Annotated in this window: 58 protein-coding genes and 1 pseudogene (1 of these 59 running past the window's edge); 32 read left to right on the forward strand and 27 right to left on the reverse strand. The window is 55.9% G+C overall.

From position 1 onward, the window contains the following. Positions 1-109 precede the first annotated feature (109 nt). The 3 genes from fusA to rpsL form a co-directional block, all read right to left on the reverse strand. Positions 110-2,215, reverse strand: coding sequence for an elongation factor G (fusA, locus tag HV832_RS14870; RefSeq protein ID WP_176804649.1), 2,106 nt, complete (start codon positions 2,213-2,215; stop codon positions 110-112). A gap of 128 nt (positions 2,216-2,343) precedes the next feature. Next, the gene (gene rpsG / locus HV832_RS14875) at positions 2,344-2,814 is read right to left on the reverse strand and encodes a 30S ribosomal protein S7 (RefSeq protein WP_176804650.1); all 471 of its coding nucleotides are present in this window, start codon (positions 2,812-2,814) and stop codon (positions 2,344-2,346) included. A 142-nt stretch (positions 2,815-2,956) separates the two neighbouring features. After that, the gene (rpsL, locus tag HV832_RS14880; protein WP_050465777.1) at positions 2,957-3,340 is read right to left on the reverse strand and encodes a 30S ribosomal protein S12; all 384 of its coding nucleotides are present in this window, start codon (positions 3,338-3,340) and stop codon (positions 2,957-2,959) included. A 495-nt stretch (positions 3,341-3,835) separates the two neighbouring features. Between rpsL and HV832_RS14885 the strand changes: the two genes are divergently transcribed. The 12 genes from HV832_RS14885 (at position 3,836) to HV832_RS14940 (ending at position 14,896) form a co-directional block, all read left to right on the forward strand. Then, entirely contained in the window at positions 3,836-5,704 is a 1,869-nt protein-coding gene (locus HV832_RS14885) for a phosphoethanolamine transferase (protein ID WP_176804651.1), read from the forward strand. A gap of 310 nt (positions 5,705-6,014) precedes the next feature. Next, positions 6,015-7,139 (forward strand): MlaE family ABC transporter permease, encoded by a 1,125-nt coding sequence (locus HV832_RS14890; protein ID WP_176804652.1) that lies wholly within the window; start codon positions 6,015-6,017, stop codon positions 7,137-7,139. Continuing rightward, entirely contained in the window at positions 7,139-7,930 is a 792-nt protein-coding gene (locus HV832_RS14895; RefSeq protein ID WP_176804653.1) for an ABC transporter ATP-binding protein, read from the forward strand. The genes HV832_RS14890 and HV832_RS14895 overlap by 1 nt, the downstream gene beginning before the upstream one ends. Positions 7,931-7,937: 7 nt before the next feature. Further along, positions 7,938-8,891, forward strand: coding sequence for an MlaD family protein (locus tag HV832_RS14900; protein WP_176804654.1), 954 nt, complete (start codon positions 7,938-7,940; stop codon positions 8,889-8,891). 61 nt (positions 8,892-8,952) lie between these two features. Further along, entirely contained in the window at positions 8,953-9,564 is a 612-nt protein-coding gene (locus tag HV832_RS14905) for an ABC-type transport auxiliary lipoprotein family protein (RefSeq protein WP_176804655.1), read from the forward strand. Positions 9,565-9,591: 27 nt separating this feature from the next. Beyond that, complete coding sequence (locus HV832_RS14910) at positions 9,592-10,707, forward strand: VanZ family protein (protein WP_176804656.1); 1,116 nt, start codon at positions 9,592-9,594, stop codon at positions 10,705-10,707. 95 nt (positions 10,708-10,802) lie between these two features. Then, positions 10,803-11,129 carry a (2Fe-2S) ferredoxin domain-containing protein gene (locus HV832_RS14915; RefSeq protein ID WP_176804657.1) on the forward strand — a complete coding sequence of 109 codons (327 nt, stop codon included), beginning with the start codon at positions 10,803-10,805 and terminating at the stop codon, positions 11,127-11,129. Between the two features lie 47 nt (positions 11,130-11,176). Next, positions 11,177-11,815 (forward strand): alpha/beta hydrolase, encoded by a 639-nt coding sequence (locus HV832_RS14920; protein WP_176804658.1) that lies wholly within the window; start codon positions 11,177-11,179, stop codon positions 11,813-11,815. 122 nt (positions 11,816-11,937) lie between these two features. After that, on the forward strand, positions 11,938-13,086 hold the full coding sequence (locus tag HV832_RS14925) for a D-alanyl-D-alanine carboxypeptidase family protein (RefSeq protein WP_176804659.1): 1,149 nt from the start codon (positions 11,938-11,940) through the stop codon (positions 13,084-13,086). 202 nt (positions 13,087-13,288) lie between these two features. Further along, on the forward strand, positions 13,289-13,504 hold the full coding sequence (locus HV832_RS14930) for a hypothetical protein (protein WP_176804660.1): 216 nt from the start codon (positions 13,289-13,291) through the stop codon (positions 13,502-13,504). A gap of 183 nt (positions 13,505-13,687) precedes the next feature. Beyond that, a complete protein-coding gene (locus HV832_RS14935) occupies positions 13,688-14,533 on the forward strand; it encodes a D-amino acid aminotransferase (protein WP_176804661.1) in 846 nt (281 codons plus the stop codon). Between the two features lie 81 nt (positions 14,534-14,614). Continuing rightward, positions 14,615-14,896: an HP0495 family protein gene (locus HV832_RS14940; protein ID WP_176804662.1), complete on the forward strand. Its 282-nt coding sequence runs from the start codon at positions 14,615-14,617 to the stop codon at positions 14,894-14,896. 217 nt (positions 14,897-15,113) lie between these two features. Here the strand turns inward: HV832_RS14940 and gcvA are convergent, their stop codons facing one another. Beyond that, positions 15,114-16,052: a transcriptional regulator GcvA gene (gene gcvA / locus HV832_RS14945; protein ID WP_223827365.1), complete on the reverse strand. Its 939-nt coding sequence runs from the start codon at positions 16,050-16,052 to the stop codon at positions 15,114-15,116. Positions 16,053-16,230: 178 nt separating this feature from the next. Here gcvA and HV832_RS14950 point away from each other — a divergent pair, with 178 nt between their 5' ends. From HV832_RS14950 to lipA, 3 genes are all read left to right on the forward strand, one after another. Further along, complete coding sequence (locus tag HV832_RS14950) at positions 16,231-16,551, forward strand: DUF2917 domain-containing protein (protein ID WP_176804663.1); 321 nt, start codon at positions 16,231-16,233, stop codon at positions 16,549-16,551. Between the two features lie 210 nt (positions 16,552-16,761). Continuing rightward, a complete protein-coding gene (lipB, locus tag HV832_RS14955; RefSeq protein WP_176804664.1) occupies positions 16,762-17,439 on the forward strand; it encodes a lipoyl(octanoyl) transferase LipB in 678 nt (225 codons plus the stop codon). Between the two features lie 21 nt (positions 17,440-17,460). Beyond that, positions 17,461-18,471 carry a lipoyl synthase gene (lipA, locus tag HV832_RS14960; protein ID WP_176804665.1) on the forward strand — a complete coding sequence of 337 codons (1,011 nt, stop codon included), beginning with the start codon at positions 17,461-17,463 and terminating at the stop codon, positions 18,469-18,471. Positions 18,472-18,843: 372 nt separating this feature from the next. Here the strand turns inward: lipA and HV832_RS14965 are convergent, their stop codons facing one another. The 7 genes from HV832_RS14965 to HV832_RS14995 form a co-directional block, all read right to left on the reverse strand. Next, positions 18,844-20,220, reverse strand: coding sequence for an ATP-binding protein (locus HV832_RS14965; protein ID WP_176804666.1), 1,377 nt, complete (start codon positions 20,218-20,220; stop codon positions 18,844-18,846). Next, a complete protein-coding gene (locus HV832_RS14970; RefSeq protein ID WP_176804667.1) occupies positions 20,196-20,861 on the reverse strand; it encodes a response regulator transcription factor in 666 nt (221 codons plus the stop codon). The genes HV832_RS14965 and HV832_RS14970 overlap by 25 nt, the downstream gene beginning before the upstream one ends. Before the next feature lie 26 nt (positions 20,862-20,887). Further along, positions 20,888-21,442 (reverse strand): cytochrome b, encoded by a 555-nt coding sequence (locus HV832_RS14975; protein WP_176804668.1) that lies wholly within the window; start codon positions 21,440-21,442, stop codon positions 20,888-20,890. Between the two features lie 216 nt (positions 21,443-21,658). Beyond that, positions 21,659-22,099: a hypothetical protein gene (locus tag HV832_RS14980; RefSeq protein ID WP_176804669.1), complete on the reverse strand. Its 441-nt coding sequence runs from the start codon at positions 22,097-22,099 to the stop codon at positions 21,659-21,661. Positions 22,100-22,128: 29 nt separating this feature from the next. Next, positions 22,129-22,911, reverse strand: coding sequence for a COG4705 family protein (locus HV832_RS14985; protein ID WP_176804670.1), 783 nt, complete (start codon positions 22,909-22,911; stop codon positions 22,129-22,131). 68 nt (positions 22,912-22,979) lie between these two features. After that, a complete protein-coding gene (locus HV832_RS14990; RefSeq protein WP_176804671.1) occupies positions 22,980-23,576 on the reverse strand; it encodes an undecaprenyl-diphosphatase in 597 nt (198 codons plus the stop codon). 56 nt (positions 23,577-23,632) lie between these two features. Beyond that, the gene (locus tag HV832_RS14995) at positions 23,633-23,962 is read right to left on the reverse strand and encodes a PepSY domain-containing protein (RefSeq protein WP_176804672.1); all 330 of its coding nucleotides are present in this window, start codon (positions 23,960-23,962) and stop codon (positions 23,633-23,635) included. A gap of 98 nt (positions 23,963-24,060) precedes the next feature. Between HV832_RS14995 and HV832_RS15000 the strand changes: the two genes are divergently transcribed. Then, positions 24,061-24,213: a hypothetical protein gene (locus HV832_RS15000; protein WP_176804673.1), complete on the forward strand. Its 153-nt coding sequence runs from the start codon at positions 24,061-24,063 to the stop codon at positions 24,211-24,213. 27 nt (positions 24,214-24,240) lie between these two features. Beyond that, a complete protein-coding gene (locus HV832_RS15005) occupies positions 24,241-24,543 on the forward strand; it encodes a TfoX/Sxy family protein (RefSeq protein ID WP_176804674.1) in 303 nt (100 codons plus the stop codon). A gap of 41 nt (positions 24,544-24,584) precedes the next feature. On the opposite strand, the gene HV832_RS15010 is transcribed toward HV832_RS15005, so the two are convergent. Both HV832_RS15010 and HV832_RS15015 read right to left on the reverse strand, forming a co-directional pair. Next, a complete protein-coding gene (locus HV832_RS15010; protein WP_176804675.1) occupies positions 24,585-25,301 on the reverse strand; it encodes an MgtC/SapB family protein in 717 nt (238 codons plus the stop codon). Between the two features lie 123 nt (positions 25,302-25,424). Beyond that, on the reverse strand, positions 25,425-26,132 hold the full coding sequence (locus HV832_RS15015; RefSeq protein ID WP_218132058.1) for a DUF6969 family protein: 708 nt from the start codon (positions 26,130-26,132) through the stop codon (positions 25,425-25,427). 90 nt (positions 26,133-26,222) lie between these two features. On the opposite strand from HV832_RS15015, the gene HV832_RS15020 reads away from it, so the two are divergent. The 8 genes from HV832_RS15020 to HV832_RS15055 all read left to right on the forward strand — a co-directional run bounded on the left by HV832_RS15020 (position 26,223) and on the right by HV832_RS15055 (position 34,140). After that, positions 26,223-26,414 (forward strand): hypothetical protein, encoded by a 192-nt coding sequence (locus HV832_RS15020; RefSeq protein WP_176804676.1) that lies wholly within the window; start codon positions 26,223-26,225, stop codon positions 26,412-26,414. Between the two features lie 281 nt (positions 26,415-26,695). Beyond that, entirely contained in the window at positions 26,696-26,905 is a 210-nt protein-coding gene (locus HV832_RS15025) for a YgaP family membrane protein (RefSeq protein ID WP_176804677.1), read from the forward strand. A gap of 3 nt (positions 26,906-26,908) precedes the next feature. Continuing rightward, positions 26,909-27,460: an RNA polymerase sigma factor gene (locus HV832_RS15030; protein ID WP_176804678.1), complete on the forward strand. Its 552-nt coding sequence runs from the start codon at positions 26,909-26,911 to the stop codon at positions 27,458-27,460. A 312-nt stretch (positions 27,461-27,772) separates the two neighbouring features. Beyond that, positions 27,773-28,159 (forward strand): c-type cytochrome, encoded by a 387-nt coding sequence (locus HV832_RS15035; RefSeq protein WP_218132059.1) that lies wholly within the window; start codon positions 27,773-27,775, stop codon positions 28,157-28,159. Beyond that, positions 28,156-29,586, forward strand: coding sequence for a D-arabinono-1,4-lactone oxidase (locus HV832_RS15040; RefSeq protein WP_218132060.1), 1,431 nt, complete (start codon positions 28,156-28,158; stop codon positions 29,584-29,586). Before HV832_RS15035 ends, HV832_RS15040 begins: the two co-directional genes overlap by 4 nt. Continuing rightward, positions 29,583-30,875 carry an alanine racemase gene (locus HV832_RS15045; RefSeq protein ID WP_176804679.1) on the forward strand — a complete coding sequence of 431 codons (1,293 nt, stop codon included), beginning with the start codon at positions 29,583-29,585 and terminating at the stop codon, positions 30,873-30,875. The genes HV832_RS15040 and HV832_RS15045 overlap by 4 nt, the downstream gene beginning before the upstream one ends. Positions 30,876-30,978: 103 nt before the next feature. Then, on the forward strand, positions 30,979-33,354 hold the full coding sequence (locus tag HV832_RS15050) for a TonB-dependent receptor (RefSeq protein ID WP_176804680.1): 2,376 nt from the start codon (positions 30,979-30,981) through the stop codon (positions 33,352-33,354). Between the two features lie 123 nt (positions 33,355-33,477). Further along, the gene (locus HV832_RS15055; protein ID WP_317889345.1) at positions 33,478-34,140 is read left to right on the forward strand and encodes a TetR/AcrR family transcriptional regulator; all 663 of its coding nucleotides are present in this window, start codon (positions 33,478-33,480) and stop codon (positions 34,138-34,140) included. A 34-nt stretch (positions 34,141-34,174) separates the two neighbouring features. Here the strand turns inward: HV832_RS15055 and HV832_RS15060 are convergent, their stop codons facing one another. The 10 genes and pseudogenes from HV832_RS15060 to dctP form a co-directional block, all read right to left on the reverse strand. Further along, positions 34,175-35,092 carry an ACP S-malonyltransferase gene (locus tag HV832_RS15060; RefSeq protein WP_176804681.1) on the reverse strand — a complete coding sequence of 306 codons (918 nt, stop codon included), beginning with the start codon at positions 35,090-35,092 and terminating at the stop codon, positions 34,175-34,177. Further along, complete coding sequence (gene mdcB / locus HV832_RS15065; protein ID WP_176804682.1) at positions 35,085-36,059, reverse strand: triphosphoribosyl-dephospho-CoA synthase MdcB; 975 nt, start codon at positions 36,057-36,059, stop codon at positions 35,085-35,087. The genes HV832_RS15060 and mdcB overlap by 8 nt, the downstream gene beginning before the upstream one ends. Next, a complete protein-coding gene (gene mdcG, locus HV832_RS15070) occupies positions 36,056-36,739 on the reverse strand; it encodes a malonate decarboxylase holo-[acyl-carrier-protein] synthase (RefSeq protein ID WP_176804683.1) in 684 nt (227 codons plus the stop codon). Before mdcG ends, mdcB begins: the two co-directional genes overlap by 4 nt. A 12-nt stretch (positions 36,740-36,751) precedes the next feature. Continuing rightward, the gene (gene mdcE, locus HV832_RS15075) at positions 36,752-37,534 is read right to left on the reverse strand and encodes a biotin-independent malonate decarboxylase subunit gamma (RefSeq protein WP_176804725.1); all 783 of its coding nucleotides are present in this window, start codon (positions 37,532-37,534) and stop codon (positions 36,752-36,754) included. Between the two features lie 9 nt (positions 37,535-37,543). After that, positions 37,544-38,407 (reverse strand): annotated as a pseudogene (locus HV832_RS15080) (biotin-independent malonate decarboxylase subunit beta); the annotation flags it as partial. Continuing rightward, on the reverse strand, positions 38,404-38,718 hold the full coding sequence (mdcC, locus tag HV832_RS15085) for a malonate decarboxylase acyl carrier protein (RefSeq protein WP_176804684.1): 315 nt from the start codon (positions 38,716-38,718) through the stop codon (positions 38,404-38,406). The pseudogene HV832_RS15080 and the gene mdcC, both read right to left, overlap by 4 nt. Positions 38,719-38,726: 8 nt before the next feature. After that, on the reverse strand, positions 38,727-40,391 hold the full coding sequence (gene mdcA, locus HV832_RS15090; protein ID WP_176804726.1) for a malonate decarboxylase subunit alpha: 1,665 nt from the start codon (positions 40,389-40,391) through the stop codon (positions 38,727-38,729). After that, positions 40,391-41,740: a TRAP transporter large permease gene (locus HV832_RS15095; RefSeq protein ID WP_176804685.1), complete on the reverse strand. Its 1,350-nt coding sequence runs from the start codon at positions 41,738-41,740 to the stop codon at positions 40,391-40,393. Before HV832_RS15095 ends, mdcA begins: the two co-directional genes overlap by 1 nt. Next, a complete protein-coding gene (locus HV832_RS15100) occupies positions 41,737-42,354 on the reverse strand; it encodes a TRAP transporter small permease (RefSeq protein ID WP_176804686.1) in 618 nt (205 codons plus the stop codon). The genes HV832_RS15095 and HV832_RS15100 overlap by 4 nt, the downstream gene beginning before the upstream one ends. Next, on the reverse strand, positions 42,351-43,379 hold the full coding sequence (dctP, locus tag HV832_RS15105) for a TRAP transporter substrate-binding protein DctP (RefSeq protein ID WP_176804687.1): 1,029 nt from the start codon (positions 43,377-43,379) through the stop codon (positions 42,351-42,353). The genes HV832_RS15100 and dctP overlap by 4 nt, the downstream gene beginning before the upstream one ends. 210 nt (positions 43,380-43,589) lie before the next feature. Between dctP and HV832_RS15110 the strand changes: the two genes are divergently transcribed. Next, a complete protein-coding gene (locus HV832_RS15110; protein ID WP_399311397.1) occupies positions 43,590-44,255 on the forward strand; it encodes a GntR family transcriptional regulator in 666 nt (221 codons plus the stop codon). On the opposite strand, the gene HV832_RS15115 is transcribed toward HV832_RS15110, so the two are convergent. Continuing rightward, complete coding sequence (locus HV832_RS15115; protein WP_176804688.1) at positions 44,252-45,538, reverse strand: cyclic di-GMP phosphodiesterase; 1,287 nt, start codon at positions 45,536-45,538, stop codon at positions 44,252-44,254. The two genes, HV832_RS15110 and HV832_RS15115, sit on opposite strands and share 4 nt — an antisense overlap. A 157-nt stretch (positions 45,539-45,695) precedes the next feature. On the opposite strand from HV832_RS15115, the gene HV832_RS15120 reads away from it, so the two are divergent. Both HV832_RS15120 and HV832_RS15125 read left to right on the forward strand, forming a co-directional pair. Then, positions 45,696-46,406 (forward strand): queuosine precursor transporter, encoded by a 711-nt coding sequence (locus tag HV832_RS15120; protein WP_176804689.1) that lies wholly within the window; start codon positions 45,696-45,698, stop codon positions 46,404-46,406. Positions 46,407-46,528: 122 nt separating this feature from the next. After that, the gene (locus HV832_RS15125; RefSeq protein WP_176804690.1) at positions 46,529-46,864 is read left to right on the forward strand and encodes an ArsR/SmtB family transcription factor; all 336 of its coding nucleotides are present in this window, start codon (positions 46,529-46,531) and stop codon (positions 46,862-46,864) included. A 20-nt stretch (positions 46,865-46,884) separates the two neighbouring features. On the opposite strand, the gene HV832_RS15130 is transcribed toward HV832_RS15125, so the two are convergent. Then, a complete protein-coding gene (locus tag HV832_RS15130) occupies positions 46,885-47,694 on the reverse strand; it encodes a sulfite exporter TauE/SafE family protein (RefSeq protein WP_176804691.1) in 810 nt (269 codons plus the stop codon). Between the two features lie 121 nt (positions 47,695-47,815). Between HV832_RS15130 and HV832_RS15135 the strand changes: the two genes are divergently transcribed. Together HV832_RS15135 and HV832_RS15140 are read left to right on the forward strand one after the other, a co-directional pair. Then, positions 47,816-48,679 carry an MBL fold metallo-hydrolase gene (locus tag HV832_RS15135; protein ID WP_176804692.1) on the forward strand — a complete coding sequence of 288 codons (864 nt, stop codon included), beginning with the start codon at positions 47,816-47,818 and terminating at the stop codon, positions 48,677-48,679. Positions 48,680-48,718: 39 nt separating this feature from the next. Further along, a complete protein-coding gene (locus HV832_RS15140) occupies positions 48,719-49,828 on the forward strand; it encodes a 6-phosphofructokinase (protein WP_176804693.1) in 1,110 nt (369 codons plus the stop codon). Positions 49,829-49,850: 22 nt separating this feature from the next. On the opposite strand, the gene HV832_RS15145 is transcribed toward HV832_RS15140, so the two are convergent. Both HV832_RS15145 and HV832_RS15150 read right to left on the reverse strand, forming a co-directional pair. Further along, complete coding sequence (locus HV832_RS15145; protein ID WP_176804694.1) at positions 49,851-53,471, reverse strand: sensor domain-containing phosphodiesterase; 3,621 nt, start codon at positions 53,469-53,471, stop codon at positions 49,851-49,853. A gap of 98 nt (positions 53,472-53,569) precedes the next feature. Further along, on the reverse strand, positions 53,570-54,871 hold the full coding sequence (locus HV832_RS15150) for a hemolysin family protein (RefSeq protein WP_176804695.1): 1,302 nt from the start codon (positions 54,869-54,871) through the stop codon (positions 53,570-53,572). Positions 54,872-55,270: 399 nt separating this feature from the next. Between HV832_RS15150 and HV832_RS15155 the strand changes: the two genes are divergently transcribed. Together HV832_RS15155 and HV832_RS15160 are read left to right on the forward strand one after the other, a co-directional pair. Continuing rightward, positions 55,271-57,310 (forward strand): site-specific recombinase, encoded by a 2,040-nt coding sequence (locus HV832_RS15155; protein WP_176804696.1) that lies wholly within the window; start codon positions 55,271-55,273, stop codon positions 57,308-57,310. Positions 57,311-57,431: 121 nt separating this feature from the next. After that, a protein-coding gene (locus tag HV832_RS15160) for a YitT family protein (RefSeq protein WP_176804697.1) crosses the window boundary here: on the forward strand, positions 57,432-57,671 show its start. Its footprint extends 393 nt past the window's final position; only the first 240 of its 633 coding nucleotides appear in the window; its start codon is at positions 57,432-57,434; the stop codon falls past the right edge of the window.

The raw sequence follows: 57,671 nt of genomic DNA on the forward strand, positions 1-57,671 counted from the left end.
TGGTGCGCTCGAACTTACCTTTTGCCATTTTATTCTTCCTTCAAAAAGAACGATTTATCAATAAGATGCCTGCCCCGGCATGGGGCAGGTTTTTTCAGATACCTGGAGATTACTTCGCTTTCGCTGTAACGATCGCGTCGATCACATTCTTCGGTGCTTCAGAGTAGTGCTTGAATTCCATTGTGTAAGTTGCACGACCTTGCGTTGCAGAACGCAGGGAAGTCGAGTAACCGAACATTTCGGACAGTGGCACTTCAGCTTTAATGATTTTGCCGCCGCCGCCTGGAATTTCATCCATACCCTGAACCATACCACGACGGGAAGACAGGTCACCCATCACGGTACCGGCGTAGTCTTCTGGCGTTTCTACTTCAACTGCCATCATTGGCTCCAGAATGACCGGGCTCGCCTTACGGCAGCCGTCCTTGAACGCCATCGAAGCAGCCATGCGGAACGCGTTTTCGTTCGAGTCAACGTCATGGTAAGAACCGAAGAACAGCGTTACTTTAACGTCAACCACCGGGTAACCAGCCAGAACACCGGAATTCAGTGTTTCGATTACGCCTTTTTCTACCGCAGGGATGTATTCGCGCGGAACTGTACCACCCTTGATTGCGTCAACGAATTCAAAACCTTTACCTGGTTCTTGCGGTTCGATCTTCAGAACAACGTGACCGTACTGACCGCGACCACCCGACTGCTTAACGAATTTACCTTCGATTTCTTCGCATGTTTTGCGGATTGTTTCGCGGTACGCAACCTGTGGCTTACCAACAGTTGCTTCCACGTTGAATTCGCGCTTCATACGGTCAACAATAATTTCCAGGTGCAGCTCACCCATACCGCCGATGATCGTCTGACCGGATTCTTCGTCAGTTTTTACGCGGAAAGAAGGATCTTCCTGCGCCAGACGATTCAGTGCCAGGCCCATTTTTTCCTGGTCAGCCTTAGTTTTAGGCTCGACAGCCTGCTGAATCACTGGCTCTGGGAACACCATTTTTTCCAGAGTGATGATCGCGGAAGGATCACACAGTGTTTCACCGGTTGTCGCGTCTTTGAGACCAACTGCCGCAGCGATATCGCCGGCGCGGACTTCTTTGATTTCTTCACGCTGGTTAGCATGCATCTGCAGAATACGACCCAGGCGTTCTTTCTTGCCCTTGATCGGGTTGTAAACGGTATCGCCAGAATTAATCGTGCCGGAATACACGCGGAAGAAGATCAACTGACCAACGAATGGATCGGTCATGATCTTGAACGCCAGCGCTGCGAATTTTTCATCATCAGCTGCTTTACGTGTTGTAGGCTGATCATCTTCATCCGTACCAGCAACCGGTGGAATATCCACTGGGGATGGCAGGTATTCGACCACCGCATCCAGCATGGCCTGCACGCCTTTGTTTTTAAACGCAGTACCGCACATCATCGGAACGATTTCAGACGCGATAGTACGCTGACGCAAAGCCTGCTTGATTTCAGCTTCGGACAAATCGCCTTCTTCCAGGTATTTGTTCATCAACTCTTCGCTGGCTTCGGCAGCTGCCTCAACCATTTTTTCGCGCCATTCAGCAGCCTGATCAGCCAGTTCTGCAGGAATATCACGATAATCGAACTTCATACCCTGAGACGCATCATCCCAGATAATCGCTTTCATCTTGACCAGATCGACTACGCCCAGGAAGTTTTCTTCCGCGCCGATAGGAATCTGAATGGCGATAGGATTGGCTTTCAGACGGGCACGCATCTGCTCGTAAACTTTGAAGAAGTTGGCGCCGGTACGATCCATCTTATTCACGAATGCCAGACGTGGCACTTTGTACTTGTTAGCCTGACGCCATACGGTTTCAGACTGTGGCTGCACACCACCCACTGCGCAATAAACCATGCAAGCGCCGTCGAGAACGCGCATAGAACGTTCAACTTCGATTGTGAAGTCCACGTGGCCCGGCGTATCAATGATGTTGATACGGTGCTCAGGGAAGTTGTTTGCCATGCCCTTCCAGTGGCAAGTCGTTGCCGCGGAAGTAATGGTAATACCGCGTTCCTGCTCTTGCTCCATCCAGTCCATGGTAGCGGCGCCGTCATGCACTTCACCGATCTTGTGATTTACACCGGTGTAGAACAGTACGCGTTCCGTGGTCGTTGTTTTACCTGCGTCGATGTGAGCGGAAATACCGATATTACGGTAGCGCTCAATGGGGGTCTTACGGGCCATAGGATATTCCTAAATCTTTTAATGGACAAAACCGAGCGCAATTTTTTGTGAAAATCGCGCCCGGCCTGATTCAAAATACTTGCCAGAGCCATTGCATAAAAACATACAACAGCTCCCTGCACTTACTCTTAGAAGCGGAAGTGAGAGAAGGCCTTGTTGGCTTCAGCCATACGATGGACTTCGTCACGCTTCTTCATTGCACCGCCGCGACCTTCTGCGGCTTCCAACAACTCACCAGCCAAACGCAATGGCATGGATTTTTCGCTGCGCTTGTTAGCAGCTTCACGCAGCCAGCGCATAGACAGTGCTAAGCGACGGACTGGGCGAACTTCAACCGGAACCTGGTAGTTTGCACCACCAACGCGGCGGGATTTAACTTCCACCAGTGGCTTGGCATTGTTGATCGCCAGAGCAAATACTTCCAGCGGATCTTTGCCGGATTTTTGCTGAATCTGATCAAATGCACCGTAGATGATGCCTTCAGCAACAGATTTCTTGCCGGACAACATCAATACGTTAACAAATTTTGCTACTTCTACATTGCCGAATTTTGGATCCGGCAAAATGTCCCGTTTCGGGACTTCACGACGACGTGGCATTTCTATTCCTTTCAATCTTCAGTTGAGCGTCAGGTAACATTTTTACCGACCCTCGCGGCAGACCATCATAGTCAGCCACTTACTCGACCCATTCCGATCGACACTGAACCGTAAAGCTTACGGTGATTAAATGACGGGTTAATTACTTCTTAGCAGCCTTAGCACGCTTCGCACCATATTTGGAGCGGGCTTGCTTACGGTCTTTAACACCCTGGGTATCCAAAGCACCGCGGACCATGTGATAACGCACACCCGGCAAATCTTTTACACGGCCGCCGCGGATCAGCACGACACTGTGTTCTTGCAAGTTGTGGCCTTCACCGCCGATATACGAAATGACTTCGAAACCGTTGGTCAGACGAACTTTGGCAACTTTACGCAAAGCCGAGTTAGGCTTTTTCGGAGTTGTCGTATAAACGCGGGTGCAAACCCCACGTTTCTGCGGGCTGTTTTCCAGCGCCGGCGATTTGCTCTTAACCACAGCGGAGACGCGTGGCTGGCGAATCAGTTGATTGATGGTTGGCATCGTTTTTAATCCAACAAAATACAACGTTAATACAAACCCGGAAACGGTTGCCCGGGAACTCAAAATCATTTGTCCATGCCTGAAAAATCCCAGACACGCCCGCTCAGGCTGCCTGCTTTTTCAGCACCTTTCTGACCTGATTAATCAGTCAGTCCGGAGCTGGAACACGCAAACCCAAAATCGAGAACTCGCAATTTTATTTGGTATTATCCAGACCTGTCAATGATTTTCGCTTGGCCTGCATGGATGGGAATACGGTCAGGACAGCTTTTCAGGGTATGAAATTTTCCTGAAAAATCAAGTATTTCCGCGTTTTCCGTTCATTTTGGACGCTGCCGGGCGGACGGTGAATCCTGTCGGTGCCGCGGCAGCAATGATTCTCCCTGAAGCGCCTTAAATCATTTATATTTACGCCCTTCTTTCTGACAGGCGCGGGTTGCGGCAGTTATTTGCCGGCAACAGGCCGCCTTATTGGATGCTTTCCTGATATCTGCCATGCGTTCCCTGTTCCGTCCCGGCCCGGCCATATTACTGTTTAGCTATTTATTGCTATCCATCGTGCCCTTTTTTCCCATGCTGCTGGGCAAACCGGTCGGAGATGGCTGGCTGATCGCGGCGACCGAGGCGATCTGCTGGTTGGTGCTGTGGGCACTGTTTCAGCATCCCCGCTGGTTTCATTATGTGTTGCTGCCGGCGATGTGGGCGGTGCCGGTAGAAATTTATCTGCGTTTGTATTTCGGCCAGGGCATTTCAACGCACCATCTGGGGATCATGCTGGAAACCAGCCCGAAGGAGGCTGCCGAATTTTTAGGTTACAAAGCCTGGCTGTTGCTGCTGCTGGCCGTGTCGGTCACAGGCTGGTGGTGGGGGTTGTTGCAGATTGCGCGCCGCCATGATGTGCTGCGCTGGACACACGGCAGCCGCTGGCTGTTGCTGGCACTGTTTGCAGCGGGCGCCGGCGTCTGGACATATGGCGAATATGTCGGGGTGCAGACACAGAAACCGGATGCCGGCATTGCGGCGAGTCAGCAAGAGGATGCGCACGCTGACAATGGCGCCGGCAAAGCCGCTTCCGGCCATGCGCTCAGCAATCCGCTGGTTGAGCAATTACGACTGGCGGCGACCAGGCAGATCGGTCCTTTGCCGCACTGGGCCAGGATTCCGTATGACGACGGTTTGCTGGCGCGCAGCTGGCCGTTCGGGTTGGCATTGCGGATTGCCGATTTCTGGCACGAACGGCAATATCTGCATGATCTGGCGGAAAAAAGCCGCGCCTTCCGCTTTAATGCACATCTGCAAGGTGATCCGAATCTGCCGCAGACGGTGCTGATGGTGATCGGTGAATCATCCCGTTTTGACCGCTGGCAGATTAATGGCTATGACAGGGAAACCAACCCGCTGCTGTCGCTGGAAGAAAATCTGGTCAGTTTCAGCGATATGGTCAGCGCGGTGTCCGCCACCCGTCTTTCAGTTCCGATTATTGTGTCGCGCAAGCCGGCAGCGCAGAGTCTGAAAGCCGGCTTTGCCGAAAAATCTTTTCTGACTGCTTTTAAGGAAGCCGGATTCAAAACCTTCTGGATTTCTAATCAGATGAGCTTTGGTCAGTTTGACACGCCGACTTCGGTTTTTGCGAATGAGGCGGATGTCACGCAGTTCCTGAATCTGGGTGGGTTTACCAATAACTCCAATCTGGACGATGTGCTGCTGGAACCCATGAGCCGCGCATTGCAGGATCGTGCGCCGAAAAAGCTGATCGTGCTGCATACGCTGGGCAATCACTGGAATTACAGTCACCGCCACCCCGGAGAATACGATCACTGGAAGCCGTCGCTGTACGGTATCGACAATCCGGCTTATACCGATCTGAAAAACAAGGAAGCGCTGAACAACAGTTACGACAATTCGATTCTGTACACGGACTGGATTTTGTCGGAACTGATCCAGCGCCTGAAGGCCAGCGATCAGATCACATCCATGATGTACGTGTCCGATCATGGACAGACGCTGTATGACGGTACCTGCAATCTGGCATTTCATGGACATAACACGCAGTATGAGTTTCACATTCCGGCATTCATCTGGTATTCCGACGCCTATCAGCAACTATATCCGGAAAAGATCAAACAGTTGCAACTGCACCGGAAATCCCGCCTGTCGACTGAAAATGTGTTTCACACGCTGCTCGACATGGGCAATGTGCGCTATCCCGATGAGCGTCTGGAATGGAGCATCCTGAACAGGAAATGGCGTGCCCACACCCGCTATGTCGACAGCTACGGCTGGAGTAATTATGACAATGCCAGCTTCCGCAGCGACTGCCGTGAAGTCATCGATAGGAAAACGCCGCTGCAGCAGGAGAAATAAAGCGGCGCCGCTGTCGTCACCGGTCGTCGCCGATCTCGCATACCTGTCAATGCAGGACTACATGACGATGCCGTAAGCATCCGATTGCCGGATGAGGCGGCTTTCGGGATGACTGAAAACAGGAATATACTCCCCCCAGTATATTTTCAAGCCCTTTATTTATTTGGGCGACAGCCCATTTTTTTATGGATACTCCCTGATTATTGATTCAACCCAGGAAGATCTCCGGCGCCGGAGGTGAATAATCCGGATGCGATTGGCGGCATTTGCTTCATTGCAGCAAAAGCATGATCTCGCGTACACTCATGGGATGCGATCTGTGACCTCTCCCACTCTGCGTATCAGCCAGTCAAGTCCGGCGACAGTGACTATCTCCGGCGACTGGACCGTGCATGCGCTGACCGACGGACATTGTCTGCACAATCTGCATGCTGAGCTGCTCAGCTGCCAGCAACGCAGCGACCCGATCTGGGATTTATGCGGCGTCAATGCGCTCGATCATACCGGCGCGCAGGTGCTGTGGCATGCCTGGCAATGCCGGCGCCCGGCACAGCTGCGGGTACATGCAAACCATCAGGGAATTTTTGAACGGCTGGAGCAGGTCAGCCAGCGTCCGCTGCCGAAGCCACCGAAACAGCGGCTCAACAGCATCATGCAACTCGGCATGGTGATGCTCGGTTTCTTCAGTCATGCGCGCGACCTGCTGACCCTCTTGGGACAGCTGATTTTTGATCTGGGCCGTTTCCTGCGCCATCCGCTGCGCGGCCCCTGGAAGGAGCTCTCCGCCAATCTGTATCGCATGGGTGCGCAGGCGCTCGGCATCACGGCGCTGGTCGGCATCCTGATCGGCATCGTGCTGTCTTATCTGTCGGCGCAACAGCTGCGTACTTTTGGCGGCGATCTGTTCATCGTGAATATTCTCGGCATGAGTATTATCCGCGAGCTGGGGCCGATGCTGGCGGCGATTCTGGTGGCGGGCCGTTCCGGTTCCGCCATCACGGCCCAGCTCGGCGTCATGCGGGTCACCGAAGAGCTCGACGCCATGAGGGTCATGGGTATTCCGCACGGCTTCCGGCTGATCATGCCGAAAGTACTGGCGCTGGCGCTGGCCATGCCCTTGCTGGTGATCTGGACCGATGTGATGGCGCTGATCGGCGGCATGATTTCGGCACAGGCGCTGCTCGGTATGACGCCGGAATTTTTCGTTTATAAATTGCCGGAAGCGGTGCCGCTGCTGAATTACTGGATCGGCCTCGGCAAAGGCGTTACGTTTGGTATCCTGATTGCACTGATCGCCTGCCACTTCGGCCTGCGTATCGAACCGAACACCGAGAGTCTCGGACGCGGCACCACCGGTTCGGTAGTCATTGCAATTACTGTCGTGATTATCGCGGATGCGGTGTTTGCCATCATTTTCAGCAAGGTGGGTTACTGATGGATGTGGATCATGTCATCGAAGTTGAGGATCTGCGCACCCAGTTTGGCCGCGCCGTGGTGCATGACCATCTGAACCTGAATGTGCGGCGCGGTGAAATCCTGTCCATCGTGGGTGGCTCCGGCACCGGAAAAACCGTGCTGATGCGGCAGATGCTGGGGCTGGAAATACCGCGCCGCGGCACTATCCGGGTACTGGGCGAAGACCTGCATGCCTCGCAGTCAGCGCATTTCGATGAACTGCGCAAACGTTCCGGCATGCTGTTCCAGCATGGTGCGCTGTATTCGGCGCTGAGCGTATTCGACAATATTGCGCAGCCGATGCGGGAATTGCGCAAACTGCCGCCAGCGCTGATCCGCGACCTGGTCTATCTGAAACTGCATATGGTGGGTATCAGCTTTGAACACGCGCAGAAAATGCCGGCCGATTTATCCGGCGGCATGATCAAGCGCATTGCGCTGGCGCGCGCGCTGGCGCTCGACCCGGAGCTGCTGTTTCTCGACGAACCGACCGCCGGGCTCGACCCCGACCGCTCCGATAGTTTTGTCGGGCTGATCCAGTCGCTGCATCAGCAGCTACGACTCACCGTCGTCATGGTCACGCATGATCTGGATAGCCTGTTTGCGCTTTCCAGCCGGATCGCGGTACTGGCTGAAAAAAAAGTAATCGTGGTCGGCACACCGCAGGAAGTGGTGCAGTTCGATCATCCGTTCATACAACGCTTCTTCCTTGGCGGCCGTGGCCGGCGCGCCATGGAAGTTCTGTCCCCTGTTCCATATTGGGAAAATTAGGAAAGCCATGGAAAACCGTTCACATGCCCTGATTGCTGGCTTATTCACCCTAGCGCTGATCGTGCTGGCAACCCTGCTGGCGATCTGGCTGGGACGCGATAAAATCCAGCGGGTCCCTTACATAATCGTGACCAAAACCGCCGTTTCCGGCCTGAATCTGCAGGCGGCGGTGCGCTATAAAGGTATTAAGGTCGGCAATGTCACCGACATCGATTTTGACGCCAGAACACCCGGCCAGATCATCCTGCGACTGGAAGTGCTGCCGGATACGCCGGTAACCCGTTCCACCTTTGCCACGCTCGCGTATCAGGGGGTGACCGGCATTGCTTTTGTGCAGCTCGACGATGATCCGCAATCCACACAAGCTTTGCTGCAGGCGCAGGCCGACGACGCGCCGCCGCGGATTCCGCTGCGTCCCGGCACGCTGCAGACACTGGAGCAGCACGGTCTGGCCATCCTGACCCAGACCGAAGAGCTGACCCGCCGCCTGAACAGCCTGCTGGATCCGCAGAACCAGAAAACCATCATCAGCAGCATTGATAACGTGAACAAGGCCGCGCTCGCCTGGCAGGCAATGCCGGCGCGGCTGGAGCCGGGACTGGCGCAATTGCCGGTCTTGATGAGCGAGACACAGCAGACGCTGCAATCAGTGCATCACCTGTCCGACAATGCCGCCCAACTGAGCCGCAGCCTGACGCAACTCAGCGACCAGCTGCAAACTGCGGACGGGCCGGTCGCCCGCTTTAACACGGCGCTGGACCAGATCAACCGCGGCATCGTCAGCGATACCCTGCCGCGCATCCAGAGCCTGGCCGGCGAGGCGCGCAGCAGCCTGCGCTCACTGAACCGTACTGCCGAGACGCTCAACGAACGGCCGCAAAGCCTGCTGTTCGGCTCTCCGGCAACACCGCCCGGTCCCGGCGAAACCGGTTTTACCGCTCCCCGCTCTGCCTCCCGTTAACTGCAACTGCCCCATGCACGCCATATTCATGAATCCAGCACAGCGAGTAAGGAACACGACCATGTCACTCTCACGTTTCTGCCACGGCGCAACGGCCCTTGTCTTCAGCTGGCTGCTGCTGTTGCTCGGCGGCTGCGCCGGTACAACCGCAGCGCCGAAACAGAGCTACGACTTCGGCGCATTTCAGCAGGCCACCGTGCCGGATACCCGGCTGCAGGTGGTTCTGGCCGAGATCCAGACCACACCGGCGCTCGACAGCAATGCCATGCTGTATCGCCTGAATTATGCCAACGGCCAGCAACTGCAGCCCTATGCGCAGGCACGCTGGGCGATGCCACCGGCGCAACTGCTGGCACAACGGCTGCGCCAGCAGTTTGCAGCACGCGGCAGTCTGCTCGGCAGTCCCGCAGACGGCGTGGATAAGCTGCCGCAGCTGCGCCTGGAGCTTGAGGAATTTTCCCAGATTTTCACCACGCCGGAGCGCAGCCATGCACAACTCAGTCTGCATGCGGTGCTGGTCAAAAACCGCCACGTCATCGCGCAGGGCCATTTTGTGCGGCAAACGCCGTCGGCCACGCAAGATGCAGCCGGTGGCGCACAGGCAATGCAGCAGGCCGCCGACCAGTTGAGCACCGATTTGCTGGACTGGCTCAACAGCCAGCTGCGCCCTTAACAACCCCTGTCCGACCGCTATTGATCCGTGATACCTGAAGCCAATCCGCCCTTGCGCAGCTCGCCATTCGCACGCAGCTGCCTGGTGGCTTATCTGATCCTGATTCTGTACGCCAGCTGGTATCCGTTCACCGGCTGGCAGGCCAATAATCTGTCCGCTCTGCCGGACGTGATCCGCCAATGGCCGCGTTACTGGACCGGATTTGACGCCGGTATCAATGTCGTCGGCTATATTCCGTTCGGCATGCTGATCGTGCTGGCGCTGTATCCCCGTATTCCGCGCTGGTGGGCAGCCTTGCTGGCCAGCGGATTCGGCGCGCTGGTGTCAGCCATTGCGGAACTGGTGCAGTATTTTCTGCCAAGCCGCGTCACCTCATTGCTAGACTTTCTGACCAACAGCGGCGGCGCGATTATCGGTGCCTTGCTGGGTGCGGCACTGACGCCGCTGCTACTGGAAAAGGGACGGCTGCAATTCTTGCGACGGCAATGGATCACGCGGGAATCCAGCCGCGATCTGGTCATACTCGGCCTGTGGCCGATGGCACAACTGTATCCGCAGGCCTACCTGTTCGGACTGGGGCAGATTTTTCCGCTGGCCTCGCAACACCTGAGCGACTGGTTCGATATGGATATCGACTTCAGCGCCATGCTGCTGCACGGCCTGCAACTGACGGCCGAAGAATATCTGCTGGCAGAAACCCTGATCACCGCCTGCGGCTGCACCGGCGCGGTGCTGATCGGGCTGAGCCTGCTGAACCGGCATGCGCCGAAATTCGGGCTGTCTGCCCTGCTGCTGAGTCTGGCATTACTGGCCAAGGCGCTTGCCAGCGCGCTGCTGTTCAGGCCGGAATATGCGTTTGCATGGCTGACGCCGGGCGCAGTCGCCGGCCTGCTGATCGCCATCCTGATGCTGTACGGCTTTTCGTTTGCACCGGTACATGTGCAGAAACGACTGGCATTCCTGATGCTGGCACTGTCGCTGATCGTGCTGAATCTGCTGCCGGACAATCCTTATTTCACCGTCACCATGCAGACCTGGATACAGGGGAAATTCCTCAATTTCAACGGTGCCGCACAGTTTCTGTCGCTGTGCTGGCCATTTCTGGGGATATGGGTGATTTTGCGCCAGCCGCGCCCCGGCTGACACAAGCGGGGAGCGACTTGCAGTATCATATCTGCCTTGCGTGATGCACCATCCGGCCATCAGCATCACAGCAGCACAAGAAAGAATGCCTGACCATGACTGAACCTCTGTATTTTCAAAAACATGTTTTTTTCTGCATGAACCAGCGCGACGATGGCCGCCCCTGCTGCATGGACCGTGGCGCTCAGGCGGCGCAGGAACACGCCAAGCGCCGCATCAAGCAACTCGACATGAACGGCCACGGCAAAATCCGCATCAATAAGGCCGGCTGTCTGGATCGCTGCGATGAAGGCCCGGTGCTGGTGGTGTATCCACAAGGAACCTGGTACACCTTTGTCGACCAGAGCGATATCGATGAAATCATCGATGTTGACCTGATTGGCGGCGGCGTCGTGGAGCGTCTGAAATTACCGAATGCCTGAGCCGGCTGAACACCTGACCCTGGTTCCGATCCCGATTCCCTGTCCGCATGAACGCTCACACTGAACATTTTCTGATCACCGGCGCTGCCGGCGCGCTGGAATGCGCACTCGATCTGCCTGACGGCGACAGCTTTGCCGCACCGCGAGGGCTGGCACTGGTCGCGCATCCGCATCCGCTGTATGGCGGTACCATGGATAACAAGGTGGCGCAAACGCTGGCGCGCACCTTCACCGGCCTCGGCTACGCAGCGGTCCGCATGAATTTCCGCGGCGTCGGCCAGTCGGCCGGCACACATGACGCCGGCATCGGTGAAACCGATGACATGGCAACGCTGCTGCGCCATATGCGCCAGCGCTTTCCCGCTCTGCCGCTGGCGCTGGCTGGCTTTTCATTCGGCACTTTCGTACAGGCCAGGCTGCAGCAAAGGCTGATGCAGGAAGGTGCCGCAGTACAACGCCTGGTGCTGATCAGTGCGGCAGCAGGCAAGTGGGCCATGCCGGATATTCCGGCCAATACCATCCTGATTCACGGCGAGCTGGATGACACCATCCCGCTGTCGGCCGTGCTGGACTGGCTGCGGCCGCAAGATATTCCGGTGACCGTGATTCCGGGTGCCGATCATTTTTTTCATCGCCGCCTGCACCATATCAAGCAACTCGTGACCGGTATGTGGGATACGGCCTGACACGCCATATCAGGGTTGATGCAAGCGGGTTGAATGTTGTCGTCCGACTGTATATTTCTCGCTGCATTTTTTGTATTTTTGTCGTACTTTTTTGTTGTACTTTTTATCCTTAAGCCTCACCCATGAAAAAATTTCTCGCTTCGATTGCTGTATCGCTGCTGACACTGTCGGCTGCTTTTGCACAGACTCTCCCGGCTCCGACCATTGCCGCCAAATCCTACCTGCTGCTGGACGCCACCAGCAATCAGATACTGGCTGCGCAGGAGCCGGATCTCCGGATTGAACCGGCATCGCTGACCAAGATCATGACGGCGTATCTGGTCTTTGCTGCGTTAAAGGAAAAGAAACTCGACTTAAACCAGAGCGTCAACGTATCCACCCATGCCTGGAAAGTCGATTCCAGCAGCTCCAAGATGTTCATCGAACCGAATAAGCCGGTCTCGGTCAATGAACTGCTATACGGCCTGATCGTTCAGTCCGGCAATGATGCCGCCGTCGCGCTGTCAGAAACGGTGGCGGGCAGCGAAGAAGCATTTGCGGTGCAGATGAACCGCGAAGCAGAGCGCATCGGCATGAAGAGCAGCCATTTCGCCAACTCGCACGGTCTGCCCAGCCCGGAAAACTATGCCACTGCCCGCGACCTGTCGCTGCTGGCAGCGCGTCTGATCGCTGATTTCCCGGAGTATTACAAAACTTATTACAGCACCAAGAGCTTCACCTACAACAAAATCACTCAGCCTAACCGCAACCGCCTGCTGTGGCTGGACCCAACCGTTGACGGCATGAAAACCGGCCACACCGAGGCCGCCGGCTATTGTCTGGTGTCAACGGCCAACCGTCCGAACGGCTCCGGCAGCCGCCGCCTGATTTCTGTCATCACCGGTGCCGCCAGCGACCAGATCCGCGCCCAGGAAAGCCTGAAACTGCTGAACTGGGGTTTCCTGAATTTCGATACCGTCAAGCTGTATGATAAAGACCAGGCCGTAGCGACTCCGGAAGTCTGGAAAGGCACGCAGCCGCAAATCAAAATCGGCTTTGACCGCGATCTGTATGTGACTTTGCCCAAAGGCAGCGCCGCCAAACTGAAACCGACGCTGGAACGCAAAGACCCGCTGGTAGCGCCGATTGCACAGAACAGCAAGGTCGGCAGCATGAAGATGATGCTCGATGGCAAACCGGTCGCCGAATTCCCGGTACTGGCACTGGAAAAAGTCGATCAGGCCAGCATCTTTGGACGTGCATGGGATTCGATCCGTCTGCTGCTGAAGTAAAAAATTAACGCCGGTTCAAAGACAGAGCAGATTTACTCTGTCTTTTTTTTATATTGCGCATTACTAGATATTGCTTTTTGATTACAAAAATTTCATTTTAGATTATCATTTTTAACATTATTGATAATTAATTTTCAATATATTCAGTTGTGAAAATATCTCGTAAAAATTTTAATAATTTGAAATTTTGAAAGAAAATATTATGAAACCATATTTGATTTTACTAATCCTCTGTGCATTATCTGCATGCAGTACGATTGATAAACCATCTCCAAATGGCAGCAAAACCGTTTTGGACGATGGTGACTACGTGACCGGCAGTAATCTTCCGCAACGCGGAAAACGCATCCAGACTTTAACGCCGGAACAAGTTGAGGATATGAAACGCGGGGTGACGCAACAAGGAAGAGGTAACTAACAGACCTTCAATTCACAGAAAAACATCTGCCGCCAACGGCACAGGAATTGTATTTGCCAGAATCAGGAACAGGGGAGACCTAACCAGTCTCCTCCTGCTTCACATTAATATGCGATATTTGCATAAGTCCCGCGGTGGATTTATGTAAAAATGCCTTCTTCCCATCCCACTTCCTGTGCAATCATGAACGAAGCTCTCGTCTACCTGAATGGCGCGATGACGCCACTTTCCGAAGCCAAAATTTCCGTGCTCGACCGCGGTTTTATTTTTGGCGACGGCATCTATGAAGTCATTCCCGTCTATGGCCGCAAAATGTTCCGCGCCGATCAGCATCTGGCGCGCCTGTTCCGCAGTCTGGCAGCCATTGGCATTCCAAATCCGCATAGCAAAGAACAATGGCTGACGCTGATCCGGCAGGTGATGGATGCCCACGAATCCGATGACCAGATGGTGTATCTGCAAATCACGCGCGGTGTGGCCAAGCGCGCACATGCTTTTCCGAAAGAGGTGACGCCGACGGTGTTCATCATGACCAATCCTATCGTGCTGCCGTCGGCAGCGGCACGTGAGCATGGTGTGGCCTGCGTCTCAATGGAAGACCGGCGCTGGCTGCATTGCGAAATCAAATCAATTTCCCTGCTGGGCAATGTGCTGGCCGCGCAAAATGCCGCCGAGCATGGCGTGGCCGAGAGCATCCAGTTCCGCGACGGCTACCTCAGCGAAGCGTCGGCGTCGAATGTCTGGATCGTCAAAAACGGCGTGCTGATGGGGCCGCCGAAAGATCACCTGATTCTGGAAGGCATTCGCTACGCGCTGCTCGAAGAACTGTGCGCTGCCACAGGAATTCCGTTTGAAAGCCGCCGCATCACCCGCGAAGAAGTGTTCGGTGCCGACGAGGTGATGCTGTCGTCCGCCACCAAAGAAGTGCTTGCGGTCGTAAGGCTCGACGAGCACACTATTGGAAATGGCGGGCCTGGCCCCATATACCAGAAATTGTATGCGGCTTATCAATTAGCCAAAGCAGCCTGACTGCGGTATTGCCCTGACTGTGTTTCCCTCTTTCCGGGCAGACGGGCAGAGCCGGCTGTCCACGAAAGAAATGGAAACAACATGGAAATGAAACCGATTCCTCCCGAAGAAAGCCTGATCGAATACCCGGGGGAATTCCCGATCAAGGTGATGGGGGCAATGCATGCCGAATTTGCCCAGACGATTGTCGAAGTCGTCACGCTGCACGACCCGACCTTCCACGCCGGAAAGATGGACATGCGTCCGTCCAGCAAAGGCACCTACCTCTCGCTGACCGTCACTGTCTGGGCGACCAGCCGCGAGCAGCTCGACAACCTGTACCGCGAATTATCCGGTCACCCGATGGTCAAGGTCGTCCTGTAAATCTGCACAAACTGTCCTCAGCCGCCGCGCCGCTGCCCTGCCGCGCGGCGTTTTTATTGTCGGGATTGTTAAAATGGCCGACATAAGCAGCTGCATGCGCACCCAACTCACCGCCCGGCCCCACGAACAGAGGCAGACCGATTCAACACTCAGAAATATACTCCCCTCCAGTATAAAAAAACATCCAATGTTTTCAATGAGAACAGAGGTGTTTCTCTTAAGCAGCGGGGGAGTATCCGATATCCTCCGCCTGTTTCGCCTGCGCCACCTCGGCCAGCAGCCATTCCCGGAAAGCGCGCACCTGCGGTTTGTCCAGCGCATGCGCCAGATACACCAGATAGTAGGAAACCGGGCTGGGAATCGTGATATCGAACAAGCGTCGCAACAACCCGGCGCGGATATCCGACTGCACAATCGCATGGCGCGCCAGCGCAATCCCCTGCCCGTCCACCGCAGCACGTGCCAGCATCGAGGAATCCTGAAAAATCAGACCGCCGCTCGGCTCTTCCGCATCCAGCCCCGCCGCCCGGAACCACGGTTCCCACGGTTCCTCGTCACAGCGCAGCAGATGTCCGCGCGCCAGTTCTTGCGGCGTCTCGGGAATCTTGTCCAGACTGTAATGCGGACTGATGACCGGGTAATACCAGTCGCCCATCAGCAACTCGCTGACCAGCCCCGGATAATTACCCAAGCCGAAACGGATGCCGATATCCACCTGTTCCCGCCCGAAATCGCTCAGCGAAGAACTCGACTGCAGGCTGACTTCGAGATCGGGATAATGCTCAATAAACCGCCCCAGCCGCGGTGACAGCCAGCGTGCGGCAAATGACGGCAGAGAAGTAATTCCGAGCCGCTGATGACGGTGCCGGTTTTGCAACAGTTCCGCCGCCTCGGCCAGCGTTTGCAGCGCCTGCCGTATCGTTGCCGCAAACTGCTCGCCATCCGGCGTGATCGCAATCCGCTTGCCATGTCGCGCAAACAGCGCGACGCCCAGCTCCTGCTCCAGCGCACGCACCTGATGGCTGACCGCGCCATGCGTGAGATGTATCTCTTCTGCAGCTTTCGAGAAATTCTGATGCCGGGCGGCGGCCTCGAAAGCGCGTAAAGCGGCCAGATTAGGAAGTTTTCGGAAATCCATTTGCGTGATAACTGACATGTCCAGCGCAAATATTACTGTGAATTTTATTAGCAAGCAAAGCAAAAATTTCTCGTTTTGTTTCTGCTTTGACAGCGCCTAAAATACACTCATTGAAAAATCAACGAAGATTTCTCCTTAAAAATCAAGGATAAATCATTTGTGCTGATTTAATTACCTTAAAGCAAGGAGTCTGGAAATGACAAATAATTTCACAAACCAATCACTCTCTCTACAAGCTGGGGAAACTGTATCCGGCATTTCTGAGCAAGCGCGCCAGATTCGCCTCAGTCGTGGTCGCGTCTGGCTCACCATCGCCGGTGTCGATGCAGATTTCTGGCTGCATGCCGGCGAAACCATGACCATTCCGGCGCACCGCCTGATCGTGCTGGAAGCCGATCAGCAAGACAGCCAGCTCGAATTTTGCAGTGTCAGAAATACAGTAAACACACCGGCAAGCTCCGGCGTTTTGTCTTACATGCAGAAACTGACGCAGAAGTTCACCCAGGCCTGGGCCTGATTGTTTGGCGCGCACCTTCTGAGCGTATGGCCGACTCTGCCCGGAGCCAGCCATACGCCCGGCTACCTGCCAGACGCCACTCTCCTGCCGCATTCAGCAAGTCAAGCGAGTCGAGACAACCCCTTCAGCACAGTCCCGCACTGAAACGGCACTTCCCGGCACTGCAAGAATTACGGCCTGTTCCGGTGCAAAATGTTACACTAGCGCCTTATGCAAGCAGCTCCCACATCCTCTGCCACTCCCCGACTCCTGCATCGCGGCACTGAACCTTACCAGGTCACTTTCGATGCGATGCGCGCCTTTACCGACGCCAGAGATGCCGACACGTCCAACGAATTCTGGGTCGTCGAACATCCGCCGGTGTTTACCCTCGGCCTCGGCGCCGACCGCTCGCACGTGCTGGCGCCGCATGATGTGCCGGTAGTGCAGACCGACCGGGGCGGCGAAGTCACCTACCACGGGCCCGGTCAGGTGGTGATTTACCTCATGATGGACTTACGCCGCAGCCATCCGAAAGCACGCTTGTTCGCGCGCGAATTCGTGCATCAGATCGAACAGGCGGTGATCAACACGCTGGCCACCTACGGCATCGCCGGTGAACGCAAAACCGGTGCGCCGGGCATTTACCTCAGCAGTGGCCCGCATCAGGGTGCCAAGATCGCCGCGCTCGGCCTCAAGGTCCGCGGTAACGGCTGCACCTACCACGGCGTATCCCTGAATGTGAATATGGATCTGGCGCCATTTTCATGGATCAACCCCTGCGGCTATGCCGGCCTTGCTACCGTCGACATGAAAACCGTAGGCGTCGATGCCGCACTTGCCGACGTGCAGGCGACCCTCGCCAGAAATTTGCAAGACCTGTTATCCGTTTCCACCGAAACGCCCTGATTTTTCGATACGCTCCGTACCATGACAACCGAAAATACACCCGCCTCCCCAGACCTGAACCAGCATACCGCGTCAGCCGCTTACGATCCGACCGAAAAACAGAAAGGCGCCAGCAAGACTGCGCGCATCCCGATCAAAATCGTACCGATGGAGCGCCTGCCCAAGCCGGACTGGATCCGCGTCAAAGCCGGTTCACCGACCACCCGCTTCTACGAAATCAAAGACATCCTGCGCGCCAACAAACTGGTCACCGTCTGCGAAGAAGCATCCTGCCCGAATATCGGCGAATGTTTCGGCAAAGGCACGGCCACCTTCATGATCATGGGTGACAAATGCACCCGCCGCTGCCCGTTCTGCGACGTCGGCCACGGCCGCCCTGATCCGCTGGACGTGAACGAACCGCTGAATCTGGCAAAAACCATTGCCGACCTGAAACTCAGCTATGTCGTCATCACCTCGGTTGACCGTGACGATCTGCGCGACGGCGGCGCCGCGCATTTTGCCGAATGCATCTCCAAAATCCGCGAACTGTCGCCGCTGACCCGCATCGAGATCCTGACCCCGGATTTCCGTGGCCGCATGGACCGCGCACTCGAAATCCTGAACATGGCGCCGCCGGACGTGATGAACCACAACCTGGAAACCGCACCGCGTCTGTATAAGGAAGCACGTCCGGGTTCCGATTATGAATATTCGCTGAACTTGCTGAAGCGCTTCAAGGAACAGCATCCTGCTGTGCCGACCAAATCCGGCATCATGGTCGGACTCGGTGAAACCGATGAAGAAGTGCTGCAAGTAATGCGCGACATGCGCGCCCACAACGTCGATATGCTGACCATCGGCCAGTATCTCGCGCCCAGCGGCCACCACCTGCCCGTACGCCGTTACGTGCATCCTGATGTATTCAAAATGTACGAAGAAGAGGCCTACAAAATGGGCTTCGCCCATGCCGCAGTCGGCGCAATGGTACGATCGTCATACCATGCAGACCAGCAAGCGCATGGGGTAGGAACGGATGTGAACAACCAGTAAATAATGAGACAGACCAGTAGATAACGAGACTAATCAGAAGTTAATGAGACAAAATCAGTCTAACTTGTCTACTGAATCTACTAAAAACCCCTTTAATAACAATCCCTTGCCATCAATTTTCGCCTTTCCGAAGGATGAAAATTTTTGGCGAATTGACTGGTTCGGTGTAGTAGTCGCTTTCCCTAATCGACTGCTACACCGAACGCAACCCTCTGTGCTGGTACACCTTTCGCGTGTACTGAATCCTTTCTTTCAGGAAAATCCCGCTCTACTCCTTGCTCCAGACTGCACATTTGCGTCGAGACAACGCAAGGTGTGGATTTCGGTCGGAACATTGCCCCTGCTGCGCACCGGCGATATCTGGTGCAATAGTCAGTTGATATTCGCCAGAGAAGAGGCGGTGACGGGAAAGTGGATGGTGACGCTCAAGCCGGTCTGTTTCTCTGGGTCGGAAAAGTCGAGGCGGATCTCAGCATTGATACGACTGACAATCGTCTGGACGATGGATAGCCCCAGGCCCGAGCCAATCTGCTCGCTCCCGAGTGTGCGGTAGAAAGGGTCAAAGACCCGTTCTCGTTCAGTCAACTGAATGCCGGGTCCATTATCCTGAATACGCAGTACGACCTGTCCTTCTGACACACCTACAGAAAGATCAACCCGCCCGCCCTCTGGCGTATAGCGAATGGCGTTATCAACCAGATTCCTGACCACAGCGATCATGTCCAGCTCGCTGGCCCACACTCCGGCGTCCTGCGTACCTTCGACGCCGATGTCGATGTGCCTGGCCTCGGCCAGCGGCATCTGGTCTTCCAGCACGCGGCGGTAGATGCTCTGCACGGATACCGGCGCCTTCGGGACGTCGGTGGTCGACTGCGCTTTAGCCAGGGCCAGAAGCTGATCCAGCAGGCTGCGACCGCGCTCGATCCCCTGGCGCAGAACGGTGAGCCGTTCGCGCGCCAGGCCGGACATTTCGGCATCGGCCAGCCGCTCAGCCTGGAGCGACAGTGCAGTCAGCGGTGAGCGCAACTCGTGCGCAGCATCGGCCACAAAGCGGCGCTGAGCGTCCATCGACTGGCCGACACGGGTCAACAGGCGATTGATCGCCACAGCGAATGGGCGTACCTCAACCGGAAGATGGTGGTCTTCGACGGGGTGTAGCTCTTGCTCTGCCCGCTGGTCGATTTCTCTGGAAAGTGCCGCAATGGGCCGGAACATCTTGCGCACCAGATCAGCGACGATCAACAACAGCACCGGCATAAGAATCAGGAAAGGCATCACCGTGCGCAGCGCCCCGTCACGGGCGATTTCATTGCGAAAGCCAGACTCCTGAGCCACGGCGATGCGTTCGCCGTTCGCCGTAGTTCTGACCAGCACACGAAACGTCTCGCCACCAAGCTCCAGCGTATGTAATCCATCCGCCAGGGCCGTCGGGAGCGGGAGTACGCCTCCTGCGTCCACACCTGCGGCAGAGTGGCTGATTGCACCCAAGCGCTGGACGATCACGTGCGACTCTTCATCGGTATCCTTGCGGCGGGTATCGGTGGTCGGCATTGTCGGCGACAGATGCTGACGATCCATGAGCTGCGCCACCTGACGCAGTACGTCGTCCTGCAGCTCGTGGGCCTCGTCGAAGGCAGATATAAAAGAGAAGACGCCAGCTACGATAGCCACGACGAGGATAGCCAGCGACAAGGTGAATGACAGCTTGAGCTGGACCGACTCGTTCAAGCGTCTTTTGAGACCATCCATCCGACTCCCCTGACGTTTTTAATGACTCCGCTGCCGAGTTTGCGTCGCAGCGCGTGAATCAGATATTCAACCGCATTGCTTTCGACTTCCTCGCTCCAGCCGTAGATGCGATCCTCCAGCTCGCTGCGCGAGAGAATAGCCCCGGGTCGCACCAGCAAGGCTTGCAGCAGCGAGAATTCCCGATTGGACAGTTGTTGAGGGGAGCCACCATTGACGCTGGCCTCTTTGGTGGCGGGATCCAGCGAGACCATGCCGTTGCTGAGTACGGGTGAGGCGTTGCCGCCCTTACGTCGCAAAACAGCGCGCATCCTGGCCAGCAGTTCCGCCATCTGAAAGGGTTTGGATACATAATCGTCGGCTCCGCCGTCCAGGCCGCGCAGTCGGTCATCCAGGCCATCCCGTGCCGTGATAATGAGCAGGGGAATCGGGTTATCCGTGGAGCGAATGGTGTCCAGCACCTCCAGACCATCCTTGCCTGGCAGCCCCAGGTCGAGCAGCATCAGATCGTAACGCTGGCAACGCAATGTCGTGAGAGCATTCTGCCCATTTCTCACCCAGTCGGTAGCATAAGACGCATCCTTCAATGCGCCCATGATCGCTTCACCGATCATGAGATCGTCTTCGACCAGCAATACCCGCATTATTCCTCCATTCAAATTACGGTATATCAAGGAAGCATGGAATCAAGCACATCATCTTTCAACCTGAAATGATGGTAAAGGGCGGCACAAGCATGAATTCCCGCCAGCCAGAGAATGGAATCACCCAAAAACTTGTGCACATCCCCCCAGTCTGCGACTTCCGCCAAAGATGAACTGGTCATCCATGGTAACCCGTTCATCCGTAGTCCACCTAGCAAAGTCAGGGGATGGCTTTCGGATCCCAATGCCATCAGTGCAGACAAAGGCAGTGCAAACAGCAGCCCCCATAAAGCAATATGCATGAACCGGGACAAAAAATGTTGCCACGGAGGCAGTGGATGGTGAGGTGCATCTGGTCGGAAGAGAACCCAGATCAAACGCAAACAGGTCATAACAAATACACCGGCACCGAGAGTTTCATGCCAGACAATATCGCGTCTTGTTCCTGGGTCGATACCGGAACCGATCAAATGGCCGAAATCATCAGGGCCTAACAAGAATGCTGCGAAAACCATCACTGCAGTAATCCAGTGAAAGACTCTGCTGAAAACATCATACTGATTACTTTTGCTTTTGTTCAATTTGATACCTCTTCCGAAAATTCTGTGCGCATTTGAAAAAAAATTGCGGTATCAGTGCACCGTCCTGACAACCCGCAGGCACAGATTCATGAACATCGAGACAGCATCACTACCGGTTTCGCAGGAGGTGGCAGCAATCTTGATGAGCCACAAACCCAGCGTGACCTCGATCCCCTGGACAGCATGTGTTCAGGGGATTCATGAGCCACAAACGGATCAGGCTTTGCCTTCGAGCGTATCGAAGGTTTTCAGTAAATTAGCCATCGCTGCCTTGCAATCGGCCTGGTTTGGCGTATCGGCGCGCAGAGCAGCCAATGACTTGTCGATAGCTTTGTCGAGCAGATGCCAGTCATCGGCTGCCCTGGGTTTCAAGCCAGCCTCGGCTGAGTCCCATGCGACTTCCAAATCTTTGATGCGTGTCTTGGCGGCAGGCAGATCACCCTTGTCAACAATAGTGGCAACGTCGACGGCGATGCTGCGGAAAGCCGACAGATCACCGAGTCTGGAAGCGGTTTTCCCCTGTGTTGAGGTGACGGTCTGAGCCGGTGTGCTTGCGTTGTTCTGATCGGCGGACTTGGAACAACCGGCTGCCAGCGCCAGCAACATGACCGCTGACGCGGCGACAACAGGACGAATGATTAAGTGATGCTTGAACATATTTTTCTCCTTGTGTGATGGGAAGTACGTTATTCAGCGAGCTGGGTTGAGCGGCGTCCATTCATACCGATCTGCGCGACGGCCACCAGCATGACGATCACCGAGAGGAACAGGGCGCTTGTCCACATGGCACCCATGCCAAGACCGCCATAGGTTCTGGCCTGCGTCAGCAAGTCGCCGAGCGCAGCGCCGAAAGGACGGGTCAGGATGTAGGCGATCCAGAAGGTCAGCACCGCGTTGCCGCCCATGCGCCAGGCCACATAGGTGACGCCAATCAGCGTACCGAATGCCACGACGCCCCAACTAAAGCCCAGACCCAATGCCTCGGTCGCCAGATCGCCGGCAGCCGTGCCTAGCGCAAACGTACAGAGGATGGCAGCCCAATAGAACAACTCCCGATTGCGCGTTACGATGTCATGAATCGACAGGGTGCGCTCGACCCGATACCAAACGAAGAAGATCGCGGCAAGCGCCACGGTGAACGCCGGGGTACTGATATACAGGCTGACGCCAAGGCCATCGGTCAGCAAATCGGTTATCTGCGTGCCGACCACGCTGACCAGCACCACCGTCAGCCAATAAATCCAGGGGGTATAGCGGCGGGTACGCAGCTGCATGAACATGGCGGTCACCAACAGAGCGGCCATGACGCTTCGCGTCAGACCTTGCCCCAAGCCCGCCTCGACTGCCAGATAGTCGGCAACAGTTTCCCCAACTGTCGTGGACATGATTTTGATGATCCAGAAGGAAAGAGCGACCTCCGGGACTTTGTTGAGCCAGCCAGTGGTGGTGCTCGTTGGTAATTTGTTCATTGTGTTCTCCTTCCGAGGTAAAGTATTTAGCGTTAGTTTGTCTGGCCAGACTTAGCCAACCCATAGGCTTACTCGCGTACCCATCCGAGCGCGATCAATTTGCCAAAAAGCCGGTGATGAATTGCGGTGGCGAGTCTGTAACCAGGCCCCAGATACCAGTGGGCTCCACGCAAGGTAAGCCAAGCACTGAGTAAAGCGACCGAGATCGCCCCGAGCATGTCAAACGGGAAATGCACACCAAGGTAGATGCGCCCCCATGCGATGGGGACGCCCAACAAGGCTAGACCAATGCCTGTGCTGCGATGTTGTTGCTGTAGCAGGAGGCTAAACGCAACGGTCCACCACAGCGTCAAGTGATCGCTTGGAAAAGAGGAATCGGCAATATGAGGGATAAGGGTGTGCCCTAGACCGATCATGAAAGGTCGGGGGTGCGTCCAGGCCAATCCGATGGCTTGGTTAATCAGAAGGCCCAGTAACCCCGATGCGGTTGCAATGAGCATGGCCTTGCGAATGCCTTCGCTGCCCCGCAGCCAGCCGATACCGATCAGAAGCGGTACTGCCCAGATGAGCTGCTCGGCAAAGAAGGTGGCCAGCATCAGCGCCAAAGCACTGGGACGCTCTGGCGCGTTCAGCCAGAGAAACAGTGTGTGGTTGAGTGATTCCATAAGATCTCCGTGCCGGATCGCCGATCAAGAGACAACCCGGCCATGTTGGCGAGGTGTCAGTCCTGCTTATCGTAGTCGTCATCTGCTTTATCTTCAGCGGACGAGATGACCGTGCCTTTGTCGGCATCAACCCGGACATCGAAGACCCTGGCTCCGCTGACGACCTCCACGTCGTAGACCCAGCCTTGCTTTGAGTTCTCGTATTCGACACGCGACGCCTTGCCGTTGGCATGTTGCTCGGCGACAGTGACGGCCTGAGCAAGCGGAATCTTGGCTTTACTGATTGCCATGGCATCGTTTTCCATGCCGCCTTTGGCGGCGTAGGCCACGGCCCCTGTCGCTGCAATGGCGATAGCCAGTAAGGAAAGTTTGGTGTAGCGGTACATGATATTTCTCCAGAAGAGTGCAGGAATTTGCACAATGGAGAAGTTACACATGTAGACTTAGCTCATACTGAGTTCATCCGTCGCCGCGATTGCTGCGGATGACACAATATCCTGCCCCGGAATTGGCTGATACCGGACTGCAGGCAGAATTTTCGGAAACGGAGCTCACATCCCTGACCGCTGGCGTCGCTGCAATCAATGCCTGGAACCGCATCGCTGGCGACTTGAAGTTTTCCCCGTCAATTGAATAAGTCCATACAGCCCAATCAGGAAGGCGCATGAATACCAGCAGTCAATTCGTCGATTACGTACGGGAGCTTCTTGCTCCATTAGCGCCATTCACGGATGGAAAATTTTTCGGCGGCCATGCCATGAAATACCAGGGTATCCAGTTCGCCATGATCATGGGGAATACCCTTTACTTTCGCGTCAACGCCAACACCCGGCCTGAATACGAAAGACGTGGCTGTCAGCCGTTTTCATACAGCACAAAAAAGGGGCTTGTCGAGGTCAGAAAATTTTATTCTTTGCCAGAGGAACTGTTTGAGCAGCCCGAAGAATTGCTGGTCTGGGCCAGATAGGCCATCCTCGCCTCAGAAGACCGATAAAGAAAGCATGTACTTTACTCGGTCGTACTGGGGCTCCAGAATGCCTGCTTGACGGCAGGCTGGTCGGCCATGCGGCTCAGGATTGCATCAAGTTCGTCGGAATTCACCGAGGTGGACATCAGCGTGGCTTCGATTTCAATATCGTCGCTACCGAAAGCGTGCACTTCCAGATCGCGGATCGGGTAATTCGCCAATTCCAGCTCTCTGGACAAATGCGCCAGCACCAGTTTCTGATGCGGTTTGGCCGCGATGATGTACACGGTGTTGGTGACTTCCACTTCGTCGCCCTCGATCGGCTGGCGGTTGATGCTGTTGACGATCGGTCTTAACAAGGTATTGGCCGCCAGCACAAACAAAGTCGCAGCGATGGCTTCCAGGATCAGGTCAGCTCCGGCGGCAGCACCGACTGCGGCTGACCCCCACAGGGTTGCCGCCGTGTTCAGTCCGCGCACATTGCCGTCTTCACGCATGATGGCACCCGCGCCGAGAAAGCCGATGCCGGACACCACATAGGCGATCACATGCACAGCACCGGCATGACCTTCCAGCCGGTTTGCCATATCGACGAATACCGCCGCACCCACTGCCACCAGCACATTGGTTCTCAAGCCAGCGGTCCGCTGCCGGTATTGCCGTTCGTAACCGATGACACCGCCCAGCGTGAAGGCGGTAACCAGACTCAGCAAGGTGTCCAGAAATGAACTCAGGTTGATATTTTGTATGGCTTCCATCTTGCCCCATCAGAAAAGTCACTCTTCATGTTTTCAGAATGATAAACAATTTTTGCCTGCGCTTCAGAAAAACTGTTGATCCGGCGGCAGCGCAACAAGTGACTGTTCAGGGGCGATATGGTTTTATCCGGCGAGGAATTGCCGGTCCAGATCAATCGGCAGATGCGACAGCACTTCCAGTGTCTGATCCGTGAGTACAGTACCCGGCTGACAGCTGGCCAGCGCCGCATCGCGCGCAACCAGCAACAGTCTGATCTGCGGCAGGCAGAGCCGGATCAGGTTTGTCAGCATACGTTCAATGTCAGGGTGACCGGTGTTGAGCTGTATCCGGGCCAGTAATTGTTCGGTCAGGACGGCGTTCAGCATCAGGTCGCCGGTGACCCAGCTGTTCACCGTAAACAGGCTGACCGGCACGCCTTTCGCGTCCAGGCCGATACTCAGCAAATGCCGGGTTTGCACTGTACGCTGCGGTTGCCCGGTAAGCCTGGCGAATGCCTGTTCGGTACGGGAGTGCAGCCGCCTGCTCCACAGAGGTCGGCGCGCAAACAGGTGAAAGTGCCCATGCTCAACGCTGCCAGGCCGGTCTTCGGGAGAATGCGAATGATAAAACCACTGATAGGCGCTGCGCAGATCAATCGCATCCTCCTCCGGATAATGCTGCCACTGGCGGGGAGGCTGACCGTCGAGCAAGCGCTGCAACAGATGCTCACCCCGCTCAGCCAGCCCGGCGTATGTCTCCAGAATACGCCGGACAGCAGCTGCTCCGGAGGTCTTGGCCAGCGCTGCCGGCCTGCGTCCGGACGATACGTTCATCAGTGTTTTGGAGCGCACTTAGGTGCACACTTCGGCGCGCATTTCGGGGCACATTTCGGAGCGCACTTCGGAGCACATTTTGCTCCGCATTTTGCGCCACATTTAGCTTTGGCATGTTTTGCCGGAGCACACCTGGATGCGCATTTCGGAGCGCATTTGCGCATACCGGCTGGCTGGCATTTTACCTGTGCGTCCGGCATGTCGCCAGCTGCTGCCGGGAGCGCCAGAGTTGCTGCAGTCAGTGCTGCCAGCGAAGCCATTTTCAAAGAAGATTTCATGTATGTCTCCAGATCAGATTAAAAAAGTAACGGTGCAGAGGTATAACCTGCCCAGCTAAGAGGATGTGAACAAACAAAACGGTTCGCGGTTTCTGAAATTTTTTTTGAAGTCTCCGGCTTGCCTTACAGCAGCACGCTGCTCACTTACCGCGGCGCGCCAGATGAATGCTGTGTAAAAATATTCCAAGAATGTTTTTAAAAATATTTTTAAAGAATATTTTTAAATTTCCGCGAACCGTTTTGATGCGAACCCGGCTCTTAGCAAAGGAGGATTGACCTCACACTGACAAAAAGGAGAACACCATGTTTTACACAAAGAATGTCCCTGGATGGGAACGTCTATTACGCATCGTCATGGGTATCATGGGGCTGGCGTTTGCCGCGATGAACTGGAATACTTCTGCCATGATGACGGGCGTTGGTATCATGGCGGCAATGCTGGCTGTCACCGGACTGATCGGTTTTTGCCCGATGTGCGCCATGGTGGGCCGCAAACTCGATAAGGGGAAATAAATCATGACCAGCGGGATCGACAGAACTGACCTGATTTTTGCAGCGCAGGCCGGTGATCCTGTTGCGATCAAACGCTTGCTGACAGTCTGCCAGGCCGATGCGCGGCGCTATGCCCGCCGCCATTGCCAGGCCAGCGATATTGACGATGCGGTACAGGAATCCCTGCTGGTGATTTCGCGCAAAGTATCGGGGCTGAAAGCGGCAGCGGCCTTTTCCTCCTGGCTGTTTACGGTGATCAAACGCGAATGCCGCAAGCTCGAACGTCTGATGCTGAGACATGATCCGCTGGAAGACGACGCAGCAGAACACCAACTCAGCTGCCGCACGGACGATGCCTTGCGGATTGATCTGGCAAATGCGCTGGAATCCTTGCCGGCGCATTATCTGGAAGTGGTTTTACTGCGCGATTTTGAAGAACTGACGATTGCAGAAATCGCGGAACGGCTCGGTGAACAACCCGGTGCGGTCAAGAGCCGCCTGCACCGCGCCCGCGAACTGGTGCGGGAATACCTGCTGGCGCCGGAAACCGTGCCGACCACGCCCTTCACGCACTGATATTCCGCCGCTGATTGCCTGACATTTCACGGCGGCACTGCGCCGCCCTGCCTTTTTTCCTCATTCATCCTACAGCCTGATGCCGCATCAGGTATCCGGCACAGCATGTCAGACTGCAGCCACCAATCACAACCAACAACCTCTGACGAGACGCAAAAACAACGTCATCACAAAATGCCGCCTCAAATAAAAAAACATCGTTATATAATAAAAACACTGTTTTATTTCATCCAGGACAGTACAAAAAAATTACAGACAGAGACTCGCCTGCACCATCACTGTGAGCGCAGTGTTAAAAAAGGATGTTGTTCTATGTACCGCACTTTCATACAGACGGTGAGCGCGGCATGGCTGCTGTGCGCCTGCCAGCCGCAGCATGTCATGCCCGGACCGCAACAGATCAGTGCCGCCGAAGCCGCACGCCCCGCCGATACGACGCTGTCCCGGATTTATCAGCGTTCCTGCATCAGCTGCCATGTATCTCCGGCCAGCACCGCGCCACTGGTCGGCTTTGCAGCCGACTGGGCGCCACGGCTGACGCAGGGTCAGGACGTGTTGCTACAACATGCGCGCGATGGCTACAAGGCCATGCCGCCGAAGGGCTTTTGCAGCGATTGCAGCGATCAGGATTTACGTCGCCTGATCGAATTCATGTCCACCCCGATTCACATACCACCTCCGGCAAAGGAAGCAGCATGACCCAGTCCACTCCCAGCGCGCTGCGCAGAAATATGATCCGTGCCGGTGTTGCCGCCGGCGCGCTCGGCGGCATCGGCATCCTGACGGAATGTTCCCGCATGCCGGTCGAACCGTTCACACCGCCAGCGCCGGATCTGCCGCCGCAAACTTCGCCCCGGGCGCTGACCTGGCAAAACTGGTCTGGCATCCAGACCTGCCAGCCGCAGGCCATACAAAGTCCGGCAGATGAAACAGCGGTACTGCAATTACTGAAAAACAGCCAGTCGCCGGTGCGCTGCGTCGGCGCCGGTCATTCTTTCACGGCGCTGGTGCCGACACCGGGACAGATCGTGTCGCTCGACAGCCTGTCGGGCATTGCCGGTCAGGACGGGACGCTGGTACGGATACAGGCTGGCACCCGGTTGGCGCAACTGGCACGCGAGCTGGATGCGCGTGGCCTCGCGATGCACAATCAGCCGGATATTGACGCCCAATCGCTGGCCGGCGCCATCAGCACTGCGACGCATGGTACTGGCATGACTTTGCCGGCGCTGCACGCAAAAGTGAAAGCGCTGCGTCTGGCGACACCCTCCGGACAAATCGTCGAATGCAGCGAACAACACCATCCCGAATTACTGCAGGCAGCCAAAGTATCGCTCGGCAGTCTCGGCATCCTGACCGAAATCACGCTGGAGGCGGTACCGGCCTATCGTCTGCGTCGCAAGGTCTGGCTGCTGCCGGTGCAGGATATGCTGGATCAGGCGCCGCAGTTGGCAAGGCAGCATCGTCATTTTGAATTTTATTATCTGCCGTTCACCGGCTATGCCGCAGCGATCACGCACGATATCGCTACCAGCAATGAACTGTTGCACCCAGATTCCGGCGACGAAGCCATGCTGCACAGCCTGAAACAGCTGCGCGACCGGCTGGGCCGCTTTCCCGAGTTGCGGCGCTGGATTGCGAAAAAACTCATCAATCCGGCGCAGCAGGAAACCGCGCAGGATCAGTCCTGGAAGCTGTTATCCACATCGCGTCCGACCCGTTTTAATGAATCGGAATGCCATGTGCCGCAAGACGCGGGAATCGCCTGCGTCCGCGAAGTGATCCGGCGGCTGGAACAGCGCAACGACGTCTACTTCCCGCTGGAATTCCGTTTTGTGCAGGAGGATGATGCCTGGCTCAGTCCGTTTTATCAGCGCGCCTCCTGTTCGGTGGCGGTCCATGCTGCGGCTGGTGAGGCATGGCGTTATCTGGTCGATGATATCGCGCCGGTATTCCGCCGTTACGAAGGCCGCCCGCACTGGGGCAAGCTGCATGCGCATCAGGCCGGCGATTTCGCAACACTGTATCCGCGCTGGAAAGACTTTCTGGCAATTCGGCAGGAATACGATCCGGCAGGACGCATGCTCAATCCGCATCTGCGCCAGATTTTCGGAGTGCAATCATGATTTCCCGCCAGCGACGCAAACTGCTGGCCGCCACCGGCATCGGTCTGGCAGGATTGTGGGCATTGCGCCCCTCAGCCAAAGGTGCCCCGCATGATGCTTACTTCACACGCAGTGCGCAGGCCTTGAAGCAGGCAGGCATCAGCACCCCGGTCCTGCTGATAGATCGTCAGCGGCTGTTGCAGAATGCGCAACAGATCATGCGCCATATCGGTCAGCGCATGCAGTTCAGGCTGGTGGTGAAATCGCTGCCCTGCGAAGCACTGATCCGTGAAATCAGCGTTGTCACACAGAGCCCGCGCATGATGCTGTTCAGCCTGCCGCAATTGCGCATGATGGCGCAGGGTGGCAATGATATTTTACTGGGTAAGCCGATGCCGGTCGCTGCTGCCGCGCAGTTCTATCAGGAACACGCGGCCAATCCGCGCGGCTTCGTTCCACAACAGCAATTGCAATGGCTGATCGACACACCACAGCGGCTGGTGCAATACCGCGATCTGGCGCGCCAGCTGAATACCATGATGCGCATCAGTTTTGAAATCGATGTTGGCCTGCATCGCGGCGGCATCGACAGCATGGCCACATTGCATGAAATGCTGACCTTGCTGCAAAGCGAAGCGCGCCTGCAATTCAGCGGCATGATGGGTTATGACGCGCATGTCGCCAAGATTCCCGATCTGCCGGGGTTGCAGCAGCAGGCGCATGAACATGCGCACCAGATCTACACTGCCATGGCGCAGGAAGCGCTTGCGGTGCTGAACCGCAGCAGCACGCACGCCATTCATCATCCGCTGGTTTTCAATGCCGGCGGCTCGCCGACTTACCGCCTGTATGACGGTAGCGGGATTGAAAATGAAGTGTCGGTCGGCTCGGCGATGGTGAAGCCTTCGGACTTTGATCTGCCTTTGCTGTCCGACCTGCAGACAGCGGCAATGATCGCCACACCGGTGTTGAAGGTCAGCGAGCAGTTTCGCATGCCTTACGGCGTGGAATGGCTCGGCGACGCAGCCCGCGCCTGGGATCCGAACCAGCAGCAGGGGGTTTTCATTTACGGCGGTAACTGGCTGGCAGACCCGGTATCACCTGTCGGGCTCAGCGCGAGCGGGCTGTACGGCACCTCGTCCAATCAACAGTTGCTGCTGGAATCGGGACGCCAGCAACTGCAGGTCGATGACACGGTGTTTTTCCGACCGCGCCAGAGTGAGGCGGTGCTGCAGCAATTCGGCGATATTGCCTTGCTCGACGAAGGTCGGATCAGCGCGATGTGGCCGGTATTTCCAGCCACAGCCTGAAATATTTTCAACGCAGTTTCAACACGATTAAACGGTCAGTCAAAAGGACACGAGCCGGCTCACCGTTTTTTTCACTCATCCAAACCAAAAAAGAGGAAGACATATGCAGCTGAAAAAACGAAAAATCGCTGTCTGCATCACGCAGGCATTATTACTGGAGGCCGGGTGGCTGACGCTGGCGCATGCCGATGAGGAAACAATGCAATCCGTCACCGTCACCGCCCAGAGCCGCGCGCAGGAAGCGCAGGCGGTGCCGATTCCGTTCCAGATTCTGAAAGCGGAGCAGCTGGAAAAAACCGGCATCACCAATCTGGGCAGCATGAATGGTTTTATTCCCGGTCTGCAGGCCGATGGTAACCGCGCGACCCAGCCTTCCCTCTATCTGCGCGGGGTCGGCACCGAAGATTTTGGCATCGGCACCGATGCGCCGGTCGGCGTGTATGTCGATGGCGTCTATAGCGGTAAAACCGGCGGCGCGCTAATGAATTTCAACGATGTGCAGCGCATTGAAATCCTGAAAGGTCCGCAGGGTACGCTGTTTGGACGCAACAGCGCCGGCGGCGCCATCTCTATCGTATCCAACGAACCGTCCGACGAACTGGAAGCCGAAGCGACGCTGCGGGCCGGCAATTACGGCAGCCGCTATTTGTCCGGGCTGCTGAATATTCCGCTCAGCAACGACCTGTCTTTGCGCTTTAATGCCGTCGATCAGCAAAGCGACGGCTGGCTGCGCGACAGCGGCAACGGGCAGCGCTATAAAGACCAGAACAACTGGGGAACCCGCACCAGCCTGCTATGGAAAGGGCCGGAAAAAACCCGCGTCCTGCTGAGCTGGGAACATGAAAACCTGAACCAGATGGCACGTCCGCCGATCTCGCTGGTGCCGTTCAGCCCGGCGGGCACAGCACCAGCGTTCCCGGCCAGCATCAGCAGTTTTGTCGATCCGCGCCGTGAACTGGTGTACAACGATACCAACGGCGGCAATACGGAAAGCCGCCGCTTCGACGGCGTGACCATCCGCATTGAAAAGCCGCTGGGCTGGGCCGATTTCACGTCGACCACGGCTTACCGTCACTTCAATTCGTTTAATCAGGAAGATGAAGACGGCACCAATAATCCGGTAACTTTTCTGAATACCGCCAACATCGAGCGCAACAGCACCTGGCAACAGGAATTCAAACTGGCGGGAAAAAACGGAATCGCCGACTGGCTGGCCGGCGCCAGTTTTTATAAAGAAAACGCTTTCCAGATCAGCCAGGTTAACGCCAACACCGACAGCTACAACACGATTGCCAATAATATGCTCGGTATCCCCTTGTTCAGTATGCTCAACGGTGGTGCCGCCCAGTATGGTCTGCCGCTGAATTTCCTTGGTCAGAGCTGGCAGGAAAACATGATTAACCATGGCGATTATCAGTCGGCTGCCGTGTATGGCGATGTGATCTGGCACCTGCAACCGAAGCTGAATCTGACGACTGGACTGCGCCTGACCCGTGACAGCAAGGAATTCAGCTGGAATTACCCGGCCCGTCTGGCAGCGGGACTGGATCAGCAGATCGCACTGGCAAACCAGTATGGATTTTTCACCGGTCAGGATGCAGCACTGGCTGCGCTGACCCAGAATTTTTTCATCAATGGTTCGGCCACCAGCAGCGCGGCTGCCGTGAAAAAAAGCTGGACGGATGTCAGCCCGCGTCTGGTGCTGGATTATCACTACACACCGGATATCATGAGCTATGCCTCGGTCACCAAAGGCTATCAGTCCGGTGGTTTCAATTCGGTCACGATGGGTGCGCAATTCCAGCCGGAGGATGTCTGGAATTATGAGATCGGCATCAAGAGCTATCTGCGCAACATCAAGCTGATGCTGAATGCCTCACTGTTTCATTACAAGTTCACCAATCTGCAATCGCTGACCTTGATTCAGGCGCCCGGCACACCGATTCCGGCCTATCAGGTCACTAACAGCGATCAGGATGCGACCGGACTGGATGTGGAAGCCAGCTGGGCACCTGTGCGCGGAATGAAGCTGTTTGGCAATGCCGAATACATCGACCAGAAATACACGCATTATGTGGTGCAGAACGGACCGGACCTGTCCGGCCAGCCGGTTGGCACGCCAACATGGAGCATCACCGGCGGCGTTGATCACACCTGGTATGACGTACTCAATGGCAATCTGAATCTGATGCTGCAACATGCCTATACCGGCGCGACCCGTTGCAATGACAATTCCGCTGCGCAGATGAGCTGTGTCAAGGCACCCGGCTTCAACATCGGCGGACCGCAGCACCGGACTGATCTGCATTTCGGCTGGCAGCGGCAGGATCGGCGTTGGGGCGTATCGCTGTTTGTGAATAATCTGTTCAACCAGCGTTACGTGTTCAATGCCAATCCGATCACTGCCGTGCTCGGCACACCGTTCGCCTCGGTCAGCGCACCGCGCATGGCGGGACTGCAGTTGAACGTGCGGATGTAGTGTGGTTCTGGCTGAGCTGCAGGAGAATCTCTGTTCTTGCTCCCGCAGGGCTTCAGTATAATAAGCCCGTACAGCATGGCATTCATGCCGTACGGGCATTTAACTTTTGATAGGAATTCAGTTGTGACCAGGGCTGCTGCCAATTTACAGGAACGCAAACGACGCGAATCCGAAGCCAGGAAAAAACACATTATTTCAGTAGTCAAAGGGCTGGTCAAAAAAGGCGGCGCCAGAGAACTCACGATCCGCAATGTGGCAGAAGAAGCCGGTTTTTCAACCACGGTGGTGTATGCGCTGTTTCGTGATAAAGCGACGCTGATTACACAGGCGATGGACGAAACGCTGTTTGAACTGGTCGACATCATGAAAAAAGCGGCCGCCCATAGCAATGACCCGGCAGAAAAAATCCGCGCCACCGGCAAAGCCTATATTCAATACGGACTCAGCAATCCGGATGAATACGCGCTGGTATTCATGGAACGCCGTCCGCATGCTCCGGTGGAAGCCGCGGTGGTTGAGCATGGCAATATCGAGCAGGACCCGTATGCCTTTGCACACCATCTGTTTGTGCAGCTCAGGGATGCCGGAGAGGTCGCCGGCGATGACGATACCCTGCACCTGATGACGCAGATTTTCTGGCAGGGCATCCATGGACTGACTTCCATCAGCCTGGTCATGGATGAAGGCGATGTCTGGACGCCGAAGCTCAACCCGCAACATCATGTGGATGCCCTGCTCGATGTGCTGCTGCTGGGCATACAGCAGCGCTTTCCGGCACGGCGCTGATCTGTATTTTCCCCTGCTCTGTCACGGCGCAGGATCAGCTCTGACGACTGACCCAATCCGCTACCGCCTCCAAATGACGGAAATCCGCTACTGAACGGCAGGCAATCTGCGGATATCTGGCCTGCAGCATCTTGCTCAGCGCATTACCCGGCCCAAGCTCCAGGGCGATCGTGATGCCTGCCTCGTTCAGGCTTTCCATGCACCAGTCCCAGCGTATCGTCTGCGTGATCTGTGCCAGCAATGCCTGCCTGCTTTGCTGCGGCGTGTGGCAGACGCTGCCATCGACACCCGCCAGCACCGGCAGCGTTGGCGCGGATAAAGGCACCGCATCCAGCGCAGCGTGGATCAGCGGTACTGCTGCTGCCATCAGCGTGGTGTGGGAAGCAATATGCACCGGCAGCTCCGTCAGGTGGCAGCGCGGCATGGTTTGCAATATCGTCGCGGCTTCCGCCACCCGGCTGGCAACTCCGGCAATGATGGCCGCGTCCGGCCCGGTAATGATCGCCACCTGTAACTGGTGGTGGGCGCAAAACTCCTGCACCTCCGCCGTCAACATGCCACTGATGGCCAGCATGCGCTGCGGTACGCCCGGCAGCACACAATCCTGCATCGCCTGCGCCCGTTGCCGCGCCAGCTGCACCGCGGCGTCCGGCGTCAGCGTGCCACCGATCGCATGGGCACTCCATTCGCCGATACTGTAACCCGCCACCAGCGCTGGCGACGGTAACAGCGTCCGCAACGCCAGCCAGTTCGCCAGCGTTGCAATGACGATCAGCGGCTGCGCCAGACGGTTGTCAAACAAGGCCTGCATAGTCAGCGCAGCAGGCTGCACAGCCCCATCCGCCTCCAGTCGTTGCAGCCAGTGGCGGGCAGCAGCATCGGATTGCGCCAGCGTCAGCATCTGTGCAGACTGACCGCCCTGTCCGGGACACAGCAAAGCCAGTCTAGCCATACTGCACCGGCGGAAAATCAAGGTCAGTCAATTGATGCACCAGCCAGCTGGCGGCCAGCAGATCTGCCGCGCCGCCGGGAGACAGACGACGCTGCACAAACGCTGCATGGCAGGCTTGTGCCTTGTCAAACCAGTCCGGCTGACGGGTTCCGCCAGCGGCTATCCAGGCCTGCGCCTGCTGCCGCGCAAAGTCGGCACCGGCCTGACCGCCGCGGTAATACAGATTGGTGTCGCTGACATGCGCAATCAGACAGAACAAGGCTTCCGTCCTGGCTGTCTCGCCGCAGCCGCTGTCTTGCAACACCTGCGTCAGACGCGGTAAGGCCAGCTCGAATACGGCAGGAAATCCCAGTGCCGCTTCTTCTCTGGCACCGCTGGCAGCAAAGCGTTGCGCGACCTGCAGGCCATGGCTGTCTGGCGTGCTATCCGGCACCGTGGCGCAATGCTGCCTCAGCGCTGCTCCCCAATGCTGTTGCAAGGCGTTGCGAATCGCATCTGCCGTTAAACGCTGACCGGCAGCCACGCAGGCGGCGCCGGCAGCACACAGCATACCGAGCGCAAAAATCGCACCGCGATGCGTATTGATGCCCCGGGTGGCCAGCAACATGCACCGTTCGGCCTGTATCCCCAAATGCTGTAATTCGGAAAACGGCGCGCAGTGCAGACCTGCGGCAGCAATCGCCCTGAAATAATGACGCAGCGCGAACAGGCTGCGTATAAACGTCGCAGCAGTCATGTCGATATGACTGCCGTTATCGCGCAGCGACACCAGCCCGGGCTTGGGATACAACGCCAGCTCGGCATACAGGCTGCGCACGGCGCACAGCGCGATGGCACGGGCTATCTGTCTTTGCTGCCAGGCAGAGAGGCTCTTGTCTGTCCGCGACAGCAAATATCCTTCAGACAGACAGCCTGCCGTTTCAGGTTGTGGGAAGAAACCAGCTGCCCAAGAGAGTGGATGGTTCATGTCGATGGCAGGCTGTCCAGCAATTCCTGCCGGTTGACCAGTCTGACCGTCTGGCTGTCTTTGACCAGAACACGCTGGTTGGCATGGGCATCGACCAGGGTGTCGGCAGTCGCCCATTCTTTCCAGGCCACGGCCTGTTCCCGCGGAAAAATAATTTCTCCATCCAGCGGCAGCCATGCGCGATAACGTTGCAGCAATGCCAGTCCCAACCGCAACTGCTGCCGGTCAGACGGACGGAACAGTAAGTCAATATCCGATTGCGGCGTCATATACGGCACGCCGGTCAGAAATTGCATCGCCAGCGAGCCATAGACCCGGAAGCGGATGCCCTGCTGCTGCGCATCGCGCTGCATCGCCTGCAGATACTCCTGCGCGCTGTCACCTGCCACCGCCATCGCGGTGGACAAGGACAAACCGGGCTGATGCGCGCTGATCTGCTGCACCGGTACCCGCGCCGCCACCCGGATTTTCCGGCCTTGCTGCGGCGGCAGCGCCAGACCGATGCACACCTCATGCTCTGTCGCATCGCCATCGCGCCGCCTGACCACAGCCGGCCACTCGGCCTGCTGCCACTGGCGCAGTTGTGCTGCCAGTGCTGGTTGCTGCTGAATCAGCATATCCCACGCGGGATGCGCCAGCCAGACCAGATCATGCCGGTGAAATTGTTCCGTCTGTTCCAATTCGGACTCACTTTAATGTCGCAAAGGTAGAGATAATAGGCGATCTGCCACCTTCTTTGCCATTGTGCGGCCGCCACGCTGCGCTCCAAGCTCCATCCGTGTGTCCTGCGTGTCTGCTGTATGCAGCGCCTCCTGCAGCGCTGCGCCCAGATCGCCGTACCAGATCGCCTGTATGCCACCCATGCGTTCATAATTGGCCGGCCCCGGCGCAAACACCGGATTATCCTGCGCCAGTGCGGTCAGCTTTTCTTCCGGCACCTTGGTGATGCGCGCCATCGCCGGTAATGCCATGACGCGGATCACTGCTTCCGGCAACGCATAGCAGGCATTGGCCATCATGCCGCTGGTGATGAAACCGCCCGACAATGCCTGATCGTAAACCAGTGCAATGATCTGATGGCCGGATTGCCGTGCCAGCTCCAGGCATTTCGCCAGATGCGCCATATAGCTGTTGATGCCAAGCATTTCATCGCGGTGACGCAGACGCTGGCCAACGGTATCGACCAGCAATACAATCGGCCGTCCCGGATGCTGGCGCACAGCGTCCAGCACCGCGGTTGCCTGCGCCAGTGCGATTTCCACCCCGATCGGAACATGATCGCAGGTGCCGGTCACCGCCACCGTTTTGCCATCCACTTGTGCCGTGCCGGACAAAACCGAGCCCTGCGCGCTGACCTGCGCCCCCTGTGGAAACAGACGCGCGATCAGCGCCTGCCAGCCGACAGCATACGGTTGCACCTCCTGTTGCCCGGCAGCCTGCGCAGTGAACGCGGTGTCTTTGTGAAGCGCCCCCATCGGCGACAGGGCATCAGCCATGGCGATAAATTCAGCGGTTTCCATCATGGCGACCCGGCTGGCATCAGGCACCCCCAGCGCACTCCATAACTGTGCCGGATCACGGTAATCGGCAGCGAATACCAGTCGCTGCTCCAGCATGGCATGCTCCGCTTCCAGCGCCTGCAGACTCAGCTCCGGCCGGGTTATCTGACGGACTGCTGCCGCTGCTGCATCCCGGAATGCGCTCAGATCATCGGCCACCAGCATCTGGCAGTCGCCCATCAGGTAACGGTGCTTGCCGCCGGTCGTACGCCAGACCAGCGCCCTGTCGCGCGCATCGAATTCTTCCACGCCATGTGCCGTTTCGATCACTTCCGGACCGGACATCGCGAGCCGCGCTTCTTCCGACATGATGATGTAATTCGCGCAGCGCGCCACAATGCCCATGCCGCCAAAACAGCCATTGCTGCCGCCGTTGAGTACGATCACCGGAATACCGGCCGCACGCACGGCGAACAGCGCCCGCATCACCTCTGACACCGCAATCAGTCCGGCATTGGCTTCATGCAAACGCACACCGCCGGACTCGGCCAGCAAAATCAGCGCCGCCGGTTTGTCGATCACCGCCCGGCGCATCAACCCGACCAGTTTGGCGCCATGCACCTCGCCAACCGCGCCACCCATGAAACCGCCCTCTTGTGCCGCGGCAAACACCCATTGCCCCTGCAAATAACCGCTGCCGGCCACCACACCGTCATCAAACGACACCGGCGCGTTCAGCAAGGGCAGATGCGGACTGGTCCATTCCGGGCCGGGCGGCAACATTTCTTCAAAGTTGTCCACCAGCGCCAACATGCGCTGCCGCGCCGTGGCTTCCAGATAGCTGCTCATGTTTCCGGCTCCAGACAGGTTTCGATCGCCTGATCCAGCCGCAAGCGCACGACTGCAGGTGTTGCACCCATATCGTTGATTGCAATGCGGACATCGGCCAGTTGCCAGCGCTCCTGAAAATCGTTCATGACAGCCTGCCAGATCGCCCCAAAACCTTCCGCTGCGGTACTGACATGAATCTCACAGCCGGTACCCGGTTCAGTGCTGTGCACCAGCACTTCCAGATTGCCCGAGCTGACCACGCCCACCAGCCGGGGCTGCGTCGCTAAACGTCGCTGCCCCTGCGTGTAATGAAATACCAGTGTTTCCATGATTCTCCTTACCAGTTCCTGAAACGTCTGGGCGGCAGATATAAGCCACCCGAAGCACGCACCAGATCCTTCATCGTTTTTGCCGCCAGCAGATCGCGGGTCGCATCGCGCGGATCAATGCCCAGATCGGCAGGGCGGCGGATCACGCCGCGGTCGCGCAGATTGTCCACCATGCGCCGGTCGCGTGCCAGTCCCACCGGCGTGTAACCGGCTACGCCGCGAATCGCCTGTTCCCGCTCCTCATCGTTGCGGCATAACAGTAAATTCGCAATCCCTTCTTCGGTCAGGATATGGGTGACATCCTCGCCGTAAATCATCACCGGCGGCAACGCCATGTCTGCCTGTTCAGCCAGTTGCCAGGCATCGAGCGTTTCCACAAATGCCGGCTGCATATGTTCGCGGAACGTTTCCACCATCTGCACCACCAGCTTCTGGCCGCGCGGCATGGCGTTTTTACCGGCACGGGCTTCCCGTCCGGCTTTCAGCCACGCCGGGCTGGCATGGCGACGCCCGCGCGCATCGGCACCCATATTCGGCGCACCGCCAAAACCGGCGATCCGCCCCAGCGTCGCAGTCGAGGAATTACCCTGCAGATCAATCTGCAACGTCGAGCCGATAAACATATCGCAGGCATAATGCCCTGCTGCCTGACTCAGCGCGCGGTTGCTGCGCATGGAGCCGTCGGCGCCGACAAAAAACACATCGGGGCGGGCGCGGATGTAATCCTCCATCCCGAGTTCAGACCCGAAAGAATGCACCGACGTCACAAAGCCGGCTTCAATCGCCGGAATCAGCGCCGGATGCGGATTGAGCGCCCAGTGGCTGGCTATTTTTCCCTTCAGACCGAGCGAGGCGGCATACGTCGGCAACAGCAGTTCGATCGCTGCCGTATCAAAACCGATACCATGATTCAGCCGCTGCACGCCGTATTCTGCGTAGATGCCTTTAATCGCCATCATCGCCATCAGCACCTGGATTTCGGAAATCAGCGCCGGATCGCGCGTGAACAGCGGTTCGATGTAATGCGGTGCCGGCGCTGCCACCACGTAGTCCACCCAGTCAGCCGGAATATCAATCCGCGGCAGCACATCAACCACCTCATTTACCTGCGCAATCACCATACCGGACTTGAAGGCAGTCGCCTCCACGATCGTCGGCGTGTCTTCGGTATTCGGGCCGGTGTACAGATTACCGTGGCGGTCGGCTGCCTGCGCTGCCACCAGCGCCACTCTCGGCGTCAGGTCGACAAAATAGCGCGCATACAATTCGAGATAGGTATGGATTGCGCCGATATTGAGCCTGCCTGCCGATGCCAGCCGGGCAAGACGGGTGGCCTGCGGGCCGGAAAAGGAAAAATCCAGCTTCGATGCAATGCCTTTTTCAAACACATCCAGATGTTCGGGCAAGGCAAGCACCGATTGCAGCATGTGCAGGTCATGCACCTGCGCCGGATCAAGCTGTGTCAACGCCTGCGCCAGAAAATCGGCCTGCTTCTGATTATTGCCTTCGATGCAGACCCGGTCACCGGATTCCAGCACCGCATGCAGCAAATCACGGATACGGGATGCAGGCAGAATGCGCCCCTGCAAATCCGCACCCAGCCGCTCTGCAACGCGCTGCAGACGCTGCTGACGGTTCTGCTGCAGAGTATTCCACGAGCCAGGCGACACCATCACTGCCCTCCCATGATCATGTCAGGAAACGCGGTGGCGATCTGCGGAAACAGGCTCAGCAGAACCACCGCCAGCAGCATCAGCAGCAGAAATGGCAACACACCCCAGACGATCTCCTTCAGCGGAATATCCGGCGCGATATTCTTGATGACAAAAATATTCAATCCGACCGGAGGATGGATTAGCCCCATTTCCATCACGATGGTCATCACGATGCCGAACCAGACCAGATCAAACCCCGCAGCCCGTAAAGGCGGCAAAATGATCGGACACATCATCAGAATGATCGATACCGGCGGCAGGAAAAAGCCGAACACCACCACCATCAGCAAAATCACGCACAGCAACATCCATTTATCGAGATGCAGATCGACCACCCATTGCGCGGCAGACTGGCTGATGTGCAGATAGCTCATGACGTAGGAATACAGCAGCGACATGCCGATAATCAGCAGCAGCATGGTCGATTCCTTGATGGTGGAGGTCACAAACGGCGCAATCTCAGATGGCCGCCAGACGCGGTACACCAGCGCAATCAGCGCCATCGCCAGCAAGGCCCCCAGCCCGGCAGTCTCTGACGGTGTGGCATAACCGCCGTACAGGGCCACCATGACGCCGATGAGCAAAATCACAAATGGCAGGACGCGCGGCAGCATTTCCATTTTCTGCGCCAGCGTGAAATGCTCTTGTTCCAGATAGGCCGAATGCGTTCCGGTCTGCTGGTAGGCACGGTAAGCCTGCGTATATTCCGCCCTGGCGCGGTACACGGCATATCCCGAAAACAGCAGCACCATCAATAGCCCGGGGCCGATCCCCGCCAGAAACAAGCGCCCCAGCGACTGTTCAGCAGCGACTGCATACAGGATCATGGTGATAGAAGGGGGCAATAAAATACCGAGCGTTCCTCCGGCTGCAATAATGCCGGCAGCGAATCCCGGCGAATAGCCGCGACGCCGCATTTCAGGAATGCCCGCCGAACCGATGGCGGAACAGGTCGCCGGCGAAGAGCCGGCCATCGCAGCAAACATTGCGCAGGCAAACACATTGGCAATGCCGAGTCCGCCCGGCACCTTATGCAGCCAGGCATGGATGGCTGAATACAAATCCCGCCCGGCAGCAGATTTTCCGATGGCGGCGCCCTTCAGGATGAACAGCGGTATCGATAGCAAGGTGATGGATGCCATCTCTTCATACACATTTTGCGTGATGGTATCGAGCGATGCCGCCGGCATCAGAAAATACATGAAGCCGGTCGCCACCGTACCGAGCGCAAAAGCTATCGGCATTCCCGAAAACATGACCAGCAATGTCACCACGCCATACAGCACACCCAGGGTTAATGGATTCATGCTTTCTCTCCCCGAGCTGCCTGTCCCGCCACTGCAGGTTGGCCGGTGAAGGTTGTTGATGTCGCAGGCATTGCCAGCACCGTCAATGCATCCAGCACCTGAATCAGCAATTGCAAGGTCAGCAGCGTCATGCCCGCCGCCATCATGGCGTAGGGAATCCAGAGCGGCGGGGCAAAAGTGGAGGATGTGGTCTGGCCATCGATCCAGGCTTCGTAAAACAAAGTCCAGGATTTCCAGGTAAAGAATCCGCAGAACGCCATACTGAGCAGATCTACCAGCAGCAGACGCCAGCGGTTCACTGCTGGCGACAACAGCGATGACAGCACTTCGATGCCGATATGACCGCGGTACGACTGCACATAGGCGGCTGAAAAAAATGTCACGCCAATCAGCATGAACACCGATGCCTCATCCTGCCAGTCGGTCGGCACCCGGAACAGATAACGCGAGATCACCGAATAAGTCAGGATCAGCGTGGTGAGCAACATGGCGATCATCGACAGGCGGATAATCCAGCGGTTCAGCCAGTGCAGGCCGGTCGCCAGCATTCTGAGCACCGGATGCGCCGGCAACGGCACCGTTTTACCCGGCGTCATCTCAAAGCCGTGGCTCATAACAGTTTCTCCGCCAGTTTCAGCAGTTTTGCGCAATTTTCGTTTTTATCCGCATAATCTTTCCAGGCCGTCGTACGGGCAATTGCCTGCCAGCGTTTGACGGTGGCAGCATTCATGTCGGCGACTTTGGCGCCCTTTTTTTCATACACGCTGGCGACGGTCAGATCATCCTGTTTCGCTGCCTTGATGGCAAATGCTTCCAGTTCTGCGCCGACGGTCATGATGATGTTCTGTTGCTCTTTGGTCAGCCGGTCAAACACGGCTTTCGATATCATCAGGGGCTCAAACATATACCAGTAACTCTGCCCGCGACCGCTGGTGAGAAATTTGGACACCTCTTCCAGCCGGAAGGAAATCAGCGAAGTGGACGACGTCAGCGCGGCTTCCATCGCACCGGTCTGCATCGCGGCATAGATTTCATTCGACGGCAGCGACACCACGGCAGCACCGGCCGCTTTGAGCATCAGATCCACTTCGCGTGAACCGCCGCGGATTTTCATACCTTTGACGTCATCCGGCTCCACCACCGCTTTGGTGCGCGAGGCCACACCGCCTGCCTGCCAGATCCAGCTGACCAGCACGATGCCTTTGTCCAGCAACAGTCGGTTCAGCTCTTTGCCGACCTCGGCATTTTTCCAAGCCGCGCCGGTTTCATAGGAAGGCACCAGTCCCGGCATCAAACCGATGTTAACCTCCGGAACCTCACCGCCGGCATACGATAAAGGCACCAGCGACAGGTCCAGCGCACCCTTACGCATCGCAGAAAACTGGGCATTGGTTTTCATCAGCGAAGAACCGGGATAAATCTCGAATTTCAAGCCGCCATTGCTGCGTTTTTGCACCTCCGCAGCAAACATGCGGCACAGGCGATCACGGAAATCACCTTCTTCCAGCGTGCCGCCGGGAAACTGATGTGAAATTTTAAGCGTCACGCCCTGTGCCTGCGCCAGCAGGGGGTGAACGAGGGACAAAGCGGGGGCCAGACTGAGCGCCCGCAAAGCATGTCTGCGACTGAATTGCGTCATGTTATCTCCTAAGGATTGTTGTCAGTGTGCGGTTCTTGGTCCGCTGGTTTCCGGCCCGCTTCAGTGCAATGCAGTGTTTTGCGGTTTGTTCTGAGTATGCCAGATATTTTTTATTGTATACAAGATCGTATATTTTGCATTCAAAGTCAACTTGAATATATACTCATACTATTCACACTATTAAATTTTCTGTCCAGAACACTGATTGCCATGAAAAACCGTTCCGCCAGCCTGCGCGAAGAAATTGAAGAACTGATCGCCACCGGACAATTACCGCCCGGACACCATCTGGATGAAACCGAGCTGGCTGCCCGCTTTCATGTCTCCCGCACACCGGTACGGGAAGCGCTGATTCAGCTGGCGTCGATGGGGATTATCGAGATGCGGCCGCGGCGTGGCGCGCAGGTCGCCACCATCAGCCCGCAGCAGTTGGTGGAAATGTTTGAAGTGATGGCGGAATTCGAAGCCATGTGCGGCAGAATGGCTGCCCGCCGCATGTCTGCCGGTGAGCAGCAGGCGTTACAGGCAGCGCATGAGGCCTGTAAAGCTGCCCGCGATGCGGAAGATACCGATGCCTATTTTTATAAAAATGAAGTGTTTCACGGCCTGATCTACACGGGCAGTCATAACCAGTTCCTGGCGCAGCAGGCTACCAATCTGCACCGTCGTCTGCGGCCTTACCGGCGTTTGCAGCTGCGGGTGCGGGACCGCCTGAAAAATTCCTACCACGAGCATGACGACGTCGTGCAGGCAATTCTGCAGGGTGACGGTGAAAAGACAGCGCAGCTGCTGCGTAACCATATCACCATCCAGGGAGAGCGTTTTGCCGATCTGATGGCTTCGTTATCTGACAGCGCCGGCAACACAGCTATTTAATTTTTCTCGACCTGACGTTCCGAATCAAAGAAATACGTCATCCGCTTGCGCGGACTCAGATAGTCATGGATTTCGGGGCTCAGTTGTCCCGGCTTCATGCTCTGGGTAATTTCAAGCAAGGGATCATGCATCAGATCAAGAATGATGGCTTCATTTTTTGGCACGCTGGGATCGTAAATCAGCACGCTGGGGCGCAGGGGTTTCTGGGAATTCACGGCAATCACCATTCCGAGGGTACCGTCAGATAATTTAACAATGGTTCCAGGTGGATAAATCCCCATGCTGCGGATAAACAGATTCAGTGCCGGAACGTCGAACTGCTTGCGCAACTGGCTGAACATATATGCCATTGCCTCATGCGGGCTCATTGATTCCTGATAATTAGGCCGGTTGCACAGATTGTCGTAGGCATTGGTGATCGCGACGATGCGCGCCAGCGGCGAGATTGCATCGCCTTTCAATCCCTCCGGATAACCGCTGCCGTCAATATATTCGTGGTGCTGAGCGATAATATCCCTGACTTGCTTCGGCAATGAAAGCTTATCTGCGATCTTTAATCCGTAGTAACAATGCTGCTGCATCAGATGCATCTCGGCCTTGGTCAGCTGGAAAGTCTTGTTCACTACCCGGTCGGGAATTTCCATCTTGCCGATATCGTGAAACAGACACCCCATACCCAGCAGTTTCAGATCCTCGCGGGAAAAAGACAATTCCTTCGCCAGCATCATGGTCAGCACAGCGGTATTGAGCGAATGGTAATAAGTGTCCTCGCCAGCGATCTTGTCGTTCATCAGATGAATCGCAATGTCTTTGTCGATCAGCAACGAATCCACCATCTGTTCGACCAGTTGCTCGGCCTGCTGTACCGACTCCTGAGGGCGCGAAAACAGATTGCGATTAATGTTTTTCAAAGCAGTGGCCGTCTTCAGCAGCTGTTTTTCGCATTCGGCAATGGCATTGCGCTCACGAATCAGGCGATCGATGCGTGCCTTCTTTTCACGGATTTTTTCCTGCTCTTCTTCGGTCAGTTCCAGCTTTTCCGGATCTGCTTTCGGTTCAGCCGAAGGCGCCGGAGGCGGTAGCGGGCGGCAATCCGACTTCACCGGATTGACCCGGATGGTCGGGACACCCAGTTGTTTCAGTGCACGCAATTCCTGTTCAGTTTTTATCTTGAAGCTGCTGAGCGCAAAGGAGTGATCCAACCAGGGAATATCCAGATGCACATAAAGACCAATACAGAGTTGCTCAATTGGGACGTTGACAGTTCTAGGCGCGGCGCACATTGACGGTTCGGGAAGTATGGATGCAATATTTTAGCAGCCTCTTTAACAAAAGAAACATGGGTTTGCTGCAATCGCTCACATCCCGGGCGCTATTTCATGATTACTATTACAATCAGCAGAATTTCCGATCCGTCCCATCTTTTTCAGAAAGTCCCTGATGAATCAGCCCGTCAAGCAATACAAATACTATGATTTTGTCATGGCCGCTTTTGTCACTGTACTGCTGTGCTCCAATCTGATCGGCGCTGCCAAAGCCGCCCAGGTCACCTTGCCAGTGCTGGGCACCATCAGCTTCGGTGCCGGCGTACTGTTTTTTCCGATCTCTTATCTGTTTGGCGATATCCTGACCGAAGTCTATGGATACGGACGGGATCGCCGGGTGATCTGGGCAGGATTTGCCGCCTTGCTGTTTGCAGCAGTGATGTCCGTCGTCGTACTGGCGCTCACACCAGTGGCCGACGCGTTCAATCAAGATTACCAGAAGCATCTGACTGCGGTGTTCGGCAATACTCCCCGTATCATTCTGGGTTCCATCACGGCGTTCTGGAGCGGCAGTTTCGTCAATAGCTATGTGCTGGCGAAAATGAAAATCGCGACTAAAGGCAGACATCTCTGGCTGCGTACGATCGGCTCCACCATGTGCGGCGAGCTGGTCGACTCCAGCCTGTTTTATGTAATTGCGTTTTATGGCATCTGGTCCGATCATCAGCTCATTACCGTGGCGATTGCCCAGTATCTGCTGAAAACCGGCTGGGAGGTTGTGATGACACCGGTGACCTATAAAATAGTCGGTTTCCTGAAGCACAAAGAACAGGAAGATTTTTATGACAGGCACACTAACTTCACGCCTTTCCGCCTGAAGGTGTAATCCCGTAACAGACAATCAGTGCACCCAAAAAAATTATTATTTATCTATTTATCGCTGTTTCGTGACGCAAAGTGCGGGACAAGGTATGATCTTAATTTTGCTATCAGGAACTGGTTTGCACCATGGAAGGACTCTCTGATCAGGCGCTGACGCAAGTCGCACAATACTTTTCTGCTCTGGCGGAACCGACCCGTTTGCGTATCCTGAATTGCCTGCGCGATGGCGAGCTGAATGTCGGGGAACTGGCAGAACGCTGCGAATGTTCGCAGGCGAATGTATCGCGTCACTTATCCACTCTGGCCAAGCATGGCTTTATCCAGCGCGAAGGCCGGGGCAATGCCGCCTATTACCAGATTGCGGACGAATCCGTCTATGCCTTATGCGATCTGGTCTGCAGCAACGTGGCGCGCCAGCTTGATGCGCAGGCCGCATTACTGAATACCCTTCGCAACCGCTAACTCCTCTTTAGTGTGCCGACTCAGTACCCCCACTGTTGCACGGCACGGATCAGCAGGCTGACGGCAACGCCCAGTACCAGTAACACAAAAACCATCTGCACTACCCGCACCGGCAGATGTGGCGCCAGCCGCCGCGCCAGCAGCGTACCGGCCACCGTCGCCAACGTAAAATAAACAGAAAAACCTGCCGGGATACTGGCGCCATGCCAGATTGCGGAAGCAATTCCCAGACTGCCGACCAGACTGATCACAAACAGCGACGTGGCAACCGCGCCCTGCAGCGTGACATTGGTCAGATGCCGCAACATCGGCACGATGATGAAGCCACCACCAACTCCCAGCAAACCCGTCATCAGACCGGCGACACTGCCGATCACGGCAATCACCGCAGCTGTTCTGGCTGACCAGTCAAAACGACCTGTGGTTTCGTTAATTTTCGCCAATACCTGATCCGGGTGTTTTTCATGATGTGCGTTCCGCAACTGCAATGCCAGCCGCGTCGCCACCAGCAACAGCACAAAGGCAAAACAGCCCATCAGCCAGGCTTGCGGCAGACGCTGCGCCAACACCACGCCCAGCATGGTTGGCAAGCTACCCGCCAACGCCATCACGAAAGCCGCCCGGTACCGGACCAAGCGCTTCATAAATCCTTCTACAGCCCCGATCAGCGCCCCGGCAGTCACGCCCAGCAGAGCGACCGGCATCGCCTGCTGCATGCTCCAGCCCTGGCTGTACACCAAAGCCGGAACCGCCAGAATACCGCCTCCTGCGCCGGTCACGCCCATCAGTAGTCCGATCACCGCACCCAGTAATATCGCCAATAAATCCATACACGCCGCTTGTTGTTGCAAATTGAGGAATCCGTCTGCAGCGGTACCGGTTGTTGGTCCAATGCATTCCGGTTTACTATGATGTTTCTCCTCTTTATCCTCTTATTTTAACGGCTTCACGATGCGACCGCCCCAGATTCAGCCTTTTTTCGATCCCGTATCCTGCACTGCCACTTACGTTGTCTATGATGAAAGCGGCGGGCATGCCGCAGTGATTGATCCAGTACTTGATTATGATCCCAAATCCGGTCGCACCGGAACCACCCGCGCTGATCAGATTCTCACGTTCCTGCAACAGCAGCAGCTGCGCCTCTGCTGGATACTGGAAACCCATGCCCATGCCGATCACCTGTCTGCGGCGCATTATCTGCGCCAGCAAGCCGGCGGAAAAATCGCCATCGGCGCTCATATCGGACAAGTGCAGCAAACCTTTAAGACCCTGTTCCATCTGGAACCGGAGTTTGCAACCGACGGCTCGCAATTTGATCAGTTATTTGACGACGGCGCCTGTTTTCCAATCGGCCAGCTGGAAGCGCAGGTCATGTTTCTGCCCGGTCATACACCGGCAGACATCGCTTACCGGATCGGTGACGCAGTATTTGTCGGCGATACCTTATTCATGCCGGATGTCGGCACGGCACGCTGTGATTTTCCCGGCGGGAATGCGCGCAAGTTATACCAATCCATCCGCAAGCTGTTGTCACTACCTGCCGAAACACGGCTGTTCATGTGCCATGACTATCCGCCTGCTGGCCGTACAGTGAATCTGGAAACCACAGTAGCGGCACAAAGGGTGGAAAATATCCATGTGCACGACGGAATTGATGAGGACGCCTTTGTCGCCATGCGCAACCGGCGTGATGCCGGACTGGAAATGCCGGTACTGTTACTGCCATCGGTGCAGGTGAACATCCGCGCCGGTGCCTTTCCGCCGGTCGAGGAAAATCAGGTCGCTTACCTGAAAATTCCACTGAATCAGCTCTGACCCTGCGGTATTTTCCGTTCCGGACTCCAAGGAAACCTCATGTCACAGACCATACGCCGCATCGCCATCAGCACCGGAGGCGGTGATGCACCAGGATTGAACGCAGTCATCCGCTCGGTTGTGTTTGCGGCTGTCCGGCGCGGTTGGGAATGTTATGGTATCCGCGAAGGATTCAATGGCATTCTCTGCCCTGACCGTTATCCGGAAGACGGTATCACGCGGCTCAGTATCGAGCAGGTTGACCAGATCGGCCATCTGGGCGGCACTCTGCTCGGCACCACCAACCACGGTAATCCATTACGTTATCCGACCCGCATGCCGGATGGCAGCATGCAGGAAACCGACCGCAGCGGTGAAATCCACGCCGCACTCAGGAACAGGGATATTGATGCGCTGATCTGTGTTGGCGGCGACGGCACACTGACCATTGCCCACGCCCTGCATCTGCAAGGGATGCGGGTGGTGGGCGTACCAAAAACCATCGACAACGATCTCGATAAAACCTTTACCACGTTTGGCTTCGACACGGCAGTATCGTTCGCCACTGAATGTATAGACCGTCTGCACAGTACCGCCGCCAGCCACCGCCGCATCATGGTGGTGGAAGTTATGGGGCGTTATGCCGGATGGATCGCGCTGCATTCCGGGATTGCAGCCAATGCGCACGGTATCCTGATCCCTGAAATTCCCTATGACATCGATCGGCTGGCGACACATCTGCTGGCACGCGAAGCCGCAGGCCAGCATTACGCCATCGTGATTGCGGCGGAAGGCGCCAATCCGGTCGGTGGCAATGCCACGCTCCAGAAACAGGCAAGTACCGGTTACGTTGAAAGACTGGGCGGAATCGGAGAAAAACTGGCGCATGAATTGCAGCAAAAAACCGGCAAGGAAACCCGTGCAGTCGTGCTCGGCCATTTATTGCGGGGCGGCAGTCCGAGCGCCTTCGACCGCGTATCCGCCATGCGCTTCGGCGCGGCGGCTGTGCGTGCGCTGGACGAAGGGCATTCCGGCATTATGGTGGCGCTGGCATTTCCGGATGTGAATTATGTCGCGCTGGAAGAAGTGGCCGGACGCATGAAAAATGTTCCGCTGAACAGCGATTGCCTGCAGACTGCGCGCGACCTGCATATCTGTCTCGGCGACTGAACAGGATTCAAACGATGAGGTCTCATTCCGGCGAATGACGCTGCCGGATAAATTCTTCCAGCTGCGCTGCCGGCATCGGTTGCGCAAAGTAATACCCCTGCACTTCGGTGCACCCCTGCTGTCGCAGAAACTCCAGCTGCTCGGCGGTCTCCACTCCTTCGGCAATCGTCTTCAAACCCAGGTTTTTAGCCAGCCCGATGACCGCACTGACAATCGCCTTATCTTCCGGATCAGTATGAATATCGCGCACAAAGCTGCGGTCAATCTTGAGTTTATAGACTTTAAATTTCTTCAGATAACTCAGCGAAGAATAACCGGTTCCGAAATCATCAATCGACATTCTGACACCGTACCGATGCAAGTTACTCATCATCTCGATCGCAGCTTCCGGGTCATGCATCGCCACACTTTCTGTCAGCTCCAGCTCCAGGAAAGCGGCGGACATTTTTTCTGCCGCCAGAATCTGGCTGACCACATGCGGCAAGTCCCCATGGCGGAATTGCACCGCCGAAAGATTCACCGCCATGCAAAGCTCTTTATACCCCAGCTCATGCCACAACCGCAGCTGATGAATGGCGGTGTTCAGCACCCATTCGCCGATCTGCAAAATCATGCCGCTTTCCTCTGCTACCGGAATAAACTCTACCGGTGATATTGCTCCCAGTTCCGGATGCTGCCAGCGCAGCAAGGCTTCGGTACCGATCACCTGTCCGGTTCCGATATCAATCTGTGGCTGATAATGCAAAATAAACTGCTGCTTTTCCAAAGCCTGCCGCAATGCGTGGACCAGCTCCAGATGGCGCGCAGAGCGCGCTTGCATCTCCTGCGTGAAAAACCGGTAAGCATTGCGACCCTCACGCTTTGCCCGGTACATGGCGACATCGGCATTTTTGGACAAAGTTTCCAGATTCTGACCATCGTCCGGACACATTGCTATTCCTGCCGAAGTAGTAATCGTCAGGTCGACATTTCCAATGTGGTAAGGCAGGCAAACAATTTCCATCAGCTTGGTTACGACCCGCTCTGCTCCCACACTGTCCACACCCGGCAGTATCAGCACGAACTCATCCCCGCCAAGACGTGAAATCGTATCGTCCGCCCGCAGGCTGACCGACAGGCGGTGCGCAACTTCCATCAGCAGCGCATCGCCGATGCTATGGCCCAGTGAGTCATTGATATCTTTAAAATGGTCGAGATCAAAAAAAATCACCGCCAGCGGCTCTCCGGTGCGTACGACCCGGCCAAATGCATAGCGCGCCCGCTCTTCCAACAGCACCCGGTTAGGCAAACCGGTCAGCGCATCAAAATGCGCCAGATATTGAATTCTTTCCTCGTTCCGTTTTTTCTCACTGATATCTTCTTGCATGATGAGAAAATGAGTAATTTCCCCGGCACCATCTCTCACTGGAGAAATATGAATCAGATCGGTATGCATTTTTCCTGAAACATCGGCCCGAAGCAATTCCCCATGCCAGCTTTCTCCTTGTTTCAACAACTTGCGGGTCTTACGGTAATTCGCCCGGCTGAGTTGTCCGGGATACATCAGCGGTGGCCGCTGCCCGATCAATTCTTCCAGTGTCTTGTGATAGCGCTTCAGATAGGCCGCATTGACGTATTCAATATGCGCCTTGCGGTCGATAATTAGAATGGCATTGAAACTCTGCTCAACAGCCTGGGATAATTTACGCAAAGTCTCTTCGGCCTGCTTCCGTTCCAGAGTGCTTGCAATGTAATGCGCGGTCATTTCCAGTAGCTGAATCTGAAACACCGTCGGCTTGCCCGGCAAATGATTGTAAATCGCAAAAGCTCCTAACATCTTGCCTGTAGAAGAGACGATCGGTTCTGACCAGCATGATCTGAGTCCGGCCTGCCTGGCCAGAGTAGTATATTTTGCCCAGAATGGGTGACTCTCTATATCTGCTGCGATCGTCCTGGTCGCAGTGGCCATTGTATTGCCACAAGAGCCTTCTCCGGGAGCGATTCCCAGACCATTAATCGCATGCAGAAAAAAATCCGGCAAACTGGGTGCTGCGCCTGTTCTGATACGGTGTCCGTCTTTATCTAATAACATGATGGTACACATACTTCCGGGGATCACCACTTCCAGCTTCAGTACGACATCATGCAGAATATCTCGGACAGACTGGTTCCCAGTGGTGTGCTCTATCAGGTAGCTCCGCACAGCTTCCATCTGCAAAGATTGGCTTCTGGCCTGTTCCAGCTCAAATCGGGTCAGGGCATGGCTGATATCGACCGCCATTTCCAGCAACAACCGGCGAGAGGGTTCATCGAAGGCATCAATCTGATCCAGCAACAGATTAAATGTCCCCACCACTTTGCCATTTTTATGTAAAGGCAAAATTGCCATGGATTTCCACCCGAATGAGACACTGCGCTGATGCCAGTGCCGATGCTGGGTATCCTGCTGTAAATTCTGATACCAGAACGGCTCATCATTCATCAGCACGCTCGAAATCGGTCCGATATTGCCATTTTGATCCGGTTCTCTGGAAATTTTCAGGTCTGACAGATAGCCGGTTTCATCGCCATATTGCGCCACAGGCCGGAATTCCTGGGTATCTTCATTCACAAGCCCAATCCACGCCATATTCATGCCGCCATGCACCACCGCATGATGGCAAACCCGCTCAAACAGCTCCTGCTCAGAGCTGCTGCGCACGATAGACTGGTTGCACAGGCTGAGCGCATTGTAAAGCCGAGTCAGACGCTGGTTTTTCTGGCTGATTTCCCGATTTTCGGCGTCAACTCTTTCCAGATACTGTCGTGTCTGCACAATCCAGGATTTAATACTGGTAACATCTTCCCTGCCACGATCACCCGCAGCAGGCATATGCCGCCCACCAAGCTGGGAAAGCTGCTGGTAAATTTCTTCCAGCGTCCCCCCCATCATCTTCCAATGTGAACGATAGCTGCGCACCAGCAGTACCAGAATAATCAGGCCATTGAGCACCATGATTTTCTGCAACCACTGTACCCGCGACTCAAGTTCGGAGGCAATTTGCTCCAGCCGGACATGCGCCATCCTGCGCGCCTGGTTGATCTGTTCGATGATGGAAATCTTTTGCTGCAGATAGGCCGGATCGTACAAGGGTATGCTGGCGGCCTTCTGGGCTTCCGACAGAGTATGGTCAGCACTATCGCTGACCATGCGCATGGCATTCAGCTCCGTCTGGCACAGATGGTCAGACTGTATTTTGGCTGCATTTAACCTGCTGATTTCCTGCTCGGTAAAACCAGCCTGGGAAATCAGCTCCATCAGGGCGATTTTTTTCCCGACCGGCTCCCGCGTTTTGTCAGGATTGGACAGCATCTCCCATTCCATGCGGGCGCCGCCTGCTGGTCGTGGGCGGCGGCCATCCCGGATATCCAGAACTTCCTGATAATAGCGCTGATAAATCGGGTCGCCCGTTGCCACATAGGCGCGTGCCATACGGGTCAGATCATCGGCGGATTGCCGCAACTCATCGACCAGGGAAAGCGCTTTGAAGTGTTGCTGCTGCAGGGTATCGAGCTGGTTTTCAGAACGGATATAGACAGTAAAGAAGAGAAGAAAAATCAGCACACTGGCCGACACTATCCAGAAATTCCGGGTATAAGCGGATAAAGTATGATGCGCTCGCATACCAACTGGCCCTAGGTTTTAGTTCACGCCTGATTCCTGATTCCGGTGTTTTTTGATCTTGATGACTTTCCGATGTGATCCCTCAGTATGCCGGAAATTCATGGATGCTGCTTTGGATAAATTCTGACCAGTACAATACGCGGTCCATTCATTTTTTTCACCACTGCATCAAATTGCTCAAATTCTACTTTTTGCCCCTCGGCGGGCAGATCGCCCAGCTTTTGCATAATCAGTCCACCGATTGATTCTACCTCATCGCTGTCCAGATCGAAGCCAAGCGCCATGCCCAACGTATATAAAGGCAGGCTGCCTTTTCCGATCAGCGTGCCGTCATCCAGCAATGTCCAGTCATTTTCATTTTGTCTGAATTCATCCCGTATCTGGCCGACCAGCGCACTCAGCAAATTATCCAGTGTCAGGAAGCCAACAGGCTTGCTGCCTTTATGTCCGACAATCGCAAAATGCGGTGCGCCTTTACGGAAACGACGGAACAATTCCAGTGCCGGCATGTTCGGTGGTACGAATTCCACCTGCCGCAAATGCTTGCTCAAATCATCCAGTGGCTTACCGGATTGCTGTGCCAGAAACAGGTCTTTCAGATGCAGCATGCCAAGCACGGTCTGTTCATCATCGTCGAAATAAGGATAGCGGCTGAAGCGGTTTCTGGCAGCTGTTTCCATATTTTCTTCCAGGCTGACAGATTTATACATGGCAACGACTTCATTAATCGGACGCATCAGATCGGAGATTTCCAGACCGCCAAAATCCAGCACTTGCGCCATGATGCTCCACTCGTCGCGGGTTTCTTTGGCTCCCGCATGACCGCCCCGCAGGATCAGTTTCAATTCTTCCGGCGAATAATGGCTGTCGCTGCCGTGTACGGTGTCAAGGCCAATCATTTTCAGCACCAGATTCGAGCTGCTGTTCAGCGCCCAGATGGCCGGATACATGAGCCAGTAGAATCCGTACAAAGCAGGCGCCGTCCAGAGCGACACCCTTTCCGGCATACGGATCGCCATCGACTTGGGAGCAAGCTCACCCACCACGATATGCAGGAAAGAAATGACGAAAAATGCAAAGAAGAAGGAAATGCCGTGAATGACCTCTGCCGACGCCACGCCGATCTGATGCAGTAAAGGCTGCAGCAGGCGCGCAAATGCAGGTTCACCGATCCACCCCAGCCCCAGAGAAGCCAGCGTGATACCCAGCTGGCAGGCAGAAAGGTAGGTATCGAGATGCTGGTGTACGGTAACCAACAGGCGGCCGCGCAGCCCGGATGTCTTGGCGATGCTGCGCACACGCGTCTGGCGCAGTTTGACCAGTCCGAATTCAGCCGCAACAAAAAATCCGTTTAACAAAACCAGAAGCAGTGCAGCCACCACTAGCAATAAATTATCCAACGCCCTGCCTTCAAAATAAACACGGCACTACTTTAGTCTAATTAGACTACTTTGGATACATTTGCATACAATTACCCGCCTGCCTGACAGAGCATGAAACTTTTCCCGGTAACAACGGTCTGTCTGAACGTAGGCCGTATCCTGTTGACTATCCCGTCCGCCCTATAATCATCCAGGCCGGTACTGCAACAGCGGATTGCCGGTCCGTCGCGCCAGACACCCGGTGACAGATACATCCGGCACCGCATCCCTTACTGCGGTCACCGGCCTGCCGTGTACATTACATATAGCGTACGACCCATGAAACATGCCCGCCATCACCATCACCGGGCCAAACAGATACGCACCCGCCGCCGGTCACACCGGTCATGGTGCCTGTCCCAATGAAAGGAGAGTACAGTGTCTTTAGACATCATCCTGATGGAAATCACTTCAGAACTGCAGCAACATCCCGACACCAGCCATATCCGCCATCTGCAGGCGCTGGTTGCCACCATCCGTCCGCGGCATGCCCGCGATATCGCGCATGCGACTGACAACATTCGTGCATTGTGTTTCGTGCTGCAGCAACATCCGGCCTGGCGTCGCGCCTTGCTGCAATATCTGGTGCAGGTATTGACCAGCCGTAAATTACTGCATCTGCTGACCGATACCGGCATCACATTGAATAATGGCTTCTGGGGTGCAGCCACCCATCGCCTGTTGAGCAAATGCTTACCGCCGCTGGTCAATGACGATTACGTCAAAGATATTTTCGGTCAGATTTTCAACGAGGCGGACGACCATATCTGGATCAATGGCATATCAGATCATGTCTGGATGGATTTACTGGCCAATATCGGTTTGCGCACCATCACTGTGCGCCAGACCCATCACACCCTGAGCAACGAAGTACTGAGTGCGGTACAGGTGCTGTCATACCGGATCACCACGATCGGACTGGAAGCGGAGCTGGTCAGGAATTATCCGGATATCGAAAAATTTGAATCTCCCTTTTTACGACAGAACGACGAAATCAATGATTATATTTTACGTTACCGCGCATGGCTGAATGACCGTCAGATCAAGCGTGATGACAGCCTGCATATCGACGTTCTGCTCTCACAGTGCGATGAGATCGTCAGTAAAATTCGCAAGACTGCCGCCGCCAACGGCGTATCCGTCAGCCTGACCCGGCTGTTGCTAAGGCTGACGCAAAGCATGTTCAGACTGCGCAAGCTGCTGGCCCTGCTGGATGCCGGACAACGCGACCGGATTAACCGCACGTCGGTTCAACTGTTCAAAGAACTGGTCACTGCAGAAAACAGACGCCACAGCCTGCGTGACCTGATCCAGACCAATACCGAATTATTGTCGCTGCAAGTCACGGAACGGGCTGGTAAAAGCGGTGAGCATTACGTCACCGGTAACCGCAGCGAATGGCTGGGCATGTTCAGGTCAGCGATGGGCGCCGGGTTCCTTGTCGGATTCATGGCAATGATCAAAGTGCTGATGAGCAAGATGGCGCTGGCACCGTTCGGCTATGCTGTTCTCTACAGCCTGAATTACTCGTCGGGTTTCATGCTGGTACACGTGCTGCATTTCACGATTGCGACCAAACAGCCTGCCATGACTGCCGCACTGATTGCCCGCGCGATCGATCAGGGCAAGCAGAAACTGGATGAACTGGCGGATCTGATCGTTGCCGTTTTCCGCTCGCAGCTGATCGCGATCATCGGCAATATCGCACTCGCCCTGCCGACGGCCTATGCGATTGCCTGGGCCTGGTACGGCATCACCGGCAGTCATCTGGCGCCTCCGGAAAAAGCCCAGCATCTGCTGCATGATCTCGATCCGTTTGGCAGCCTTGCCCTGCCTCACGCGGCCATTGCCGGGGTTTGTCTGTTTGTATCAGGACTGATTTCCGGGTACTACGACAACAAGGCCAGTTATGCGCATATTCCGGCACGCTTGCGCCAGCTACCGTGGCTCAGGAAATGTCTGGGCGAAGCCCGTCTGCATGCAGTCACGCATTACATCGGCAATAATCTGGGGGCACTGGCGGGTAATTTCTTCTTCGGCATCATGCTGGGAACAATCGGCCAGCTTGGTGTCTTTTTCGGTCTTCCGGTAGATATCCGGCATATCACTTTTTCCAGCGCCAATTTTGCATTTGCGCTGGTCGGTCTGGAGCATCAGATCAGCTGGCAACTGGCGCTGTATTCACTGTCCGGTATCCTGCTGATCGGTCTGGTGAATCTGGGTGTCAGCTTCAGTCTGGCGCTGCTGGTGGCGCTGCGCTCACGCAGGGTCAGCTTCGGCCAGGGCGGCACATTACTGAGTCTGTTATGGCAACGTTTTCGTTCTGACAGCCGGGCATTTTTCCTGCCGCTGCCGGATGCTGTGTCGCATCAACAAACAGACGGTGAGAACAATCCGTCGTCAGATACGCGACACTGACGGGCCGTATCAACCTCTATCGTTTGACACATGTCAATGAATCGTGAAGCCGCGCCGGCGGCCCGCTGCCGGTGCGCAAGACCCGCGTACAATGGACATTCTTTTTCCCTGGTTCATCGCTATGTCTGCCCCTGTTCCGCCATCGAAGCGGTTTGTACCGCACAGTCTGCTGGAAGATATTCTGGCCATACTGACAGGCACACTGTTTGTGTCGCTGGGCGTAGCGCTGTTTAATCAAGCCGGTCTGCTGACCGGCGGCACTGCCGGGCTGGCGTTTCTGATTCACTATCGTACCGGTCTGACATTCGGGCTGGTCTTTTTTCTCATCAACCTGCCTTTTTACTGGCTGGCGTGGAAGCGC

Source organism: Cognatundibacterium oligocarboniphilum (assembly GCF_013377855.1).
Taxonomy (GTDB): domain Bacteria; phylum Pseudomonadota; class Gammaproteobacteria; order Burkholderiales; family Burkholderiaceae_D; genus Undibacterium; species Undibacterium oligocarboniphilum.

Coding starts and splice junctions, on each gene's coding strand:
- fusA (WP_176804649.1), bottom strand. CDS start 2,215: ATGGCCCGTAAGACCCCCATTGAGCGCTACCGTAATATCGGTATTTCC.
- rpsG (WP_176804650.1), bottom strand. CDS start 2,814: ATGCCACGTCGTCGTGAAGTCCCGAAACGGGACATTTTGCCGGATCCA.
- rpsL (WP_050465777.1), bottom strand. CDS start 3,340: ATGCCAACCATCAATCAACTGATTCGCCAGCCACGCGTCTCCGCTGTG.
- HV832_RS14885 (WP_176804651.1), top strand. CDS start 3,836: ATGCGTTCCCTGTTCCGTCCCGGCCCGGCCATATTACTGTTTAGCTAT.
- HV832_RS14890 (WP_176804652.1), top strand. CDS start 6,015: ATGCGATCTGTGACCTCTCCCACTCTGCGTATCAGCCAGTCAAGTCCG.
- HV832_RS14895 (WP_176804653.1), top strand. CDS start 7,139: ATGGATGTGGATCATGTCATCGAAGTTGAGGATCTGCGCACCCAGTTT.
- HV832_RS14900 (WP_176804654.1), top strand. CDS start 7,938: ATGGAAAACCGTTCACATGCCCTGATTGCTGGCTTATTCACCCTAGCG.
- HV832_RS14905 (WP_176804655.1), top strand. CDS start 8,953: ATGTCACTCTCACGTTTCTGCCACGGCGCAACGGCCCTTGTCTTCAGC.
- HV832_RS14915 (WP_176804657.1), top strand. CDS start 10,803: ATGACTGAACCTCTGTATTTTCAAAAACATGTTTTTTTCTGCATGAAC.
- HV832_RS14920 (WP_176804658.1), top strand. CDS start 11,177: ATGAACGCTCACACTGAACATTTTCTGATCACCGGCGCTGCCGGCGCG.
- HV832_RS14925 (WP_176804659.1), top strand. CDS start 11,938: ATGAAAAAATTTCTCGCTTCGATTGCTGTATCGCTGCTGACACTGTCG.
- HV832_RS14930 (WP_176804660.1), top strand. CDS start 13,289: ATGAAACCATATTTGATTTTACTAATCCTCTGTGCATTATCTGCATGC.
- HV832_RS14935 (WP_176804661.1), top strand. CDS start 13,688: ATGAACGAAGCTCTCGTCTACCTGAATGGCGCGATGACGCCACTTTCC.
- HV832_RS14940 (WP_176804662.1), top strand. CDS start 14,615: ATGGAAATGAAACCGATTCCTCCCGAAGAAAGCCTGATCGAATACCCG.
- gcvA (WP_223827365.1), bottom strand. CDS start 16,052: ATGTCAGTTATCACGCAAATGGATTTCCGAAAACTTCCTAATCTGGCC.
- HV832_RS14950 (WP_176804663.1), top strand. CDS start 16,231: ATGACAAATAATTTCACAAACCAATCACTCTCTCTACAAGCTGGGGAA.
- lipB (WP_176804664.1), top strand. CDS start 16,762: ATGCAAGCAGCTCCCACATCCTCTGCCACTCCCCGACTCCTGCATCGC.
- lipA (WP_176804665.1), top strand. CDS start 17,461: ATGACAACCGAAAATACACCCGCCTCCCCAGACCTGAACCAGCATACC.
- HV832_RS14965 (WP_176804666.1), bottom strand. CDS start 20,220: ATGGATGGTCTCAAAAGACGCTTGAACGAGTCGGTCCAGCTCAAGCTG.
- HV832_RS14970 (WP_176804667.1), bottom strand. CDS start 20,861: ATGCGGGTATTGCTGGTCGAAGACGATCTCATGATCGGTGAAGCGATC.
- HV832_RS14980 (WP_176804669.1), bottom strand. CDS start 22,099: ATGTTCAAGCATCACTTAATCATTCGTCCTGTTGTCGCCGCGTCAGCG.
- HV832_RS14985 (WP_176804670.1), bottom strand. CDS start 22,911: ATGAACAAATTACCAACGAGCACCACCACTGGCTGGCTCAACAAAGTC.
- HV832_RS14990 (WP_176804671.1), bottom strand. CDS start 23,576: ATGGAATCACTCAACCACACACTGTTTCTCTGGCTGAACGCGCCAGAG.
- HV832_RS14995 (WP_176804672.1), bottom strand. CDS start 23,962: ATGTACCGCTACACCAAACTTTCCTTACTGGCTATCGCCATTGCAGCG.
- HV832_RS15000 (WP_176804673.1), top strand. CDS start 24,061: ATGACACAATATCCTGCCCCGGAATTGGCTGATACCGGACTGCAGGCA.
- HV832_RS15005 (WP_176804674.1), top strand. CDS start 24,241: ATGAATACCAGCAGTCAATTCGTCGATTACGTACGGGAGCTTCTTGCT.
- HV832_RS15010 (WP_176804675.1), bottom strand. CDS start 25,301: ATGGAAGCCATACAAAATATCAACCTGAGTTCATTTCTGGACACCTTG.
- HV832_RS15025 (WP_176804677.1), top strand. CDS start 26,696: ATGTTTTACACAAAGAATGTCCCTGGATGGGAACGTCTATTACGCATC.
- HV832_RS15030 (WP_176804678.1), top strand. CDS start 26,909: ATGACCAGCGGGATCGACAGAACTGACCTGATTTTTGCAGCGCAGGCC.
- HV832_RS15035 (WP_218132059.1), top strand. CDS start 27,773: ATGTACCGCACTTTCATACAGACGGTGAGCGCGGCATGGCTGCTGTGC.
- HV832_RS15040 (WP_218132060.1), top strand. CDS start 28,156: ATGACCCAGTCCACTCCCAGCGCGCTGCGCAGAAATATGATCCGTGCC.
- HV832_RS15045 (WP_176804679.1), top strand. CDS start 29,583: ATGATTTCCCGCCAGCGACGCAAACTGCTGGCCGCCACCGGCATCGGT.
- HV832_RS15050 (WP_176804680.1), top strand. CDS start 30,979: ATGCAGCTGAAAAAACGAAAAATCGCTGTCTGCATCACGCAGGCATTA.
- HV832_RS15060 (WP_176804681.1), bottom strand. CDS start 35,092: ATGGCTAGACTGGCTTTGCTGTGTCCCGGACAGGGCGGTCAGTCTGCA.
- mdcB (WP_176804682.1), bottom strand. CDS start 36,059: ATGAACCATCCACTCTCTTGGGCAGCTGGTTTCTTCCCACAACCTGAA.
- mdcE (WP_176804725.1), bottom strand. CDS start 37,534: ATGGGGGCGCTTCACAAAGACACCGCGTTCACTGCGCAGGCTGCCGGG.
- mdcC (WP_176804684.1), bottom strand. CDS start 38,718: ATGGAAACACTGGTATTTCATTACACGCAGGGGCAGCGACGTTTAGCG.
- mdcA (WP_176804726.1), bottom strand. CDS start 40,391: ATGGTGTCGCCTGGCTCGTGGAATACTCTGCAGCAGAACCGTCAGCAG.
- HV832_RS15095 (WP_176804685.1), bottom strand. CDS start 41,740: ATGAATCCATTAACCCTGGGTGTGCTGTATGGCGTGGTGACATTGCTG.
- HV832_RS15100 (WP_176804686.1), bottom strand. CDS start 42,354: ATGAGCCACGGCTTTGAGATGACGCCGGGTAAAACGGTGCCGTTGCCG.
- dctP (WP_176804687.1), bottom strand. CDS start 43,379: ATGACGCAATTCAGTCGCAGACATGCTTTGCGGGCGCTCAGTCTGGCC.
- HV832_RS15110 (WP_399311397.1), top strand. CDS start 43,590: ATGAAAAACCGTTCCGCCAGCCTGCGCGAAGAAATTGAAGAACTGATC.
- HV832_RS15115 (WP_176804688.1), bottom strand. CDS start 45,538: ATGTGCGCCGCGCCTAGAACTGTCAACGTCCCAATTGAGCAACTCTGT.
- HV832_RS15120 (WP_176804689.1), top strand. CDS start 45,696: ATGAATCAGCCCGTCAAGCAATACAAATACTATGATTTTGTCATGGCC.
- HV832_RS15125 (WP_176804690.1), top strand. CDS start 46,529: ATGGAAGGACTCTCTGATCAGGCGCTGACGCAAGTCGCACAATACTTT.
- HV832_RS15130 (WP_176804691.1), bottom strand. CDS start 47,694: ATGGATTTATTGGCGATATTACTGGGTGCGGTGATCGGACTACTGATG.
- HV832_RS15135 (WP_176804692.1), top strand. CDS start 47,816: ATGCGACCGCCCCAGATTCAGCCTTTTTTCGATCCCGTATCCTGCACT.
- HV832_RS15140 (WP_176804693.1), top strand. CDS start 48,719: ATGTCACAGACCATACGCCGCATCGCCATCAGCACCGGAGGCGGTGAT.
- HV832_RS15145 (WP_176804694.1), bottom strand. CDS start 53,471: ATGCGAGCGCATCATACTTTATCCGCTTATACCCGGAATTTCTGGATA.